The sequence below is a fragment of the Actinoplanes utahensis genome, assembly GCF_016862455.1.
GTDB lineage: Bacteria > Actinomycetota > Actinomycetes > Mycobacteriales > Micromonosporaceae > Actinoplanes > Actinoplanes utahensis.
In genome coordinates this window covers 57,672-98,764 of record NZ_BOMZ01000094.1, presented here as the reverse complement: position 1 = coordinate 98,764, position 41,093 = coordinate 57,672, and the positions used below count along the sequence as shown (strand labels likewise).

The 41,093-nt window shown below is 72.7% G+C and carries 21 protein-coding genes and 1 riboswitch (1 of these 22 only partly in view); of the genes, 13 read left to right on the top strand and 8 right to left on the bottom strand.

Annotated elements, in window-relative coordinates; all coding sequences use genetic code 11:
- The 3 genes from Aut01nite_RS43945 to Aut01nite_RS34805 form a co-directional block, all read right to left on the bottom strand.
- On the bottom strand, window positions 1-2,653 hold a 2,653-nt coding region (locus Aut01nite_RS43945), incomplete at its 3' end, for an ABC transporter ATP-binding protein/permease (protein ID WP_239124625.1).
- Between the two features lie 569 nt (window positions 2,654-3,222).
- Entirely contained in the window at window positions 3,223-4,200 is a 978-nt protein-coding gene (gene cydB / locus Aut01nite_RS34810; RefSeq protein ID WP_043531449.1) for a cytochrome d ubiquinol oxidase subunit II, read from the bottom strand.
- Window positions 4,201-4,212: 12 nt separating this feature from the next.
- Entirely contained in the window at window positions 4,213-5,625 is a 1,413-nt protein-coding gene (locus Aut01nite_RS34805; protein WP_043531446.1) for a cytochrome ubiquinol oxidase subunit I, read from the bottom strand.
- A 74-nt stretch (window positions 5,626-5,699) separates the two neighbouring features.
- Here Aut01nite_RS34805 and Aut01nite_RS34800 point away from each other — a divergent pair, with 74 nt between their 5' ends.
- The 3 genes from Aut01nite_RS34800 to Aut01nite_RS34790 all read left to right on the top strand — a co-directional run bounded on the left by Aut01nite_RS34800 (window position 5,700) and on the right by Aut01nite_RS34790 (window position 8,198).
- Window positions 5,700-6,053: a BlaI/MecI/CopY family transcriptional regulator gene (locus tag Aut01nite_RS34800; protein WP_043531444.1), complete on the top strand. Its 354-nt coding sequence runs from the start codon at window positions 5,700-5,702 to the stop codon at window positions 6,051-6,053.
- Window positions 6,050-6,958, top strand: a complete 909-nt coding sequence (locus Aut01nite_RS34795; protein WP_043531442.1) for a M56 family metallopeptidase — start codon at window positions 6,050-6,052, stop codon at window positions 6,956-6,958. Before Aut01nite_RS34800 ends, Aut01nite_RS34795 begins: the two co-directional genes overlap by 4 nt.
- Window positions 6,959-7,080: 122 nt before the next feature.
- A riboswitch (cyclic di-AMP (ydaO/yuaA leader) is annotated at window positions 7,081-7,216 on the top strand.
- Window positions 7,217-7,241: 25 nt separating this feature from the next.
- Window positions 7,242-8,198: a C40 family peptidase gene (locus Aut01nite_RS34790; RefSeq protein ID WP_043531519.1), complete on the top strand. Its 957-nt coding sequence runs from the start codon at window positions 7,242-7,244 to the stop codon at window positions 8,196-8,198.
- Window positions 8,199-8,249: 51 nt separating this feature from the next.
- Here Aut01nite_RS34790 and Aut01nite_RS34785 read toward each other — a convergent pair whose 3' ends face one another.
- A complete protein-coding gene (locus Aut01nite_RS34785; protein ID WP_236643091.1) occupies window positions 8,250-9,029 on the bottom strand; it encodes a DivIVA domain-containing protein in 780 nt (259 codons plus the stop codon).
- Window positions 9,030-9,238: 209 nt separating this feature from the next.
- Here Aut01nite_RS34785 and Aut01nite_RS34780 point away from each other — a divergent pair, with 209 nt between their 5' ends.
- A complete protein-coding gene (locus Aut01nite_RS34780) occupies window positions 9,239-10,486 on the top strand; it encodes an ATP-binding protein (protein ID WP_043531440.1) in 1,248 nt (415 codons plus the stop codon).
- A gap of 159 nt (window positions 10,487-10,645) precedes the next feature.
- Window positions 10,646-11,446 (top strand): phosphatase PAP2 family protein, encoded by an 801-nt coding sequence (locus Aut01nite_RS34775; RefSeq protein ID WP_043531438.1) that lies wholly within the window; start codon window positions 10,646-10,648, stop codon window positions 11,444-11,446.
- Window positions 11,447-11,554: 108 nt separating this feature from the next.
- On the opposite strand, the gene Aut01nite_RS34770 is transcribed toward Aut01nite_RS34775, so the two are convergent.
- Window positions 11,555-12,730: a LolA family protein gene (locus tag Aut01nite_RS34770; RefSeq protein ID WP_043531514.1), complete on the bottom strand. Its 1,176-nt coding sequence runs from the start codon at window positions 12,728-12,730 to the stop codon at window positions 11,555-11,557.
- A 118-nt stretch (window positions 12,731-12,848) separates the two neighbouring features.
- On the opposite strand from Aut01nite_RS34770, the gene Aut01nite_RS34765 reads away from it, so the two are divergent.
- The 4 genes from Aut01nite_RS34765 to Aut01nite_RS34750 are packed head-to-tail and all read left to right on the top strand — an operon-like array spanning window position 12,849 to window position 16,603.
- Window positions 12,849-13,781, top strand: a complete 933-nt coding sequence (locus tag Aut01nite_RS34765) for a dioxygenase family protein (RefSeq protein WP_083999852.1) — start codon at window positions 12,849-12,851, stop codon at window positions 13,779-13,781.
- Window positions 13,782-13,835: 54 nt separating this feature from the next.
- Window positions 13,836-14,507: a response regulator transcription factor gene (locus Aut01nite_RS34760; protein WP_043531434.1), complete on the top strand. Its 672-nt coding sequence runs from the start codon at window positions 13,836-13,838 to the stop codon at window positions 14,505-14,507.
- Window positions 14,508-15,854, top strand: coding sequence for a sensor histidine kinase (locus Aut01nite_RS34755; protein WP_043531432.1), 1,347 nt, complete (start codon window positions 14,508-14,510; stop codon window positions 15,852-15,854).
- Between the two features lie 41 nt (window positions 15,855-15,895).
- Window positions 15,896-16,603, top strand: a complete 708-nt coding sequence (locus Aut01nite_RS34750) for a Pr6Pr family membrane protein (RefSeq protein ID WP_043531430.1) — start codon at window positions 15,896-15,898, stop codon at window positions 16,601-16,603.
- Window positions 16,604-16,826: 223 nt separating this feature from the next.
- On the opposite strand, the gene Aut01nite_RS34745 is transcribed toward Aut01nite_RS34750, so the two are convergent.
- The 3 genes from Aut01nite_RS34745 to Aut01nite_RS43940 form a co-directional block, all read right to left on the bottom strand.
- Window positions 16,827-17,333: a Fic family protein gene (locus Aut01nite_RS34745; RefSeq protein ID WP_201775616.1), complete on the bottom strand. Its 507-nt coding sequence runs from the start codon at window positions 17,331-17,333 to the stop codon at window positions 16,827-16,829.
- Window positions 17,334-17,414: 81 nt separating this feature from the next.
- Window positions 17,415-17,984, bottom strand: a complete 570-nt coding sequence (locus Aut01nite_RS34740) for a PilZ domain-containing protein (protein ID WP_161790739.1) — start codon at window positions 17,982-17,984, stop codon at window positions 17,415-17,417.
- A 331-nt stretch (window positions 17,985-18,315) separates the two neighbouring features.
- The gene (locus Aut01nite_RS43940) at window positions 18,316-18,630 is read right to left on the bottom strand and encodes a hypothetical protein (RefSeq protein ID WP_236643097.1); all 315 of its coding nucleotides are present in this window, start codon (window positions 18,628-18,630) and stop codon (window positions 18,316-18,318) included.
- Here Aut01nite_RS43940 and trhA point away from each other — a divergent pair.
- The 4 genes from trhA to Aut01nite_RS34720 form a co-directional block, all read left to right on the top strand.
- Window positions 18,598-19,233: a PAQR family membrane homeostasis protein TrhA gene (gene trhA, locus Aut01nite_RS34735; RefSeq protein ID WP_236643090.1), complete on the top strand. Its 636-nt coding sequence runs from the start codon at window positions 18,598-18,600 to the stop codon at window positions 19,231-19,233. The two genes, Aut01nite_RS43940 and trhA, sit on opposite strands and share 33 nt — an antisense overlap.
- A 764-nt stretch (window positions 19,234-19,997) precedes the next feature.
- Complete coding sequence (locus Aut01nite_RS34730) at window positions 19,998-21,347, top strand: serine hydrolase domain-containing protein (protein ID WP_043531424.1); 1,350 nt, start codon at window positions 19,998-20,000, stop codon at window positions 21,345-21,347.
- 91 nt (window positions 21,348-21,438) lie between these two features.
- A complete protein-coding gene (locus tag Aut01nite_RS34725) occupies window positions 21,439-31,635 on the top strand; it encodes a non-ribosomal peptide synthetase (RefSeq protein ID WP_161790738.1) in 10,197 nt (3,398 codons plus the stop codon).
- A gap of 11 nt (window positions 31,636-31,646) precedes the next feature.
- Window positions 31,647-41,093, top strand: the start of a protein-coding gene (locus Aut01nite_RS34720; protein ID WP_043531419.1) for a non-ribosomal peptide synthase/polyketide synthase. The gene runs 10,566 nt beyond the window's last position; 9,447 of the gene's 20,013 nt are visible here — the first part of the coding sequence; the start codon lies at window positions 31,647-31,649; its stop codon lies off the right edge, out of view.

Below are 41,093 nucleotides of genomic sequence, written 5' to 3'. Positions count from 1 at the left end.
CCCCGGCGGCGCCGTCGGCTTCAGCCCCGGCCCCGGCAGCGGCGTCGGCTTCAGCCCCGGCCTCGGTGGAGGCGGCGGCCCTGAATCCGGCCTCGGTGGAGGCGGCGGCCACGAATCCGGCCTCGGCGGGCGGAAGGGCTTCCGCGGCCCGGTGGGTGGGGCCGGGAATCGCGGTGCCGGTCGGAGCCGGAGTGCCGTTGAACGGCCCGGCCAGCCGGTGAGCGGAGTCGAGGGCGGCCCAGGAAGGCTGCTCACCGTCGGGGTGGACGGTGACGGTGACGGTACGGCTGACCGGGCGGCCGTCCGCCGTGGAGGAGCCGAACTGGAGGATGCCACCCGTGGGCGGGTACAGGTCGACGACACGGTCGGCGGCGGCCAGCAGTGCGGGACGGTGGGCGACCACGAGGATCGCGCAGCCCAGGGCCGCGAACTCGCGCAGACGATCGATGATCGACAGCTCGGTGGCGAGGTCGAGGTGGGCGGTCGGCTCGTCCAGGAGCAGCGTGACCACCGGCGCGGTCGCCCGGTCGCGGCAGCCGGTGAGCGCACGCCCGGCCCGGTGCAGCAGAACGGCCAGGGCGAGGCGCTGACGCTGGCCGGCGGAGATTCCGGTGACGTGCTCGCCGAGCGGTGTCTCCGGGGAGACCTCGGTGGCCAGTCCGGCGAGGCGCAGCGCGGTCCGGACATCGTCCCGGCCGGTTCCCGGGGGAAAGGCTTCGGCGACGGTACGGGCGTGCGGCAACGACGACCGCTGCGGCAGGTGGAAGGTGCTGCCGACGGCGATCGCCCCTGCTTCGGCGGGGTGCAACCCGGCCAGCACACGCAGCGCGGTCGTCTTACCGGCGCCGGACACTCCGCGGAGCGCGACGAGTTCCCCGGCGCGGACACCCAGTTCGTCCAGCCGTACCGCATCACCGGAAGCGCCGGGATAACTCGCCCGTAGCCCCACCACCCGTACGCCCCAGCGCCCGTCCGTCCCGAACACCTGCCGCAGTGCTCGCCGCCGCCGAGCGATCTCCAGCCCGTTCATCCCGCCACCGTTCGGAGCGCACTCCGCATCGACGCCCTTGGCTTCCGGCCCGAACGAATCCCGTCCCCACTCGTCGTCCTGCGTGGCGTGGCTGATGGGGACCGTCTGCGCAGCGGCGGAGTCCTGCGTGGCGTGGCTGAGGGGGACCGTCTGCGCAGCGGCGGAGTCCTGCATGGCGTGGCCCATGGGGACCGCCCGCGCAACCGTGGATCTGCCGGGCCGGCTCTCCGTGGTGCCTCGCGCCGGTTGAGCCGGCGGTGACAGCCGGCCGGGGCTCTCCGGCTGGTCGTCACGGCTGTCTCGCCGGCTCCGGAACAGCCGTGAGAGCCAGCCGGAAGTAACCCGGTGCCCGGCTTGCCCGCCGGCCGGCAGACAGTCCCGGTCCGTGGCGCCGCCACCCATGGGAGCCGGGTAATCGGTGAAAGGGAGGTACGCCGTCACGGCCGGCTCGTCACTGGCAGACGAATCGCCCGCGGCGGTGCGGTCGCCGGTGGCGGCGAGGTGGACAGCGGCAGAGGGGCGATTCGCGGCGATGGGGTCGCTGGAGGCGACGGGACCGTCGGTGAGGATGGTGTCGACGTCGGTGATGACGGCGCCGGCGTCGGTGGAGGCGTGGTAGCGGGCGGCCATCTCGCGTAGTGGGCGATACGCCTCGGGGGCCAGCAGGATCACCAGCAGCGCGGGGCCGAGGTCCATCGTGCCCGCTGCGACGCGGAGGCCGGCCTGGACGGCGATCAGGCCGACGGAGAGGGTGCCGACCAGGTCCAGGGCGGTCGACGAGAGGAAGGCGACCCGCAGGACCCGCAGGGTCGCGGTGCGATGCCGGTCGGTCAGGTCGGCGATGACGTCGATCTGGCGTTCGGCACGACCGTACATCCGCAGGGTGGCAAGCCCGCGCACGACGTCGAGGAAGTGGCCCGCCAACCGTGCGTCCGCGGCCCAGCGCTGTTCGGCACGGGCCTTCGTGGCCCAGCCGATCAGCGCGCCGAGAAGCGGGATCAGCGGGAGTGTGAACAGGGCGATCGTCGCGGACGCTGGATCGACCACCGCCATGATCACGACGACGATCGGGGGGAGCAGGACGCCCAAGATCAGGGCGGGGAGGTAGCCGGAGAACCAGGGGCGCAGGGCTTCCAGGCCGGTGCCGAGGATGTTGCTGAGCCGCCCGGCGCCGAACGCCGCGACCCACGCCGGGCCGCGCCGGACGATGCGGTCCAGCAGGGAGCGCCGTAGTTCGTCGGTGACGCGGGCGGCGGTCCGCTGGGCGACGACCTGTTCGGCCCAGGCCAGCAGCCCGCGTACCGCGAACGCCCCGGCCAGCAGCACGATCCCCGCCGGCGGCGCACCTGTCCCGCCGCCGGGCACGAATCCGGCGGCGAGATCCCCCGGGACGGCGCCGGGCAGGAGACCGCTACCGGCCACGATCCAGGTCAGTGCCAGAGCGATGGCGACCGTCGCCGCCGCCTGTCCGATCCCGATCAGCGTGAGAAGTGCGATCCCGGTTCGGCTCGCCCGGGCGTGACGCAGCAGCCGCGGATCGATCGGCCCCTTCACGACCCGCGCCGCCCGCGGCGTGGCGGCCTGCTCGCTCCGCGGCGTTCCGGTCTGTTCGGGCCCCGGCATCACGGCCTGCTCGGCCCGTGGCGTTCCGGTCTGTTCGGCCTGCGGCATCACGGCCTGCTCGGCCCGTCGTGTTCCGGCTCGTTCGGCCTGCGGCATCACGGTCGGCTTGGCCTGCGGCGTTCGTTTCACGTCGTCGCTCGGTTGGGGCTCGTCGCCCGCCTCCGCGATCTTGGGCGATTCACCCCCGGATCCGGGGGTGAATCGCCCAAGATCTCTGCCGTTCCGGGGTGTGTGGGGGGCGGAGAGCCGGGTGGGCGCCGGATTCGTCGGCTGGAGACGCGACGGCGACACGGAGGACCGCGCGGAGAAGCCGGCTCGGGCCGTCACACTGGCTGAAGCTGCGGCGCTGGTACTTGATGTGCTGCTGGTAGCCGCGGTGCTGGTGTCGGGTGCGCCGCCGATGTTCGCCGCTTCAGTGCTTAGCGCGCTGCTGGTAGCGGTCGTGCTACTGGCAGGTCTGCTGCTGGTCGTTTCGGCGCTGCTGGTTGCGGCGGGCGTGGTTCCAGTGGTGGCGGTGCCTGCGGGGCTGGTGATGCTGGTGGGCGTACCGAGGGAAGGGTTCGTGGGGGTCATGAGGGGACCCGTTCGCTGGCGATGCGGCGGCGGAACACCCAGTAGGACCAGGCCTGGTAGAGAAGGACACCGGGAAGGATGAGGATACCGGCCACGGTGATCAGTCTCAGGGCCTCGGGGCCGGCCGCCGCCGATGTCCGGGTCAGGGACCAGGCCGGGTCGAGGGTGCTGCGCAGGACCACGTCGCCGTGGACGGTGAAGACGGCGACGACGGTGGTGGTGACGGCCACCGCGACGGCGGCGAAGGACGTCCCCTCGCGGGAGCGCCGGGCTTGCAGGCCGGCCACGAACACGAGGGCGGCGGCGGCCAGGGCGAGGCGGTTTCCCGTACCGATGCCGGTCAGTAGCAGTGCGACGGCGCCGAAGGTGCCGGTGTGCCGGGCGATGTCGCGGGCCCGGCGGCGGACCGGCCCGGTGGTGCGCAGCGCCAGGAAGGTGGCGCCCAGCAGGACGGCGGCGAGCAGCGCGGCGAGTGCCCCGAGCCCGGCGGCGGGGGTGAGCAGCGGGCCGAGGCTGCGGCCGAGGCCGGCGCCGGTGACCTCACCGTCGGGGCCGAGGGCGAGGCCGTCGACGAGGATGCCGAGGACGGCGCCCCACAGCAGCACGATGCCGGCGGAGCTGACGGACAGCAGGATGTCGGCGCGTAGCCGCCAGACCGGCGAGTCGTGTTTGCCGCGGAACTCGAGGGCGGCGCCGCGGACGGCGAGGAGCAGCAGGATGGCGACCATCGGCAGGTAGAGGGCGGACATCAGGGCGGCGTACCAGTCGGGGAACGCGGCGAACGTGACGCCGACGGCGGCGACCAGCCACACCTCGTTGCCGTCCCAGAACGGGCCGACGGTGCGGACGATGGCGCCGCGTTCGTGTTCACCGCGGCCGGTGAACATCAGCATCCCGACGCCGAAGTCGAAGCCTTCGAGGACGAAGTAGAGCACCCAGGCGAGGACGAGGACCGCGAACCAGAACGTGATCATGGATGGGCGCTCCTAGTAGGCGGGTGCCGGCTCGGGGGTCTCCTCGGCGGCGACCGGGGGAGCCAGCGGCTTACGGGACAGGTGGACGACGAGGCGGAACCAGACGAGCGCGAGCAGGCCGTACACCAGCGTGAACCCGCACAGGGACGCGATCACCTCGGCGCGGGTGAGGCCGGGGGAGATGCCGTCGGCGACTTTCGAGATGCCGAACGCGAGCCAGGGCTGCCGCGCGGTCTCGGTGAAGATCCAGCCGAACGTGTTGGCGGCGGCCGGCAGTACCGGGGCGATCAGGATGAACCGCTGGAGCCATCCGGGCGTTCCCCGCCCGGGCTGCAGGAACTCCGGGAGGAGCGGTACGCGGCGGGTGGTCTCCCAGGTGGACCAGAGGTGGTACGCGGCGAGAGCCATCCCGAGCACCCCGGCGCCGATCATGAGCCGGAACGTCCAGAACGCCACCGGGATCATCGGCACGTAGCTGCCCGGCCCGTACTGGGCGACGTACTGGGCCTGGAGGTCGTCGATGCCCTGCACGGTCCCGCCGAACGACCCGGTGCCCAGGAACGACAGCAGCCCGGGGATCTCGATGCTGAAGAACGGCCGGTCGTGGCCGAGTTCACCGATGGCGAAGATCGAGAACGGCGCCGACGTGGTGGTCTCGTAGAGGGCTTCGGCGGCGGCCATCTTCATCGGCTGCACGGCTGTCATCACCTTGCCGAGGTGGTCGCCGCTGATCGCGGTCACCGCGCCGCCGATCAGCATGGTCCACGCTCCCACCCGGGACAGGGTCCGGAACGCCTCGTCTGTGGAGGCACGCCAGATCCCGATGGCCATCAGGAGGCCGCCGCCGGCCATCGCGGCGCCGCCCATGGTGTGCGGGAACGCCGCGAGCACCACCTCGTTGGTCATCAGATCGAGGAAGCTGGTGAGGTGCGCGCGGCCGGTCTCGGGGTCGAGCGCGTACGCCACCGGGTTCTGCATGAACGAGTTGGCGGCCAGGATGATGTACGCCGACAGCAGCGTCCCGACGGCGACGACGACGATGGTGGCGGCGTGGACGCGGCGGGGCAGCCGGTCCCACCCGAAGTACCACAGCGCGAGGAACGTGGCCTCGAGGAAGAACGCGAGCATGCCCTCGATGGCGAGGGTGGGCCCGAAGACGTCGCCGTAGAAGCGGGCGAACGCGCTCCACCCCAGCCCGAACTGGAACTCCTGCACGAGGCCGGTGACCACGCCGACGGCGAACGTGACGATCAGCAGTTTGCCGGTGAACTTGGTCAGGTGCAGGTACTTCTCCTTGCCGGTGCGCATCCAGGTGAGCTGGAGCCCGGCCGCGGTGGCGGACAGGCAGATCGACACCGGCACGAACAGGTAGTGGTAGATCGTCACGACCGCGAACTGCAATCGGGTCAGGTCGAGCACGTCCATGGGAAACCCCTCTACGACGATTCGTAGTAGATACTACGACGCGTAGTACGACACGTTGAAGTAGAGTGGCTCACATGGCAAGGAACGATCTCGAGCGCGAGGTCATGACGAAGCTGTGGGACGCGCGCGAGCCGCTCACCGTCCGGCAGGTGCACGAGCTGCTCAGCCGTGACCGTGATCTGGCGTACACGACGGTGATGACGGTCCTGGACCGGCTCGCCAAGAAGGGCCTCGTCGTCCAGCAGCGCGCCGACCGCGCCTACCGGTACGCGCCCGCGCAGACCCGCGAGGAGATGACCGCCGGCGTGATGCTCGACGCGCTCAGCGCCACCCCCGACCAGGACGCCGCGCTGGCCTACTTCGTCGGGCAGCTGCCACCCGCGGCGCTGCGGGCCGCGATCGAGAAGGCCCGTAACATCGAGCGGTGACCGCCCTCCTGCTCGGCGCCCTCGGGCTGGCCCTGTCGCTGGTCGTGCCGAACGTCCTGGCGCGTGCCCGCTGGACCGACCGTGCCCCGGTCGCGGGGGTCCTGCTCTGGCAGTCGCTGACGCTCACGGCCGTGCTGTGCGCTCTCGGCGTGGTCCTCGCCGCTCCGGAGGAGGTGGCCCGGGCGGCCGGCGCCCGCCACCCGGAGACCGTCGCCGCGCTGCTGTTCTCCCTGGCGGTGGCCGCGACCATCGTGATCCGGCTGATCGTCTCGCTGGTCCGGGTCAGTTCCCGGGCCCGCGCCCGCCGCGCCCGGCACCGGATGCTCGTCGACCTGCTCGACCGGGTCGAGCGCCATGCGGATCTCGGCGGCGAGGAGGTGCGGGTCCTCGACGGCCCTCTGCCGCTCGCCTACTGCGTTCCCGGCCGTCAGCCCCGGGTGGTGCTCAGCGACGGCGTGCTGCGCGTGCTCGACCGGGACCAGGTCGACGCGGTCCTCGCCCATGAGCGCGCCCACCTGCGGCACAAGCACGAGCTGGTGATGGAGTCGTTCACCGCGTTCTATCAGGCGGTGCCGCGGCCCCTTCGGTCGAAGGTGCCGCTGGACGCCGTGCACCTGCTGCTCGAGATGGTGGCGGACGACGCGGCGCGGCGCCGGACGGGCCCCGGCCCGCTGCGTGCCGCGCTGGCGACCCTGGCCGACGCCGTCCCCCTGGCGGAGGAGGTGACCGCCGACCCGGAGGGTGAGTCCCGGCGCCGCCGGCTGGCCCGGCTGGCCGTTCCGGACCGCACCTCGGCCGCCCTCAACGTGGCGGGCGCGGCCGCCGCGACCGGACTGCTGGTGCTACCCACAGTGATCTTGGTGGTGCCGTGGCTGGGCCGGGCCCTGCACACCTGGCCGTTCTGATCACCCTCCGTGTCGCCGGCGGCGCGTAACGTGCGGCGGCGTGTGCGACCTTCATTTGCCGCCTTGATCCGAGTACGGTGATCCCCGGTTCGGCAGCCCCCCATCGGTCACCCGGCTGATCTGGCGAACCACCGCCTAATCGCTGACGCGAGCCGGGGACCCGAGCAACTGGGGTGAAGTCGTCCTCTCCGGAGGCGGCCGGGCAGACTTCCCGCCCGAACCCGTCAGCTAACCCGGTCGGCGGCTGAGTGGGAAGAAAGGACAACGCGCTTACGTGAAACGGATGCGCACCCTGCTGCTGTGCGTGATGGCCACTGTCGGCATCGTTCTCACGGGTCCGTCCGTCGCCTACGCCACTCCTTCGCCGTCTGACGTAGAGGCCCAGATCGACGCGGAGTGGAACAAGCTCGAACCCGTCATCGAGGACTACAACAACACCCACAACAAGCTGACCAAGCTGCGTACGCAGCAGAAGTCGCTGGCCAGGACCCTGGCGCCGCTGCAGAGGCAGGTGGACGCCGCGATGGTCGAGGTCCGTGGGCTGGCCGTCGACGCCTACATCGCGGGGCCGCCCAGCGTGGCCAACGCGCTGCTCAGCGGTGACCCGGACGGGTTCGCCGAGAAGCTCGCGCTTCTCGACCAGCTCGCCCAGAACCGCAAGACGTCGATCGCCGAGGTCACCCGACTGCGGGACAAGTACGCCACCGACAAGGCCGCGGTCGACAAGATGGCCTCTGAGATCGCTGTCCGGGACACCGATCTCAAGCAGAAGAAGACCGCGATCGAGAAGGAGATCACGAAGCTCCAGAAGCTCCGGATCGCGGCGTACGGCGAGGCGAACGTCGACGACGGCCCGCTGCGTACCGGCCCGTGCCCGGTCACCTACACGAACGACAAGGGCGGCCGTGCCGCCCAGCGGGCGTGTGACCTGATCGGCAAGCCGTACGTCTTCGGCTCCAACGGCCCGAACAGTTACGACTGCTCGGGTCTGACACAGGAGGCGTGGAAAGCGGTCGGCGTGCACCTCGAGCACTACACGAAGGATCAGTGGGGTTCCACCACGCCGGTGAGCCGCAACGAGTTGAAGCCGGGCGACCTGGTCTTCTACTTCTCCGACGTGCACCACGTCTCCCTCTACATCGGAGGCGGGAAGGTGGTGCACGCTCCGCACACGGGCGACCATGTGCGGATGGCGGCCGTCGACCTGGCCCCGGTCGCCGGTTACCGTCGGCCGGGCTGATCGTCGAACACCGGGAGAGACCGCCGTCGCGTATGACGGCGGTCTCTTTCGTCAGGAGCGCCCGTCGGTCAGCGCCGGCGGCAGGCCGGGCACGCCGTCCAGGTCCTGCAGCTGGCGGTGCACGTGGTCGCCGAGCGCCGACCGGTAACCGACGGCCAGCTGGTCCAGGCGGGCGATCTCCTCGATCGCGGCCGCCCGGTTGCGGGCCAGGTCGTCCATCGCCTCGGTGTGGCTGCGGTGCGCGTCCGCCTCGATGGCGCCCGCCGTCCGCTCCGCGTCCCCGGTGACCTGATCGGCCTCGGCCCGCGCCTCGGCCAGCAGATCCTCCGACTCGCGCTGGGCGTCCCGGACGTGCTCGTCGGCCGTGCGCTGCGCCATCATCAGCACCCGGACGTCACCGTCGCCGGCCGGCGGTGTCGCCGGAGCCGACCGGGCCTCCTCGTGCGCGCGCTGGAGACGCATCTGCATCTCCCGGGCCTCGTGCTCGGCGCGCGCGAGACCCTCGCGCATCTGCCGCAGCCGGGCGGTCAACTCGGCGACCTCGGAGTTCAGCACCGTCGTCACGGCCGCTCCGGCGTCGCCGCCGGTATGCCGTAACCGCTGGCTGAGCGCGCCGTTCTCCTCGATCAGCCGGACCAGCTCCTGACCGGCCTCGTCCAGGAAGGCGTCGACCTCCTCCTCGTCGTAACCGCGTTTCCCGATCGGCGGCTTCCGGAAGTCCACGTTGTGGATGTCCGCGGGAGTGATCACCATCAGAACCTCGAATTCCCGCCGGATCCGGTCCAGCGACCCGGCGTCGCTTGTCGACAGCCCCTTGCCCGGCACTGTCACCGTTCAACCACAAGGGGCGGCTGCTGGCGAATCGTATCCGTGCGTGGCCACCTCGTCGCCGAAAGTGGACCGGCATCACCCGCTGGCCAGCCCCTTGAGCAGCGCGAACAAGGCCGTTCGGGCGAGTTTCAGATCACATTCACGTTCCCGGCGGAGTGCCCCGGGCGGGTGGCCGGCGGGCCGTGCCGCGCCGGGCATAATCGCTTCTCATGAGCGATGCCTTGATCAACAGCCTGGTGGCGGCCGTCGAGGCCCGGCCGGACGACCTGACGCTGCGGCTGCACCTGGCCGAGATGCTGGTGGCCGCGGGGCGGGGTGCGGAGGCGATCGGGCACGCGGCGGCGATCCTCGCGCGGGAGCCGGGCGACGCGGCGGCCCGGGGTCTGATGACGCGGGCGCTCGGTGGCGTACCCCCGGAGCCGGAGAAGCCGCAAGCGGCGCCCGCGGTGAGTGACGCGGAGGCCGCACCCCGGGCCGGGTTCGACTGGGCGGCGATGGAGGAGCAGTTCGGTGACTCGGTGCCGCCGCGGTTCGCCCGGGCCGACGGGCAGCCGGATCCGGTGCGCGGGCACGACGACCGTGCGTTCGACGTCGAGCGGTCGGTCGTCACGCTCGCCGACGTCGGTGGCATGGCGGACGTGAAGAAGCGCCTGGAGGTGTCCTTCCTCGCGCCGCTGCGCAATCCCCAGCTGCGGACCCTGTTCGGCAAGAGCCTGCGCGGCGGGATGCTGCTCTACGGGCCGCCCGGCTGCGGCAAGACGTTCCTCGCGCGGGCGGTCGCGGGGGAGATGGGCGCCGCGTTCCTCTCGCTGAGCATCACCGACGTCCTGCACATGTGGATCGGCAGCTCGGAGCGGAACCTGCACGATCTGTTCGAGTCGGCGCGCGGCCACGCTCCGTGCGTGCTGTTCCTGGACGAGATCGACGCGCTCGGGCACAAGCGCAGCCAGTTGCAGTCGTCCATGCGGACCGTGGTGAACCAGCTGCTCACCGAACTGGACGGGGTGGACGGCGGCAACGACGGGGTGTTCGTGCTGGCGGCGACCAACGCGCCGTGGGATGTCGACGCCGCGCTGCGGCGGCCGGGCCGGCTGGACCGGACCGTGCTGGTGCTGCCGCCGGACGGGCCGGCCCGGGCCGCGATCCTGGAGTACCACCTGCGGGACCGGCCGGTCGCCGGGATCGACCTGGCCGCGGTCGCGGCGGCGACCGAGCACTACTCCGGCGCGGATCTGGCGCACCTGTGCGAGACCGCCGCCGAGTACGCGATGCGCGACTCCATCGCCACCGGCGAGGTCCGCATGATCAACCAGGCGGACATGCTGGCGGCGGCGCGGGAGGTGCGGCCGTCCACCGACGCGTGGTTCAGCACGGCCCGCAACGTGGCGATGTTCGCCAACGAGAGCGGCGAGTACGACGACCTGGCCGCGTACCTGAAGAAGCGCAGGATCCGCTGACCCTCCTGGCGCCGATCCTCGCCGCGCCGGCGGTGCTGCTCGCCGCCGGAGCGGCCGAGCGAACGTGAACAGCGCGTTACATCACTCCTGCCGTCAGGAATCTTGCGGAACCTGCAAGATCGCTGGATGCTAGGTCCCCTTGATCGACGGGGGAGCGGCATGGGGAACTCACAGCACGTCGGAAGACCCCGTGCCCTGCGGGAACTCGCCCTGATCGGCGCCCTGTTCCTCGTCTACAAGACGGCCCGGATCGTCGCGAACGGGCACGTCGCCGAAGCGTTCGCCAACGCCCGGGTGATCTGGGACATCGAACGCCGGCTGCGCCTGCCCAGCGAGCTCACCGTCCAGCAGACCCTGCTCGGCTGGGACGCGCTGATCGAGGTGGCGAACAGCTACTACGCCTACGTGCACTTCCCGGCCACCGCGATCTGCCTGATCTGGCTGTACCGCTACCGGCCCGCCCACTACCGCTGGACCCGCAACGTGATCGTGCTGCTCACGGCGGGCGCGATGGGCGTACATTTCCTGATCCCGCTCGCCCCGCCGCGGATGCTGACCGCGACCGGCATGCTCGACCTGGGCCGGCTCTACGGCCCGGCCGTCTACGGGCCGCCGGAGACCGACCAGATCTCCAACCAGTACGCGGCCATGCCCTCCCTGCACGTCGGCTGGGCCCTGGTCGTCGCGATCGCTCTGATCGCCGCCACCACGAACCGTCACCGCACGCTGTGGCTGCTGCACCCGGCGATCACGCTGCTGGTCGTCGTCGCCACCGGCAACCACTACTGGCTCGACGCCTTCGCCGCGGCCGCCCTGCTGGCCGGCGCCTACGCCGTCCTCCGCACCCAGCGCCCACCCGCCGGTGCCGCTCTCCCCGCCCCGCGCCGTGGCGCCGTCGTTCCCGCGCCCCGGCAGAGTTCCGAGGGTTTGTCACGCGCGCCGCGCCCCGAGCGCGCCTGACCGCGACCGCCACGCCGGCCGGTCCGATGCGGCCGGCGTGGCGTGGCCCCGGCAGACAGCGAACCGCCGGCCCGGTGTGCCCGGGCCGGCGGTTCGACGGGTGTCATCTCAGGCGGCGGCCTTGTACAGGGCCTCCGGGGTGACGGCGCCGGCCAGCAGCCGGCCGTCGTCGGTGATCAGAACGGTGAACAGCGAGCCGTTCAGCAGGCGGCCACTGCCCCAGGAGCCGTCGACCTTCTCCAGGGTGTCGAGGAAGCCGCTGGCCAGCTTGCCGGCCTCGACGCCCTCCGGGGTGGAACCGGCCTCCGCCGAGGTGGCGGCCTTCTCCAGCTCGTCGAGCTTCGGCGCCTTGGTGACCAGGATGGACGTCCAGCCCGTGCCGACCACCTTGAGGTCACCGCTCTTCTCGGCGTCCGCGAGGGCCTTCTCGGCCTCCTTCTCGGTCTTGGCGTCCGGCTTGCCCCGGTGGGTGTCCGCCGGGAGCGTCTCCTCGGTGATCTTCGCGCCGGCCGGCGGGTTGAACGCGAACTGCTCGTCGCCCGGGACCGCGAAGCTGATCTGCTCGAACGCCACCCGGAACGCCGGGTTGGTGTTGTTCTTGGCGAAGACGTCGACGCGGAGCGGGATGTGGTGCTCCGGGTCGATCGCCAGCCGTACCTGCCCGACCTTCGAGTCGGCGTCGCGCGGGCTGAGGACCAGCTCGTACGCGGTCCGCCCGGCCACCTCGGCCGTGCCGGTCGTGGTCACCGCCGTGGTCGGGTCGATCGCCGCGAGGGCGGCGTCGGCGGCCTCCTGCGGGCTGCCGGGCAGTCCGCTCGGCGCCACCGGCGGCGTCCTGTCGGTCGCCGAGGCGGGCAGTTTGACGTGGGTGCCGGTGTTGTCGGTGCTGCTCCACACCCACACGTCGGACCCGTTGCGGATGACATCGGTCTCGCCGGTCGTGCCGAGCAGCGCGAACCGTGCCTTCTCCTCACCCGCGTACCAGACGCGGGCGGTGTTGCTCCCGGCGATCAGGCTGGTCAGCCCGCCGCTGCCCTGTACGTTGCCGAGCAGCCCCGCGATGCCCGGAAGCCCCAGGTCGGCGCTCTGCACGACGGTGCCGGACAGACCTTCCGGATCGGCGTTCTGCAGGTCGACGAGCAGCTGGGCGGCACTGCGCTCGGGCAGGGCCGGATCAGCGTTCGCCACGATCGTTCCGGCTGCCGCGCCGCCCCCGATGACCGCCAGCGCCGCAGCCGACGGGACCAGCCAACGCAGCGCGGGCCTTGACCTCAATACGGACACGTTGTCCACCTCCCGAATCTCTGCGACCCATCGTGCGTCAGCGGCGCTGTGATCCGGCTGAGAAGGTCCCCTAAGGGTGTTCCCTGCAGATAGCCTAATCATGGACAAAGGAGACATGATGGCGGAATATGAGGGGCGCTCGCTTCCCCGGCCCGGCGAGGACGTCTTCGACCAGGGCCTCGGGTTCGACCTGGCCACCATGCGCCGGCGGCAGGTGCTGCGCGCCGTCGGGCTCGGCGCGGTCGCGTTCGGGCTCGGCGGCTGCGGCGGCGAGCCGGGCGAGGAGACGGCCACCACCGGCACCTCCGCGAGCGCCGGCACGGACACCGAGCTCACCGAGATCCCGGACGAGACCGCCGGTCCCTACCCGGGCGACGGGTCGAACGGGCCGAACGTGCTCGCCGAGAGCGGCGTGATCCGCAGCGACATCACGTCCAGCTTCGGCACCGCGACCGGCAAGGCCGAGGGCGTCCGGATGACCCTCACACTCACCGTCAAGGACCTGGCGAGATCCGCCGCCGCGTACGCCGGGGTGGCCGTCTACGTCTGGCACTGCAACCGGGCGGGGGAGTACTCGCTGTACTCGACGGCGATCGCGAAGGAGAACTACCTGCGCGGCGTGCAGATCGCCGACAGCACCGGAACGGTGACCTTCACCAGCGTCTTCCCCGCCTGCTACGCCGGCCGGTGGCCGCACATCCACTTCGAGGTCTACCCCGACCAGGCGAGCATCACCGACGCGAGCAAGGTCATCGCGACCTCCCAGGTGGCGCTGCCCCAGGAGATCTGCGACACGATCTACCAGGAGAAGGGGTACGAGTCCTCGGTCACCAACCTCGCCCAGCTCTCCCTGGACGGCGACAACGTGTTCGGTGAGGACTCGGCCGCGCTGCAACTGGCCACCGTCACCGGCGACGTGACCAGCGGCGTGGTCGTCACCCTCGACGTCGGGGTGGACACCACCACCACTCCGACCGGCGGGCAGAACACCGGCGACGGCGCGCCGTCCGGGGCGCCCGGTGGGATGGGTGGGACGCCGCCGAGCCGCTGAGAGCTCACTGAGAGGCGGTTAAGGAAACCCGCGGCCGCATGGCAGGGTGTGGGAGTGCGGGTGCTGGTGGTGGAGGACGAGGCGCGGCTCGCTGCCGCATTGCGGCGGGGCCTGCAGGCCGAGGGGTTCGCGGTGGACATCGCCGCCGACGGCCAGGACGGCCTGGAGATGGCCCGGCACGGCGGTTACGACGCGATGATCCTCGACGTGATGCTGCCGCGCCTGTCCGGATACCGGGTGGTGCGGCAGCTGCGCGCCGAGCGGCACTGGCTGCCGGTGCTGATGCTCAGCGCCAAGGACGGTGAGTACGACCAGGCCGACGGCCTCGACTGCGGCGCCGACGACTACCTGACGAAACCCTTCTCGTACGTCGTCCTCCTCGCCCGCCTCCGTGCCCTGCTGCGCCGTGGCGCCCAGGCCCGCCCGGTCGTCCTCGCCTTCGGCGACGTGGAACTCGACCCGGCGGAACGCCGCGTCCTCGTCGCCGGCTCCGAGGTGACCCTGACCGCCCGCGAGTTCGCCCTCCTGGAGTACCTGATGCGCCGCCCCGGGCAGGTCGTCTCCAAGACCGAACTGCTCGACCACGTCTGGGACGCCGCCCTGGAGACCGCCCCGAACGCCGTCGAGGTCTACGCCGGCTACCTGCGCCGCAAGATCGGCCGGGAGCGCCTGGAGACCGTCCGCGGCGCCGGATACCGGCTGGCCGTCGTCGCGCCGGGCGACTAGATGGCCCGCCTCAAGGAGCTGAGCCTGCGGGCCCGGCTGCTGCTGGTCTCGGCGACCGGCCTGGTGCTCGGCCTGGCCGCCGGCGGCGCTCTGCTGGTCCTGGTGCTCGGGTACGCCCAGATCCGCTCGGTGCACAGCGAGTCGATGGCCACCGCCCGCGGCGTCGCCGCCTTGATCGGCCAGAACTCGCTGCCGCCCATCATCGGCGTGGAACCGGGCGTGCAGGTGCAGGTCATCGACGCCCGGGGCGCGGTGGTGGCCCGGTCCCGGACCGCGGGCGCGCTGACCCCGATGCTCACCCCGGACGAGCTGACCGGCCTACGTGACGGGCACGGCCAGAAGATCCCCGGTTACCGGATCGGCGACGAGGGCGACGTCCGGGTCGTCCAGGTCACCGCCGGGCCGCCGTCCGCCCCGATGCGGATCCTGGTCGCCCGGTCCACCGAACAGATCACCCAGAGCGTGCACGTGCTCGCCATCAGCCTGCTCATCGGGTTCCCGCTGCTGGTGGTGCTGCTGGCGGCCGGGCAGTGGCGGGCGCTCGGCGCGGCCCTGCGGCCGGTCGACGCGCTGCGATCGGGGGCGGAGGAGATCACCGGGGGGACCCGGGCCGGGCGGTTGCCCGTACCCGACTCCAAGGACGAGGTCCACCGCCTCGCCGTCACCCTCAACGACATGCTGCACCGCCTGGACGCCGCCCGCGCGCGGCAGCGCGCCTTCGTCGCCGACGCCGCCCACGAGCTGCGCAGCCCGCTCACCAACATGCGCACCGAACTGGAGGTCGCCCAGCACCTGCCGGACGACACCGACTGGCCGGAACTCGCCGACGACCTGCTCGCCGACGTGCAACGGTTGTCCCGGCTGGTCGACGACCTGCTCCTGCTGGCCCGCTCGGACGAGGGCGTGGTCACCACCAGACTCGAGGAGATCGACCTCGCCCAGTTCGTCGGGGAGGCCGCCGAACGCTACCCGGACGTCGAGTTCGACGACCCCGGCGAGCCGCTGCCCGCGATGGCCGAACCGGACGCGCTGGCCCGGGTGGTCACCAACCTGCTCGACAACGCGGTCCGGCACAAACGCTCCCGGGTCCGGATCACCGCCGCCGCCGAACGCGACGACCTGGTCATCGTGGTCGCCGACGACGGCCCCGGCATCCCGGCAGCCGACCGGGAGCGGGTGTTCCAGCGGTTCACCCGGCTCGACGACGCCCGCGCCCGCGATGCGGGCGGCTCCGGCCTCGGCCTCGCCATCGTCCGGGAACTGGTGCGCCGGCATCGCGGTTCGGTCACGCTCGGCGACGCCCACCCCGGACTCTCGGTGGAGGTACGGCTACCGAAGTCCTGCTAGTCTTCCGCCCGGCAAGATCACTGACGCGGTGGAGCGACCCCATGAAATCCCGCCTCTGGCACGGCACGCTCGCACTGATCGTGTGCGCCTCCCTGATCACCCAGATCGTGCTGACCGCACAGGGCACACCCGGCCCGGACGGCGTGATCGAGCCGGTGGCCACCCGCTTCGTCCGCCTGTTCAGCTTCTTCACCATCCAGAGCAACATCCTGCTGCTGATCGTCGCCGTCACGCTGGCGGTCGACCCGGAACGGGACGGCCGGCTCTGGCGGGTGATCCGCCTGGACGCGGTGCTGGGCATCATCATCACCGGCCTGGTCTACGCGACGGTACTGGCCGGCGCCGCCAACCCGACGGGCGCGGGCTGGTGGTCCAACCTGGGATTCCACTACGTGGCGCCGTGGTGGGCCCTGCTCGGCTGGCTGTTGTTCGGCCCCCGCTCCCGGATGGACGGCCGCACCCTGGCCTGGGCGGTGATCTGGCCGGTCACCTGGCTCGGCTACACCCTCGCCCACGGCGCGGCCACCGGCTGGTACCCGTACCCCTTCACCGACGTCTCCCTCTGGGGTTACCCGGCGGTGCTGATCAACCTGGGCGTCGTCGTCCTCATCGCGATTCTGCTCGGCGCCGTGCTGCGGCTCCTCGACACCCGTCTGCCCGCGGGATCGCCAGCCCTGTCCGAGGCGACGGCTGCCGTGGTCCCCGGACCGGGTTCCGGTGCGGAATCCGTACCTAGCAACGACATGTGAAGGCTCCGGCGTCGGGCTTTCCGCGTGCTTCCAGGATCCGGGTCCTGACCGCGTGATGGAAGTCGGCCGTGGTTGTCTGCGGTAGTCCCGGGGCCCGGCAACGGTGATGGTTACGACGATCGTCCCGCTTTTGCTCCTTGCCGACGTGGCTTGGGCATGGTTGTGGGCGGCCGTTGCTGTTGTGACGTCGTCCACCGTGATCTCGGCGGCTGCGGGTCTCGGCTTATGAGTAGGGGTTGCGTCCAGGTCCGCGTACCGCCGCAGCCGCGGCCTCGGCGATCTCGGAGGCGATCCCGGCCAGTATGTAGACGCGGCCGGTCGCATGGCCCTGTGCTGTCAGCAGCCCCGTGCGTGTCAGTGTCTGGATGTCGCGAATGGCCTGGTCGCGGCTGAGACTTTCGTCTTGCTGGTAGGTGGTGCGCCTGAGTTCGCCGACCGCGGCCGCGTAGAGGGCGGACACGGTGCGCTCGGCCAGCCCTCGTTCTTCGGTCAGCCGGGCAAGATCATTCCATAGGCGTACGGTCCATTCGTACCGTCGTTGCACGCGTTGTGCCTGACGGTGGTGCGCGGCGAAGGCGAACTTGAGCCAGGGACGGGTATCGCGTTCAGGCTGGAAGCTTCCGCCCTGCACAGCGCGGAGGGCTTCGTAGTAGTGGAGGGTGTTGGTCTGTTCGCCGAGCCATTCCTCGATGGAGGAGAATTCCGGCGCCAGTTCTCCGGTACGGGCCATGATTGAGGGGGCGGGATCCAGGTGCCGTGCCCCGGCCGGATCAGGCGAAGCACCCTTCCGGCCGCGCGGCGTCCAGCCTCTCTAGCCAGCCCCGGGTTTGCGTTTCCGGGCCGCGGCCTTGCGCTGAGCGCCTGCCAGGAACGAGGTCAGCCGCTCTTCCGTGCCAGTGTCGATGTCGACGAACCGCAGACGGGCGTCGCCAGGCTCGTGGCCGACGTCAGCTACCAGGGCGGAGAACCGGGCGAGCCCATCGGGGAACCCGCACTCGGCAACAACGTGTTCACCGACGACGAGTTCCTCGGCGAGTTGACGAATGGCCGGCCCGTCGATCTGGGACAGATCCACGCTCACATGGGCGCCGCCGACGGAGAGGTCCTCGGTATGGGCGGGGACCATCCGTCCGGAGGGTAGCGTGATCACCACCGGGATCTGCACCTCGACGCGGACTCCAAGGCGGCGCTGGATATTGGTGACGGACTCGTCGACGCGTAGGTACAGACCACGGACCGCTCCCATCGGGGTGTCGACGATGGTGCCGGCGATGTACGCGCCCCGGCCGTTCTGGGTCCACTGGATCTCGGCGATACTGCCCGGTGCGACACGGACGCCGGGAAGGTCCAGGCCGAGTAGATCCCCGGGATGCCGGGTCACTTTGCACCTCCGGGCCGCACCGCCGTTGATCGACACGTACACGCTCGGTACGCGCCAGGGGAGCGGCTGTTCCTGAACCACGTCGAGGTCTTCGTAACGTCCTGCCCTTGGCTGGGTCATCGCCGGTGGCCCTCTCCATGGTGTCGGCAGGTTCTTCCTTGACCTGCTTACACCATCTGCGGGTCAGACGCCTTCCATTCGCGGTCGCTGTCAGCTCGGCGGATCAGGCCGGTGGGTCAACGACAACGATCATCCGCTGATCCGTCCGGCAACAGCTGGCGACAGCCCGCCGCTCACGCTCGGACGCCACAACAACCACGACATCAGCCAATCACTCCGCGGTCTCGTCGGTGATGCGCGACGCGACCGAACAGATCACCGCCGCGATGCGACCATCGGCGAGGATGGAGAGGGCCTCGGCCGGGACTCGCGCATCGGGCTCACGCTCCTGCTCCCACGGGTTATCAATGCCGTACGGATGGGTAACGCCGGTGACGTGAGTAGGGACCATGCTCGGCGAGCGCGAGCCGGCGACCGTCCGGCAGCCGACGTCGATACCAGTCCGGATCGCCTGGAAGATCGAGTCGAGCAGGGTCTGGACCACCTCAGTGCTTTGGTCAAACCCCGGCTCCGCGGGTGGCTGCATGCCGGGACCTTCCCGGTCGCGGTCACTGTCGGCGCTCTCTTGACCGTGTTGTCCCCGGACGACAGATCCCGGGTGGCCTTGGCGCTGTTCACGCTGTCGGCGGCGCTGCTGTTCGGTGTCAGCGCGCTGTATCACCGCGGCCACTGGACCGGGCGCGTGGAGAACGTGTTGCGGCGCCTCGACCACGCGAACATCTTCTTGATCATCGCCGGCACCTACACGCCGTTCTGTGTGCTCGTGCTGCCGCCCGGACAGGCCCGGACGTTGTTGTGGATCGTGTGGTGCGGGTCGCTGGCCGGCGTCGCCTTCCGGGTCCTGTGGGTCGGCGCCCCGCGCTGGCTGTACGTGCCGGTGTACATAGCCCTGGGCTGGGTCGCCGTGATCTACATACCCGGATTCTGGCGCTCCGGCGGCGCTCCGGTCGTCGCGTTCCTGTTTCTCGGTGGAGTGCTCTACACCCTCGGTGCTGTCGTGTACGGCCTCAAACGGCCCGACCCGAGCCCTCGCTGGTTCGGGTTCCACGAGGTCTTCCACGCCTTCACCGTCGCCGCGTTCATCGCCCATTGCATCGGCATTGGCATCGCCTTGCGCGCCGCCGGGTGACGCTCGCCCGGGCCTCGACCGGCGCGTGTGCCGGACACCTCTCGTTCTCGGGTGACGGCCGGCGGAACAGACTCGCTTGACCGATCCAGGCAGTCAGACATCGCTCGCGCCATGCCGGGGTGGAGTTCGAGCTGCCGGGCAAGGTCGATGACGACGCTGACCACCGCAGGGAAGCGGCAGCTGCGGCGCTTGGAGAATCGGCCCTTCACGGCCACATGACCGGGCACTGGCACTCCAGCAGAAGATCCGTTCTGAGCTGCGGTGCCGGTGTGGCCTTATTCGTGGACAGCAAGCAGCCTCCGGATCTCGTCGCCGGGCTGCCGACGCCGTCGCCGACCAGGAACCGTCGGACGAACGCCGAGGACGCCGGCGGATCGAGACCGCGGTGGCCGGTGGACTGCCGTGCCGGTGCGCCGCCGGCGGACGAAGCCTCCGGCGGTGATCCCGTGGCCGGCCGCCGCGCTGCGCCGTCCCCCGTGCGTGGCCTCTCCGCGGCTCGCGGGAACGGACAAGGTGTGCGACTCGGCACTGTCAATTATTTGCCGCTTTCTCCACGTGATTTTCCGGCTGATGGCGGGCACGTCTCCGCCGCGGCCGACGGGGAAGGCCGTCATTAATCGGGGGCCGTAGGCGTTGCTGCCGGAAATGCTCGCCGCCCGGTGTCATCTGTTGTCGAGGAAAGGAAGTTGCGTGTTCTCAGGTAAAACTGCCCGGTATTTTCCGAAAACTCCGGTGACTGTTGCGGTTTTCGGGGGTGGAATGGTATGAGCGCGACAACGGCCGTCCCCGCGGCCCTGGATCAGCGGTCGCTCACCGACCTCCTGGCTCGCTGCGCCCGGCGGCACGGGGTGCCCGGAGCCCAGGTCGCGGTCCATCACGACGGGCGCACGGTGGCGGCGGCGTTCGGCGAGCGGGAAAGCGGTACCGGCGGGCCGGTCACGGCGGACACCGCCTTTCCGGTCGGGTCGATCACGAAAGCGGTCACGGCCACCGTCGTACTGGCGCTGGCCGCCGACGGCGACCTGGAACTGGACGAGCCCACGGGCTCGTACGTCCCGGGACTGGCCACCGCCGCCGACAGCACCATCCGGCAACTGCTCAGTCACACCGGCGGCTTGCCGTGCGGTCCGGCTCCGGAACAGGTGGCCGGGCTCTCCGTGCAGCGCTACCTGCGCCATGCCGTCCGCCCCGAGCTCATGGTGCTGCCCCCGGGTGCCGGCTTCTCCTACTCCAACGTGGGTTACGTGCTGCTCGGCGAAGTGGTCAGCAGCGTCACCGGGATGAGCTGGGCCGATGCCATCGACTCCATGCTGCTCCGGCCCTTGGGTGTGGCCACGGATCTGGTCGGCGCCCCGGCCTTTCCGCACTCCGGCCGGCCGGTGGCGACCGGCCATTCCCGCCACACGCGGACGGGCCGCACGCGTCCGGTCCGGCAGTGCCTCGTCCCGGCCGAGGCCGCCGCCGGGGCGCTCGCGCTGAGCGCCACCGATCTCGTGGCCTTCGGCCGGTTGCATGTCGACGGCGGGGTGCCGGAGGTGCTGCCCGCCGCATACGCGGCGCGGATGCGGGACGTGGTGCCCGGCGCGCTGCCGTTCGGTCTGGCCCGTGGCTGGGGTCTCGGGCTGGCCGCTTTCGGCGAGGCGCCGTACGACTGGTTCGGCCACGACGGCAATGCCGACGGCACCGACTGTCATCTCCGGATCGACCCGGCCGGTGGCCGGGTGGTCGCGCTGACCACCAACGTCGGCGCCGGGTCCGGGATGTGGCAGGACCTGGCCACCGAGTTGCAGAGCCGGGGCATCCCGCTGGACGACGGGCTGCCGCTGGACGACACCCGGCCGGTGACCACGGCGGACTGCGTCGGCACCTACCGCAACGGGGATCTCACCTACGAGGTGGTCCCGGGTGGCCCGTCCGGCCTGCGCTTCAGCGTCGACGGTGAGGCCACCGAGCCCCTCGCGCTCGGCGCCGACCTGACCTTCTATCTGCACGACGAGTCATCCGACCGATGGACCGTAGGCGGACGCTTTGTGCGAGAGAACCGCACCGGCCCGGTGAACGCTGTTCAAGTCGGAGGGCGAATCGGACGCCGTTGTGTCGCGGCTTTGATCTGAGCCGAGAACGCCATTCGGTAATTCGTTGGCCGGTCGCACGGGGATGCACGCACCGGATTTATCACTTGCTGTGTCCGAAAGGTTGATCGGATTGACGAAGAATCGTACGGCGCCGATTTCCATCCCGCAGCAGAAACGCTCGCGGCCGGAGTCGGCGCGACGGCCGGTGGGCCCGCGGGAGCAGGACGACTACGGGAGCCTGCGCGTCGCCGGGCTCGTGCCGCCCTCGCTACCCGGACATGTTCCCGGGCCCGCCGGCCCGGGAACATGGGAGCGGGTGCGGTGCGCCGTGCCGCCCGCGGTGCTCGACGAACTGCGCCGGCTCGCCGCCGGCCGGGACGCCGGCCTGCTGCAGGTGCACGCCGCCGCCCTGCATCTGGTCCTCACCCGGTACGCCTCCGGCTCGGAGGTCGCCCTGGTGACGCCCGCTCCGGAACCCGCCGGTCTGGTCCTGGTCCGTCCCGAGCCGGGGGCGGCCACCGTCGCCGACCTGGTGGACCGGGTCGGCGCCGCCCACGCGTCCGCCGTATCGCATGCGGGCGTGCCCTTCGCCGGTCTGCTCCAGCGGCTCGACCTGTCGCCGGAGCTGGCCCGGGTCGTGATCACCGACCAGGAGTCGGGCGGCGGTACTCCGGACACTGTCGTCATCGTGCGGACCGCGCCGGCCGGCACCGGCGGCGAGCCGGTCGTCGAGCACCGTTCCGGCCGGGTGAGCGCCCCCGCCGCCCGGCGTCTCGCGGGGCACCTGGCGCAGGTGCTCACCGTGATCGCCACGGATCCGCGGCGCCCGGTGACCGAGGTGGACATCCTGACGGAGCAGGAACGGCGGCACGCGTCGGCGTGTGCCCGCGGTCCCGGCCTCCCGGTCGCCGCGGCCATCTGGCCGGAGCTGGTCGAGGCGCAGGCCCGGCGTACGCCCGGGCTTCCCGCGGTGGTCGCCGGCGCGGTGACGCTCGACTACGCGAGCCTCGACGAGCGGGCCAACCGGCTGGCCCGGCTGCTCGTCTCGCGCGGTGCGGCGCCCGAGACCGTGGTGGCGCTGGCCCTGCCCCGCTCGGTGGACATCGTCGTGGCACAACTCGCGGTGGGAAAGGCCGGTGCGGCCTTCCTGCCGGTGGACCTGTCGTACCCGGCGCGGCGGATCGCCGTGATGCTCGACGACGCCCGGCCGGTCCTCACCGTGGCCCGCGGTGACACCGCCGCCGCTGCCGCCGGGCGGGACACGCTGATCCTGGACGATCCGGGCGTCGTCGCGTCGCTCGCCGCGACACCCGGCACCCCGCTCACCGATGCCGACCGCCGGGCCCCGCTGTCACCGGCACACCCGGCGTACGTCATCTTCACTTCCGGCTCGACCGGCGTACCGAAGGGCGTGGTGATCTCCCATGCGGCGTTCGTCGACTTCGCGTCGGCTGAAGCCGCGCACCTGGGAGCCGGGCCGGGGGACCGCGTGCTGCAGTTCTCCTCGCCCAGCTTCGACGCCTCCGTCCTCGAGCTCGGCCTCGCCCTGCCCGGCGGAGCCACGCTCGTCGTGCCACCGCCGGGCTCCTCGGTGGGCGAGCCGCTCGCCGAGGTTCTGGCAGCCGAGCGGATCACCCACGCGCTGATTCCGCCCGCCGCGCTGGCCACCGTGCCGGACCCGGATGCCGTCCCGGCTCTGAGCACTCTGCTGGTCGGGGGAGAGGCCTGCGATGCCGGTCTGGTCGAGCGGTGGGCCGGCGGACGACGGATGATCAACGCGTACGGGCCCACCGAGGTCACCGTGGTGGCCACCTGGACCCGCGCGCTCGAACCGGGCGGCACACCGCCGATCGGGCGGCCGCTGCCGAACACCGCCACGTACGTCCTGGACGCCCGGCTGCGCCCGGTCCCGGCCGGCGTGCCCGGCGAACTGTACGTCGGCGGCGCCGGGCTGGCCCGCGGCTACCTGAACCGGCCCGGCCTGACGGCACAACGATTCGTCGCCGATCCGTTCGGCGCGCCCGGCTCCCGGATGTACCGCACCGGCGACCTGGTACGCCACCGCGACGACGAGCAGCTGGAGTATTTCGGACGCGCCGACGACCAGGTGAAGATCCGCGGCTTCCGGATCGAGCCCGGTGAGATCGCCGACGTGCTGGCCGGCCACGACGACGTCGCCCGGGCGGCGGTCGTCGTGCGGGAGGACCGCCCCGGAGTCAGGCAGCTGGTCGCCTACATCGTGCCGGCGCGCCCGGACGGCGCCGGGCCGGAGCGCCTCCGCGGGTACGTGGCAGGGACCCTGCCCGCTCACATGGTTCCCGCCGCGTTCGTCGTCGTACCCGCACTGCCGGTCACCGCGAGCGGCAAACTCGACAAGCGTGCGCTGCCCGCACCCACCTTCGAACCGTCCGATGGGAAGTACGCCGCGCCCCGCACCGGCACCGAGCAGGCCGTCGCGGACATCTGGGCGGACGTTCTGGGCGTCTCCCGGGTCGGCCGCGACGACGACTTCTTCGCTCTCGGCGGCGACTCGATCCTCGTCGTCCGTGCCCTGTCACGCGTCCAGGCGACGCTCGGTGTCCGGCTGCCCACCCGCGTCGCCTTCGGCGCCCGTACCGTCGCCCAGCTCGCCGCTCACGTGGTCGAGGTCGCCGGCGGCCCGGCGGCGCTGGAGCCGATCAGCCGCGTCCCCCGGTCCGGGGCGCTGCCGCTGTCGTCGTACCAGCGCCGGCTCTGGCTGCACGACCGGCTGCACGGCGGCGGCCCGGAGCACGTCACCGGAGTCGGGTTGCGGCTGCGTGGCACCCTCGACACGGCCGCGCTGATCACCGCCCTGCGGACCCTGGCCGACCGGCACGAAGCCCTGCGCACCACCTTCACCGACGCCGCCGGCGGAGAGGGCCGGCAGGTGATCGCCGCGTCCGGCGAGATCCCGCTGCACGTCGTCGACCTCGGCGACGTCGCCGAGGGGGAGCGGGACGCCGCGGTGGAGAGCACGCTCGCCGCCGAGCTCAGCCGCCCGTTCGACCTGACCCGCGGCCCACTGACCCGGGCCGTGCTGGTCGGGCTGACCGCGCACGATCACGTGCTGCTGCTGGCCCAGCACCACATCATCACCGACGGCTGGTCCGTACGTGTGCTCTGCGAGGAGCTCGCCGCCGGCTACGACGCCGCGGTGCGGCAGACCGCGGCGCCGCTCGCCGAACCGGTCCTGGACTACGCCGACTTCGCCCAGTGGGAGCATGACCGCCTCACCCGCGATCTCCTGGACGCGCGACTGGCGCACTGGCGGCACCGCCTCGCCGGCGCCGAGACCCTGAGCCTGCCCGCCGACCGCCCGCCCGCCGCCGACCCGGACACCGCCGGGCGGGTCCATCGCTGCCCGCTGCCGGACGAACTGACCAGCCGGCTGACCGAACTGGCCCGCCGGCACGGCGCCACCCGGTTCATGGTCCTCGTCGCCGCGGTCCAGGCGCTGCTGTTCCGCTACGGCAACCAGCGCGACATCGTGCTCGGCACGGTGGCCTCCGGACGGGACCGCACCGAACTCGACCGGGTCGTCGGTTTCTTCGTCAACACCCTGGTGCTGCGCGGCACGGTCGACCACGACAGCGGCTTCGACGCGCTCGTCGCGGCCGCCCGCGAGACGGTCCTGGACGCCTTCACCCACGACGTGCCGTTCGACCGGCTGGTCGCGGACCTGCCGGGAGCGGGCCGCGACGGACGTACCCCGCTGGTGCGTGCCGTCGTGGTGCTGCAACACGATCTCGTCGACGCCACGGACGCCGGGCAGTTGCGGATCACCGAACACGATCTGCCACGCCCGCACGCCCGATTCGACCTGGTCTTCGAGTTCGTGCCCCGGGGCGACGCGCTGACCCTTGCGCTGGAGTACAACAGCACCCTGTTCACCGAGGCCACCGTTCGTGGGCTCGCCGGCCATCTGGTACGCCTGCTCGAGGCGGTCACCGCCGACCCGGCGGTTGCCGTGGGCACCGTCGAGCTGCTCTCGCCGGCGGAGCGAGCCGAGCTTCTGACCAGTCGTAACGACACCGCACGGCCGGTCGCCACGGCAACGCTGCCCCAGCTGTTCACCAGGCAGGCCGACCGCACACCGCACCACACCGCACTCGTCGCCGGCGGCGTGACCCTCGACTACGCCGCGCTGCGTGACCGGGTCAACCGCCTGGCCCGGCTTCTGGTCGCCCGAGGCGCCCGGCCGGAACACCTGGTCGCGCTCGTCCTGCCCCGCTCGGTGGAGATCGTGGTCGCGCAACTGGCCGTCACGCAGGCCGGAGCGGCCTTCCTGCCGGTCGACCCGGCGTACCCGCGGTCACGCATCGAACTGATGCTGCGGGACGCCGCACCCGTGCTGGTGCTGACGCTCACCGATCTCGTCGGCTGCCTGCCCGGCGCGGACGGTGTGCCGGTCCTGCTCCTCGACGACCCGGCAACCGTCGCCGTGCTGAGCGAACTGCCCGGCACCGACCTCGACGACACGGACCGGGCCGCCCCGCTCCGGCCGGCGCACCCCGCGTACGTCATCTACACCTCCGGCTCGACCGGCCGGCCCAAGGGCGTCGTGGTGTCCCACCACGGGCTGGCCGGCTTCTCGGCGGCCCAGATCGAGCACTTCCAGGTGCACCCGGGTGACCGGGTGCTGCAGTTCGCCTCGCCCAGCTTCGACGCGTCCGTTCTGGAACTGTGCATGTCCCTGCCGGCCGGCGCCGCCCTGGTCGTGCCCCCCGAGGGTCCGCTGCTCGGCGACCGGCTGGCGCAGGTGCTCGCCGACGCCCGGATCACCCATGCGCTGATTCCGCCCGCGGCGCTGGCCACCGTGCCCGACGGTGTGGAGCTGCCGGACTTCCGCTGCGTCGTCGTGGGCGGGGACGCCTGCGGCACCGAGCTCGTGACCCGCTGGGCGCCCGGTCGCCGCATGATCAACGCGTACGGACCCACCGAATGCACCGTGGTGTCCACCTGGAGCGAGCCGCTCACACCGGGCGGGGTGCCGCCGATCGGGACACCGATCCCGAACACCCGGGTGTACGTCCTGGACGACCGCCTGCGCCCGGTGCCCACCGGCGTGCCGGGCGAGCTGTACGTGTCCGGCGACGGGCTGGCACGCGGCTACCTCGACCGTCCCGGCCTGACCGCCCAGCGCTTCGTCGCCGACCCGTTCGGGAAACCCGGGCACCGGATGTACCGCACCGGCGACGTGGTCCGCTGGAACAGCGCCGGGCGACTGGAGTTCCTCGGCCGGGCCGACGAGCAGGTGAAGATCCGTGGCTTCCGGATCGAGCCGGGCGAGATCGCCGCCGCCCTGACACGGATGGACGGCGTGGAGCGGGCCGCGGTCGTGGCCCGTGACGATCCGCCCGGCGGCCGCCGGCTCGTCGCCTACGTGGTGCCCGGAGCCGGACAGCCGCGCGATCCCGCCCGGCTGCGTGCCCGGCTCACCGGTGAACTGCCGGACCACATGGTGCCGGCCGCCTTCGTGTTCCTGGACGCGTTACCGGTCGACCCCAACGGCAAACTCGACCGCCGCGCCCTGCCAGCGCCCGACACCGGCGCGGCCACGGGACCGTACGTGGCTCCGCGCACGGCCGCCGAACTGGCGCTGGCGACGATCTGGGCCGACGTCCTCGGAGTCCCCCGGGTCGGCGTCCACGACAACTTCTTCGACCTCGGTGGCGATTCCATCCTCAGCATCCAGGTGGTGTCCCAGGCGCGCACCGCCGGGCTGAGCCTGACGTCGCGCGAGGTGTTCCAGCACCAGAGCATCGCGGCGCTGGCCGCCGCCCTGGAGCGGCACCCGCGCCCGCGGACCGGAACACCTCACACCTCCCGGGCCGGCGGCACCGCACCGCTCACGCCGATTCAGCACTGGCTCTTCGAGACCCGGCCGGACGATCCCGGCCACTTCGACCAGTGCCTCGCCCTGGAGTTGGCCCCCGATGTCGATCCGGCCACTCTGCGCACAGCCCTGGACGCCCTGGCGCACCACCACGACGCGCTGCGCACCCGGTTCCCTCGTACCGGTGCCGGCCGCCGGCAGGAAGCCGGGCCACCCGCCGCGGTCCCGCTGCTGCCCGGCACGCTGCCGGCCGAGCCGAGCCCGCACGCGCTGGTGCGGTCGGCGCGCCAGGCGCACGGCGAGGTGGACCTGACCCGCGGTCCGCTGGTGCGCGCCACCCTGTTCGAGGGCGCCGCGGAACCGCCGATCCTCGTCCTCGCGATCCATCATCTGGTCGTGGACGCCGTCTCCTGGCGGTTGCTCGTGGCGGATCTCCAGCAGGCGTACCGGCAGGCGGCCGCAGGCGAGCCGATCCGGCTGCCCGAGCCGACCACGTCGTTCCTCGACTGGAGCCGGCGCCTGGCCGACCACGGCGGTACCGGCGGATTCGACGACGAACAGGCGCACTGGACCGCCACCGAAGCGGCCGAGACCAGCCTGCCGACCGACGGGACCGGGGCGGACACGGTCGGCGACACCGCGACGGTCACCGCACGGCTCACCGCGACCGAGACCGAGGCCCTGCTGCAGCAGGTGCCCCGCGCCTACCGGACCCAGGTGAACGACGTGCTCCTCACGGCACTGACGGCGACGCTGCACGACTGGACCGGGCGGCGGTGTACGGCCGTCGACCTGGAGGGCCACGGACGGGAGGAGATCCTCGACGGGGTGGACCTGTCCCGCACCGTCGGCTGGTTCACCACCATCTACCCGGTCGCTCTCGTCTGGCCCGGCGACCACGGCTGGGCGACGGCCCTGAAATCGATCAAGGAACAGCTGCGCGCGGTACCCCGGCGGGGGATCGGCTACGGCGCCCGGCACCGCCGCGCGGGCCAGGACGGCCGGCCCCGGATCAGCTTCAACTACCTCGGCCGGACCACCATGCCGGTCGGTGACGGCCTGTGCCGGAGCACGCCGTTCGGGCTCGCCCTGGACGACAGCCCGGTGGCCCCGCGCACCCACCTGCTCCAGGTGGTCGGCCAGGTCACCGGCGGACATCTGGAGCTGACCTGGTCGTACGGCCGCAACCGGCACCGGCGGGAGACCGTGACCCGCCTCGCCGAGCGGATGTGCGCGGCGCTGCGCGAGATCGTCGCGCACTGCGCGGGTACGGGTGGCCGCACCCCCTCCGACTTCCCGCTGGCCCGGCTCGGCCAGGACGCCGTGGACCGGCTCGCCGGAACCGGCGCCGAGGTGGCCGACATCTACCCGCTCACCGCGATGCAGGCCGGCATGGTCTTCCACGGCCTCGAGCCGGCCGCCGCCGGTGTCTACCTGCAGCAGACCACCTTCGTGCTCGAGGGCGTCGCCGACCCGCACCTGCTGGCGCAGGCCTGGCTACAGGTCGTGGACCGCACCCCCGTCCTGCGCAGCGCCGTCGCCTGGGCCGACCTGCCCGAACCGGTGCAACTGGTGCATCACCGTGTCCGGCTCCCGGTCACCCACCTGGACTGGACCGGGCTCTCCGGCCCGGCCCGCGCGGAGGCGTTACGCCGGCTGCTCGCCGACGACCGCGCCGCCGGGCTGGATCCGACCCGCCCGCCGTTGCTGCGCCTCACTCTCGCCCGGATCTCCGCCGCCGAGGTCCAGGTGCTCTGGACCTTCCACCATCTGCTGCTCGACGGCTGGAGCGCGTTCCAGGTGCTCTCCGACGTGTTCGCCTGCCACGCGGCGCTGCGGGACGCCCGGCCGGTCGTCCTCCCGGCCCGGCGGCCGTTCGGTGACTACGTCTCCTGGCTCGCCGGGCAGGACCACGGCGCGGCCGACGAGCATTGGCGCGGGGTGCTGGCCGGTCTGGCGGCGCCGACCCCGCTGCCGTACGACCGGGCACCCGCACAGGCGCACCGCGGGCAGTCGGCGCAGCGCCACACCGTGGAGCTGGACGGCGAGCGGTCGCAGCGGCTGTACGACGTCGCCCGTGCCAACCGGCTGACCGTGAACACCCTGGTCCAGGGGGCATGGGCGATCCTGCTCGCCCGCTACAGCGGCCACCGTGACGTCTGCTTCGGCGCCACGGTGTCCGGTCGCCCGTCCGACCTGCCCGGGTCCGAGGCAGCCGTCGGCCTGTTCATCAACACCCTGCCGGTCCGCGCCGCCGTCGACGGCACAGCCGGCACCGCACCGTGGCTCCGGGCCCTGCAGGCCGCCCAGACCGAGGCCCGGCAGTACGAGCACGTCCCGCTGGCCCGGCTGCGCGCGGTCAGCGACGTGCCCGCCGGCAGCGCGCTGTTCGACAGCATCGTGGTGTTCGAGAACTATCCGATCGACGACGACCTGGCCCGCGCCCAGGGGTTGCGGATCCGTGAGCTGGACGCGGTGGAGACCACCAGTTTCCCGCTCAGCCTGATGGCGTACCCGGGGCGGAAGCTGAGCCTGGTGCTCTGCTACGACCCGGACTGCTTCGACGCGGCGACCGTGCGCCGGCTCGCCGCCCACCTGCGCGAGCTGCTGGCCGCGATGGCCGACGACCCGCACCGCCCCCTCGCGGACCTCCCGATGCTCACCGCGCAGGAGCGCGAGCAGGTCCTGCACACGTGGAACCGCACCGCCCACCCGGTCGCCCCGGCCACCCTGGTCGACCTGCTCGCCGCGCAGGCCGCCCGGACCCCGGCGGCACCCGCGGTCACCTTCGGCGCCGACACCCTGTCGTACGCCGAGCTCGACCACTGGTCGAACCGGCTGGCCCACCGTCTCATCGCCGACGGCGCCGGGCCGGAACGGTGTGTCGCGGTGTCGCTGCCCCGCTCGCTGGAGCTGGTGGTCGCGCTGCACGCGGTACTCAAGACCGGGGCGGCGTACCTGCCCGTCGACCCCGGGCTGCCGGACGCGCGGATCCGGCTGATGCTGGACGACGCCCGCCCGGTGCTGGTGCTCGACCGCCCCGAGGCGGTCCACGTCACGGACGGTCCCGGCCACGCCCCCGGTGACCACGATCGCCGCGCCGCCCTGCGAGCGGCTCATCCGGCGTACATCATCTACACCTCGGGCTCCACCGGCCGGCCCAAGGGCGTGGCCGTGCCGCACGAGGGCATCGTGAACCGGCTCCTCTGGATGCAGCACGAGTACGGCCTCGGTCCGGACGACGTGGTCCTGCAGAAGACCCCGGCCGGTTTCGACGTGTCGGTGTGGGAGTTCTTCTGGCCGCTGCTCACCGGCGCCCGGCTGGTCGTCGCCCGGCCGGACGGACACCGCGACCCGGCCTACCTGACCCGGCTGATCCGCGACGAGGGTGTCACGACACTGCACTTCGTACCCTCGATGCTGCGGGCGTTCCTCGCCGAGCCCACCGCCGCCGCCTGTACCGGGCTGCGCCGGGTGATCTGCAGTGGGGAGGCGCTGCCCGGTGACCTCGCCGCCGCGTTCGCGGCGAAGTCGCCCGCCGCCCTGCACAACCTGTACGGGCCCACCGAGGCCTCCGTCGACGTCACCCACCACGCCTGCCGCCCGGCGGACCACGGCCCCTCGGTCCCGATCGGCCGGCCGGTGTGGAACACCCGCACCTACGTTCTCGACCAGGATCTGCGCCCCGTGCCGCCGGGCGTCCCGGGCGAGCTGTACCTCGCCGGCATCCAGCTGGCCCGCGGTTACCTGCACCGTCCCGGGATGACCGCCGGACGTTTCGTCGCCGACCCGTACGGGCCGCCGGGCGAGCGGATGTACCGCACCGGTGACGTGGCCCGCTGGACCGCCGACGGCCGGCTCGACTACCTGGGACGCACCGACGACCAGGTCAAGGTCCGTGGCGTGCGGATCGAGCTCGGCGAGATCGAGTCCGTGTTGCGCCGGCAACCCGGCGTCGCCCAGGCGGCGGTGCTGGCCCGCGACGACCGGCTGGTGGCCTACGTCGTACCGGCCGGGAGCGGCGCACCCCCGATCGCCGCCTGGCGCGACGGGCTCGCCGCCGAACTGCCCGCCGCCCTGATCCCGTCCGCGTTCGTGCCGCTGGAACGGCTGCCGCTCAGTCCCAACGGCAAACTCGACCGGGCCGCCCTGCCCGCACCACGCTGGGCCCCCGCCCCCACCGCTGAGCACGTGCCGCCGCGCACCGACGCCGAGGCGGTGATCGCCGGCATCTTCGGCGCCGTCCTCGGCATCGACCGGATCGGTGTGCACGACAGCTTCCTCGACCTCGGCGGCGACTCGATCCGCAGCATGCTCGTCGCCTCCCGGACCGCCGGAGCCTTCGGCACACCGGTCAGCCCGCATGACGTCCTGACCGCCCGCACCGTCGCCGCGCTCGCCGCGCTCGTCGAGGACCACATCCTCCGCGAGCTCGAGAGCCTGGCCGCCGGCGAGGGTGACCCGCAATGAAGGAGCCTCGGATGTCCGCCGACCAGCACAGCCGCATCGCCGCCCTCCCGGAGCACCTCCAGCGCGCCCTGCGCCAGCGGCTCGCCGGGTCCACGCCGGCCGCCGCGGCCACCGGCCGCATCCCGGCCGCCCGGCGCGACCAGCCGCTGCCGCTCTCGTTCGCGCAGCAGCGGCTGTGGTTCCTGGACCGATTCGCGCCCGGTGACTCCGAGTACAACAGCGCCCTGGCGCTGCGGCTGACCGGGCCGCTCGACGAGGCCGCGCTCACCGCGGCGATCCGGGGGCTGGTGGACCGGCACGAGTCTCTGCGCACCACGTTCGCAGACGTGGACGGCCGGGCCGTGCAGATCGTGCACCCGGCGTCGCCGTGCGCCGTACCGGTCGTGGATCTCGAGGAGCGAAGCCGGGACGGGGCCGCCCTCGACGACCTCCTCTTCGCCGCCTACTCGGTGCCCTTCGACCTGGCAGCCGGACCGCTGTTCCGGGCGACGCTGTTCCGGCTGGCGCCCCAGGAGACCATCCTGCTGCTGGCCGCGCACCACATCGTCACCGACGGCTGGTCCATGAGCGTGCTGGCCGACGACCTCGGCGCCCTCTACGAGCAGGCCCGGACGGGGACTCCGAGCAGTCTGCCGGAGCTGACCACGCGGTACGCCGACTTCGCCGTCTGGCAGCGCGCCCAGGCGGCGGGCGCGGCGGCGCGGCGGCACGCCGACTACTGGACCGGGCAGCTGGCCGGCCTGCCGACCCTGGATCTGCCCACCGACCGGCCCCGGCCCGCGGTGCGCACCTCGAACGGCGCCGTGCACCCGTTCACCGTGCCGGACGTCGTCGCCGACCGGCTCACCGCCCTGGCCCGCGCCCACGACACCACGCTCTTCACCACGCTGACCGCCGCCTGCACGGTCCTGCTCTCCCGCTGGACCGGACAGGACGACGTGGCCCTCGGCACGGTGGTGTCCGGCCGGGACGGCGCCGGCCTGGAACGACTCGTCGGCTTCTTCGTCAACACCGTGGTGCTGCGGTCCCGGGTGGACCCCGGCTGCACCGTGGCCGAGCTCCTCGGCCGGATGCGCGCCACCACCCTCGACGCCGTGGCGCACGGCGACGTGCCCTTCGAGCGGCTGATCGAGGCCGCCGGCGCGCCGCGCGACGTCAGCCGCAACCCGCTGTTCGACGTCATGGTCCTGCTGCACGGCAGTCAGCGGGCCGTGCCCCGGATGAGCGGGCTGCACGTCGCGGACGTGCCGCTCACCCGGCGGGCCGCCACCGTCGACCTGTCGGTGGAGTTCGAGCAGCACGACGGCGCCCTCTCCGGCTTCGTCGAGTACAACACCGACCTGTTCGACGCGAGCACCGTCGCCCGGATGACCGGCCACCTGCTGACCCTGCTGGCCGGCTTCGGCGTGGACCCGCACCGCCGCATCGGTGACCTGCCGCTGCTCGACGCCGGGCAGCGGCAGCAGCTCCTGGATCTCGGGACCGGTCCCATCGCCGACTGGCCCGCCGCCACGTTCGGTGACCTCTTCGAACAGCAGGTGCGGCGCACCCCCGACGTGACCGCCCTGGTGTGCGGGGACACGACACTCACCTACCGTCAGCTGGACACCCGGGCGAACCGGCTGGCCCGGCTGCTGCTGCGGCACGGCGCCGCCCCGGAACGAGTGGTCGCGGTGGCACTGCCACGGACGGCGGACGCCCTGGTGGCCCTGCTCGCCGTGGCCAAGGCCGGCGGCGTGTACCTGCCGCTGGACGCGGACCTGCCGGCCGACCGGATCCGGTTCGTGCTCGACGACGCCGCGCCCGTCCTGCTGCTGAGCGCCGGACCGCTGGACGTGCCGCACGGTGCCGCCCGCGTCGACCTGAGCGACCCCGCCACCGGGCGCGAGCTCGCCGCGCTCCCCGGCCACCCGCCGGCCGGCGCCGACCGGCCCGCCCCCCTCACCCCCGGGCACGCGGCGTACGTCATCTACACCTCCGGATCCACCGGCCGGCCCAAAGGAGTCACGGTCGAGCACCGGCAGCTGACCAACCTGTTCCACCACCACCGGCACGGGCTGACCGCCGCCGCCGGGCGCCGGCTGCGGGCCGCCCTGACCGCCTCGTTCTCCTTCGACACGTCCTGGGAAGGGCCGCTGCTGCTGGCCGACGGGCACGAGCTGCACCTCATCGACGCGACCACCCGCCTCGACCCGGCCGCCCTGGTCGCCTACATCCGCGGGCACCACATCGACTTCCTCGACCTGACCCCGTCCTACCTGCAGCAGCTGCTGCAGGCCGGGCTGCTCGACGAGGGCCGGCACCACCCGGCCGTGCTGATGCTCGGTGGCGAGGCCCTCAACGAGGCGCTCTGGCGCCGGCTGCGCGCGGCGCCCGACACCACGGCGTACAACTTCTACGGGCCGACGGAGTGCACCGTCGACGCGTTGTCCTGCCAGGTCTCCGACGCGGCGCGGCCGACGGTCGGGCGACCGCTGGCCAACCTCCGGGCGTACGTGCTCGACGACCGGCTGGCACCGGTGCCGGCCGGCGTCGCCGGCGAGCTGTACCTGGCCGGCGCGCAGGTGGCCCGCGGCTACCACGGCCGGGCCGGGCTGACCGCGCAACGGTTCACCGCGGATCCGTACGGCCCGCCGGGAACCCGGATGTACCGCACCGGCGACCGGGTCCGGTGGACCGCGGACGGCATGCTCGACTATCTGGGCCGCGGCGACGGCCAGGTGAAGATCCGCGGATTCCGGATCGAGCTCGGGGAGATCGAGTCCGCCCTGCTGGCCGAGCCCGGCGTCGCCGGGGCGGCCGTGGCGGCACGCGGCGACCACACCGGGCACCAGCGCCTGGTCGCGTACGTGGTGGGCGCCGGCGGAGACCGCCCGGACCCCGCCGCGTTGCGGGCGGCGCTGCGCCGCCTGCTGCCGGACTACATGGTGCCGTCCGCGTTCGTCCCGTTGGACCGCCTGCCGACCACCCACACCGGCAAACTGGACCGCCGCGCCCTGCCCGAACCGCCGGCGCCCACCGGCGAGGAGACGGCTCACGTCGCCCCGCGGACCGACGTGGAGCGGTGCCTCGCGGAGATCTGGGCGGACGTGCTCGGCGCCGCCCGGGTGGGCGTGACCGACAACTTCTTCGCCCTCGGCGGCGACTCGATCCTGAGCATCCAGGTCGTCTCCCGGGCCCGGCAGGCCGGGCTGGGCATCACCTCCAAGGACGTCTTCCTGCACCAGACCATCGCCGAACTGGCGCCGCTGGTGCGTGCCGCGCCCACACCCGGCAGCTCACCCGTCCTCACCGGTCCGGCACCCCTGACCCCGATCCAGCACTGGCTGCTCGACACGTACGGGCTGCTGCGGCACTTCACCATGTCGATGACCCTGGATCTGGCCCCCGACGTGGACGAGACCGTCCTGGAACAGGCGCTGCGCGCCGTCACCGGGCACCATGAGGCACTGCGTCTCGCGGTCACCGCCGGCCCGGGCGAGCCGGCCCAGGAACCCGCCGCCGATCCCGCTCCGGTCCGGCTGCGCCGCTGCGATACCGACCAACGGCTCGACGCGGCCACCGCACTGCGCGCCGACCTCGATCCGGCCACCGGGCGGATGTTCGGCGCCGTCCTGCTCCGCGCGCCGGACCGGGCACCGCAACTCCTGCTGATCGCCCATCACCTGGTCATCGACGGGGTGTCGTGGCGCATCCTGCTCGACGACCTGGAGACCGCCTACCGTCAGCTCGCCGCCGGCCGGCCGCTGTCGCTGACGCCGGCCGGCACCTCGTTCGCCCAGTGGGCACACCGGCTCGAGGCGCATGTCACCGCCGGCGGGTTCGACGACGCCCTGCCCTACTGGACGGCCTGCCCCGATCCGGAGCCGCTTCCGGTGGACCGCGAGGGAACCGGCGCGGTGGCGTCGGCCGGTACGGTGTCGGTGCGGCTGGGCCGGTCGGACACCGAGGCACTGCTGCACGAGGTTCCCCCGGTGTACCGCACACAGATCAACGACGTGCTGCTCAGCGCGCTGGGCCGGGTGCTGGCCGACTGGACCGGCCGGGACCGGGTGGCGATCGCCCTGGAGGGACACGGTCGCGAGGAACTGCTGGACTCCGTCGACCTGAGCCGTACCGTCGGTTGGTTCACCACCCAGTTCCCGGTGACCGTCGACCTGCCGGCCGGCCGGGACTGGGGCCGTACCCTGCTCGCGGTCAAGGAGCGGCTGCGAGCGGTACCCCACCGCGGGCTCAGCTACGAGGCGCTCCGCTACCTGGCACCCTCCGCGACGGCCCTGCGCGGGCGTGCTCTGCCGCAGGTGTGCTTCAACTATCACGGCCGATGGGACGAGCCGGCCGCCGGCACCGGGCTGATCCGGGCCCGCCACGACGGTGTCGGACCGGACGTCGACCCGGACCGGCGCCCGGCCTACCTGCTCGACATCACCGGCCTGGTGGAGGCCGGTGAGCTGCATCTGAGCTGGCAGTACCAGGAGGACGTGCACGACGGGCGCACCGTACGCGCCCTGGCGGACGCCATGCTCGACGCGCTGCGGGCGATCGTCGCGCACTGCCGGGAACCCGAGGCCGGCGGCCGGTCGCCCGCTGACTTCCCACTCGCCGGGCTGGACCAGCCCGGCGTGGATCGCATCGCCGGTGACGGACGCAGCGCCGAGGACGTGTACCCGCTGACGCCGCTCCAGGCCGGCATGGTCTTCCACAGTCTCGTCGACGCCGGCTCCGGCGTGTACGCCGACCAGACCCGGATGCGGCTGGCCGGCGTCACCGACCCGGAGGCGCTGGCCACCGCCTGGCAGCGGGTCGTCGACCGGACGCCGGCGCTGCGTACCGCCGTGGTGTGGGAGGGCGTCGAGCGGCCGCTGCAGGTGGTGCACCGCCACGTCGCCCTGCCCACCACCCACCACGACTGGCGGGGACTCACCGCGTCCGAGCGCGACCGGGCCCGCGACGACCTGCTGGCCGCCGACCGGGCCGCGGCGCTGGACCTCACCCGGGCGCCACTGATGCGCCTGGCCGTCGCCCGGACCGCCGAGGACGAGGTGTTCCTGCTCTGGACCTCGCACCACGTGCTCCTGGACGGTTGGAGTGTCGGCCAGGTCTTCACCGAGGTCGCGCAGGAGTACACGGCCCTGATCCGCGATCGGTCGTACCGGCCGGCTCCCCGCCGGCCGTTCCGGGACTACCTCGCCTGGCTGGCCGCGCAGGACGAGGACGAGGCGCACCGCTACTGGCGGACCGTCCTCGCCGACGTGACCGCGGCGACCCCGTTGCCCTACGACCGCCAGCCGGTCGAAGCGCACCGTGCCGAGTCCGCCGAGACCGTCCGTACCGGGCTCGGCGCGGCCGGCACCGCCATGGTGCAACGAGCCGCCCAGCAGCACGGCCTGACCGTCAACACCCTGGTTCAGGGCGCGTGGGCGCTGCTGCTGTCGCGGTACAGCGGGGAGCGCGACGTGGTGTTCGGCACCACCGTGTCCGGCCGCCCCGCCGACCTGCCCGGCGTCGAGTCGATGATCGGTATGTTCATCAACACCGTGCCCACCCGCGTGGCCGTCGACGAACGGCGGCCGGTGGCGGTATGGCTGCGGGAGCTACAGGCGGCGCAGAGCGAGTCGCGCCGCTACGACTGGGTCTCCCTGGCCCAGTTGCGTGCCTGCACCGGCCTGCCGTCCGGAACGAACCTGTTCGACAGCGTCGTGGTCTTCGAGAACTACCCGTACGACGCGGACGCGGTGGCCTCCGGCGAACTCGCGCTGCGCGACGTGCGCAGCACCGACACCACCAGCTTCCCGCTGGCACTGAGCGCCCACCTCGCCGGCGGGCTGGAGCTCGAGCTGGCGTACGACCCGCAGCTGTTCGACGCCGGCACCGCACGGGTCCTGGCCGGCCGGCTGCGAAGGCTGTTGCTGGCCGTCGCCGAGGACCCGCGGTGCCCGGTGGGCGACCTGAACTGGATGACCGCCGACGAGCGGCAGCAGGTGCTCGCCGAGTGGAGCGGCACCGACCTGGAGATGCCGCTCACCATGTTCCCGGACGTCTTCGCCGAACAGGCGCGGCGTACCCCGGACGCCACCGCTCTGGTGTTCCGGGACGTCCGGCTCACCTTCGCCGAGGTGGAGGCCCGGGCCAACCGGCTCGCCCACCTGCTGATCGACGCAGGCGTGGGCCCGGAACAGGTGGTCGCCGTCACCCTGCCGCGCAGCGCCGACACGGTCGTCGCGATCCTCGCCGTCCTCAAGGCCGGAGCCGTCCACCTGCCGGTCGACCCCGCTCTGCCGGCGAACCGGGTCGCGCTGCTCTGCCGCGACGCCCGCGCCGCCCTGGTGCTCGGCGCCGCGCCACCGGACGCCGGTGACCTGCCGGCACTGCTGCCCGGTGACCCGGCGATCGAGGCGGTGCTCCGGCGCTGTCCCGACACCGCGCCCACCGACGCCGACCGGCGGGCCCCGCTGCGGCCCGGCAACGCCGCGTACCTCATCTACACCTCCGGCTCCACCGGGCGGCCCAAGGGCGTCCTGGTCGAGCACCGGCAGCTGAGCACCCTCTACTTCGACCATCTCACCGAGCTGATCGAACCCGAGAGCCGCGCCGCCGGCCGGACCCTGACCGTGGCACTGACCGCGGCGTTCTCCTTCGACACCTCGTGGGAGGGCCTGCTGTTCCTGGCCGCCGGGCACCGGCTGCACGTCATCGACGACGAGGTCCGGCTCGACCCGGACGCGCTGGTGCGCTACATCACCGAGCGGCACGTCGACCTGCTGGACCTCACCCCCTCGTACGCCCGCCAGCTGATCCCGGCCGGTCTGCTCGACCCGGCGCACCGGCATCCGCGGGTCGTCATGCTGGGCGGTGAGGCCGCCGAGCCGGCTCTGTGGCGCGAGCTCGCCGCCAGCCGTGTCACCGGCTACAACTACTACGGTCCGACCGAGTGCGCGGTGGACTCGGTGTCCTGCCGGCTCGCCGACGCCGACCGGCCGGTGATCGGGCGGCCCGGCCGCAACCAGCGCGCGTACGTGCTGGACCGCGGCCTGCGGCCGGTGGCGCCCGGAGTGATCGGCGAGCTGTACGTCGGTGGCGCCCAGGTGGCCCGCGGCTACCTGGACCGGCCGGGCCTGACCGCGCAGCGTTTCGTCGCCGACCCCTTCGGCGCGCCCGGCGGACGCCTCTACCGCACCGGGGACCTGGTGCGCTGGACCGCCGGCGGCCTCCTGGAGTACCTCGGCCGGGCGGACGAGCAGATCAAGATCCGGGGGTTCCGCATCGAGCCGGGCGAGATCGAGGCGGCTCTGCTGGCGCACCCGGACATCGACGCCGCGGCGGTGGTGGCACACGAGTCGGCGCCGTCGGTCCGGCGGCTCGTCGGTTACCTGGTCCCGGCGGCCGGCAGCACCCTGCCGCCCAGTGGTGACCTGCGCGCCCGGCTCGGACGGTCCCTGCCGGACTACCTGGTCCCGGCGGCCTTCGTCGGCGTCGACCGGCTGCCCGTGAACAGCAGCGGCAAGCTCGACCGCCGGGCACTGCCGGAGCCCGACTTCCGCGGCGCGGGCGGCGGGACACCGGCACCGCCCCGCACCCCCGCCGAGCGCCTGACCGCCCGGGTGTGGGCGGAGGTGCTGGGCGTACCCGGCGTCGGTGTCACCGACAACTTCTTCGACCTCGGCGGCGACTCCATCCTGAGCATGCGGGTCACCTCCCGGCTGCGGGAGGAGTCCGGCGTACGCGTGTCGCCCCGCGCGGTCTTCGACGCGCCGGACCTGGCCGCGCTGGCGGCGCTGCTCGACGACGCCGCCGGCCGGCCGCGGGTGCCGCCGGTCACGCCGGTGCCGCGCACCGGTGCGCTGCCGCTGTCGTTCGCCCAGCAGCGGCTGTGGTTCCTCGACCAGTTCGAGCCCGGTGGCGCCGAGTACCTGTCGCCGCTGGCACTGCGCCTGCGGGGGCCGCTGCGGGCCGAGGCCCTCGCCGCGGCGCTGACCGCGCTGGTCGCCCGGCACGAGTCGCTGCGGACCACGTTCGACACCGTGGACGGGCGGGGCGTCCAGACCGTCGGGGATCCGTACCCGATCGTGCTCGAGGCACACGACGTGACCGGCCGACCGGAGGCGTTGGCCGACCTGCTCGCCGCCGAGGCGGCGCGTCCCTTCGACCTGCGCACCGGCCCGCTGATGCGCGCCACCCTGATCACCGCGGGCCGCGACGACCACGTGCTGCTGCTCGTCCTGCACCACATCGTGACCGACGGCTGGTCCGGTGGGGTGCTCGCCGACGAGCTCGGCGAGCTGTACGACGCGGCGCTGCACGGCCGTCCCGGCCGGCTTCCCGCCCTGCCCGTGCAGTACGCGGACTTCGCCGTGTGGCAACGGGAGCGGCTCGCCGGCGCTGTTCTCGACGACCAGACGGCCTACTGGCGTACGCGGCTGGCCGGGCCGGCTCCGCTGGAACTGCCCACCGACCGCCCCCGGCCGCCCGTGCGCACCTCGGCCGGCGCGTCCCACGAGTTCCGGATGCCCGCCGCGCTCACCGCCCGGCTCCGGCAACTGGGCCGCGACCACGACTGCACCCTGTTCACCACGCTGGTGGCGGCCTGCCAGGTGGTGTTGAGCCGCTGGTCCGGGCAGGACGACATCACCCTGGGCACCGTCACGTCCGGCCGCGAACACCCGGGCCTGGACCGGATCGTCGGCTTCTTCGTCAACACCGTGGTGCTGCGCTCACCGGTCGCGCCCCGGCAGCCGTTCACGAGCTTCCTCCGCCAGGTCCGCTCCACCGTGCATGATGCCTTCGCCCACCAGGACGTGCCGTTCGAGCGGCTCGTCGACGAGCTGCGGCCGGCCCGCGACACCAGCCGCAATCCGCTGTTCGACGTGATGGTCGTGCTGCAGAACCTGCCGTCCGAGGCGCCCCGTCTGGCCGGCCTCGAGGTCAGCGAGCTGCCGCCGCCGGTGATCACGGCCAGCCACGACCTCACCTTCGAGTTCGAGGAGCGCGACGGTGCGCTGACCGGGGCGGTGGAGTACAACACCGACCTGTTCGACGCCGCCACCGTGGCCCGGCTCGCCGGTCACCTCGGCGTCCTGCTGGAAGCGGTCGTCGCCGACCCGTCCACGCCGGTGGGCCGGCTGCCGCTGCTGACCCCCGGCGAGCGCCGGGAGCTGCCGGGCTACCAGAGCGGCCCCGCGGTGGACGGGCCCGCGGGCACCTTCCCGGAGCTGCTGGCGGCACAAGCCGTCCGTACCCCGCACGCCACCGCCCTGGTCTGCGGGCCGGAGACGCTGACGTACGCCGACCTCGACGAGCGGGTCAACCGGCTGGCCCGGCTGCTGCTGCGCCACGGGTGCGGCCCGGAGCGTGTGGTGGCGTTGCTCCTGCCCCGCTGCGCGGATCTGGTGGTCGCCATGCTCGCGGTGGCCCGGACCGGCGCCGCCCACCTGCCCATCGACCCGGAGCAGCCCGCTGAC

Coding starts and splice junctions, on each gene's coding strand:
- cydB (WP_043531449.1), bottom strand. CDS start 4,200: ATGATCACGTTCTGGTTCGCGGTCCTCGTCCTCGCCTGGGTGCTCTAC.
- Aut01nite_RS34805 (WP_043531446.1), bottom strand. CDS start 5,625: ATGGACGTGCTCGACCTGACCCGATTGCAGTTCGCGGTCGTGACGATC.
- Aut01nite_RS34800 (WP_043531444.1), top strand. CDS start 5,700: ATGGCAAGGAACGATCTCGAGCGCGAGGTCATGACGAAGCTGTGGGAC.
- Aut01nite_RS34790 (WP_043531519.1), top strand. CDS start 7,242: ATGCGCACCCTGCTGCTGTGCGTGATGGCCACTGTCGGCATCGTTCTC.
- Aut01nite_RS34780 (WP_043531440.1), top strand. CDS start 9,239: ATGAGCGATGCCTTGATCAACAGCCTGGTGGCGGCCGTCGAGGCCCGG.
- Aut01nite_RS34775 (WP_043531438.1), top strand. CDS start 10,646: ATGGGGAACTCACAGCACGTCGGAAGACCCCGTGCCCTGCGGGAACTC.
- Aut01nite_RS34765 (WP_083999852.1), top strand. CDS start 12,849: ATGGCGGAATATGAGGGGCGCTCGCTTCCCCGGCCCGGCGAGGACGTC.
- Aut01nite_RS34755 (WP_043531432.1), top strand. CDS start 14,508: ATGGCCCGCCTCAAGGAGCTGAGCCTGCGGGCCCGGCTGCTGCTGGTC.
- Aut01nite_RS34750 (WP_043531430.1), top strand. CDS start 15,896: ATGAAATCCCGCCTCTGGCACGGCACGCTCGCACTGATCGTGTGCGCC.
- Aut01nite_RS34745 (WP_201775616.1), bottom strand. CDS start 17,333: ATGGCCCGTACCGGAGAACTGGCGCCGGAATTCTCCTCCATCGAGGAA.
- Aut01nite_RS43940 (WP_236643097.1), bottom strand. CDS start 18,630: ATGCAGCCACCCGCGGAGCCGGGGTTTGACCAAAGCACTGAGGTGGTC.
- Aut01nite_RS34730 (WP_043531424.1), top strand. CDS start 19,998: ATGAGCGCGACAACGGCCGTCCCCGCGGCCCTGGATCAGCGGTCGCTC.